This is a genomic window from Shinella sp. GW821-FHT11G07 (genome assembly GCF_058808115.1).
This window is the reverse complement of record NZ_JBXARJ010000020.1, coordinates 55,679-108,893: the sequence shown is the minus strand read 5'-3', so window position 1 is coordinate 108,893 and position 53,215 is coordinate 55,679. Positions and strand designations below refer to the sequence as shown.

Genomic DNA, 53,215 nt, shown 5'->3' with positions numbered 1-53,215 from the left:
TTCGTTGGCCGCCAGAAGCGCCGCCGCTCTCGTTCGATGAGCGGGTTATAAGCCCACCCATGCGGACACGTCAACAGGCCATGTGACATTTTTTTGAAAATTTCTTCGGAAAAGCGTCATGCCCTTTCATTTCCCCCGGATTTCCGGGGCTTTCAGGCAAAGCGAGCAGCAAATAGCCGTGCTTGCCCTCAGAATTTCACATTCCGCACGTCTAGAGGGATGATGGAACCCGCGTGATTTGACTCGCATGCCCTCGTGCGTGCATGGTCGCGCGCTAACAACAAAAACCAGCACGACAGGGTGAAGCGCAATCGGCATGACCACTTCCCGGAACATGATCCGATCCCTCGGCAATGAACCCCCGATCCTCGCCGACGGGCGCAAGGCGCCCGACCGTCGCGAAATCTCCCTGCGCTGGCTCTCCGGCACCTTTCTCACCGGCATCACCTCTTCCATCCTTATGGGCGTCGCCCTCTTCGCCGCGCTCGATGGACGCCAGCAGCTCGCCATTCCGGCAGAGGCCTTTGCAGCACTCGCCACCCCGAACAAGGCCGGCGAAAGCGCAAAGCGCGGCGAGCGCGTCATCGAGACGTCGATCGTCGCAAAGCCCGCCGACAAGAAGATCATGGAAATCTCCACCATGATCCATGACGGCGAAAAAGAAGTGGTGCGCCGCCAACCCTTCGCCCATGTGAAGATGGCGCTTGCCGCAAACCACGCGACGGGTGACGACTATCCGCGCTTCGATCCGCTGGCGATCTTCTCCACCAATGGCAAGGATGCCGCCCCCGCCTCGCGCATGGGCACGATCTATGGTTCCGACGTGGAATCGGAAGTCGCACTCCAGACCGATGCCTTCCCGACCGGTGGCTCGGCACTCGACTATGCCGACCAGATGTCGATCGAGGAAGTCGAGGAGAATGTCCGCACCAACGGTTCGGTGCTGACGGACGGCAACTCGCAGGTCGCCTCGCTGTCCTATGTCGATCCACAGCGCTTCGCGTCCGATTCCTCCGAACTCGACCTGTTGCAGGGACTGACGGCGCGCATCGTCGAGGAAAACATGAGTGTATCGACCTTCGATACGCTGACCCCCGACGACACGGAATATGCCGACGACGTGATCCCCGTGCGTCGCGCCGCCGAAATCGGCGAGATCATGACGGCCGCCGGTTACACCAAAGCACAGGCCGACGACCTTTCCGCCTATCTCGAAGGTCAACTCGGCAGCAACGAACTTGCCGAAGGCGACGTGCTGCGCATCTGCATTTCGCAGAAGGGCAAGGAAGCGAGCATCGTTCGGGCCAGCGTCTATTCGCGCGGCCACCATGTGATGACGGCAGCCCTCGATGATAGCGGCCGGTTCGTCAGCGGCGCCGAACCACCGGTGCTCGATGCCGTGGCGACGGCCTTCGACGACGATGGCCGCCCCGCAATCATCGCCGGACGCGATCTGCCGCGTGTCTATGACGGCATCTATCGCGCGGCGCTGTCCTACGGCATGGGCAAGGACATGACGGCGGAGGTCATTCGCATCCTCGCCAGCAATGTCGATTTCCAGGCACAGCTTCGCCCGAGCGATACGCTTGAAGCTTTCTTCTCCGTCACCGATGAAAAGGGCACGGCGACGGAGGAGTCCGAAATTCTCTTCCTGGACGCCAAGTTCGGCGACACGGAAACCCGCGTCTACCGCTTCCAGAATGCGGAAGACGGTGCGGTCGACTATTACGACCAGGACGGCAAGAGCATCCGGCAGTTCCTGCTGCGCAATCCGGTCCCGAACGGCACGTTCCGGTCCGGCTTCGGCATGCGGCGCCACCCGATCCTCGGCTTCTCGCGCATGCATACCGGCGTCGACTGGGCAGCCCCCCGCGGCACGCCGATCATCGCCGCCGGCAATGGCGTGGTCGAAAAGGCAGGCTGGGATTCCGGCGGCTACGGCAACCAGACGCTGATCCGCCATGCCAACGGCTATGTCTCGTCCTACAATCACCAGAGCGCGATCGCCAAAGGCGTCAAGCCGGGGGTAAAAGTGCGCCAGGGCCAGGTCATCGGCTTCGTCGGCACGACCGGCCTTTCAACCGGCCCGCACCTGCACTACGAGCTGATTGTCAACGGCAACAAGGTGGACGCACTGAAAATCCGACTGCCCGGCGGCAAGTCGCTCGAAGGCAAGGCCCTTGCGCAGTTCGAGATCGAACGCAAGCGTATCGACGACCTCTTGGGCCGCGGCGAAGGATCGACGGAAGTCGCCGAGACACACTGACCGCTTCGCTTCAGATTGACGGAAACAAAAAGCGCGGGCCGAGACCCGCGCTTTGCTTTTTCTTAGGTCAGTGACCGGCCTTAGGCGGCCTTGCTTACCGTCGCCGTGCGCGGCGAGAAGAGCAGCCGGTCGGACCCGGCGGTTACCTTGACGTTCGAACCGTCCGGAATATCGCCGGAGAGGATCTTCTCTGCCAACGGATCCTGAAGGTGCTTCTGGATCGCCCGCTTGAGCGGACGCGCACCATAGACCGGATCGTACCCCTTCTCGGCCAGCCAATGCACGGCATCCTCGTCGAGATCGAGAGCGATCTTGCGATCCACCAACAGCTTGCGCAGGCGCTCCAGCTGGATGGCGACGATGGCGCCCATTTCCGACCGCTTGAGACGGTGGAACAGGATGATCTCGTCGACCCGGTTCAGGAACTCCGGCCGGAAGGCCATCTTGACGACATCCATCACCTGGTCGCGAACACTGTCACTGTCCTCGTTCTCGCCGAGCGCCGTCAGATATTCGGCACCGAGGTTCGAAGTCATGATGATCATCGTGTTGCGGAAGTCCACGGTGCGGCCCTGGCCATCGGTCAGGCGACCGTCATCGAGAACCTGCAGCAGTACGTTGAAGACATCCGGATGCGCCTTTTCGATCTCGTCGAACAGCACGACCTGGTAGGGCCGGCGGCGGACGGATTCGGTCAGCGCACCGCCTTCCTCATAACCGACATAGCCTGGAGGCGCACCGATCAGCCGGGCCACGGAGTGCTTCTCCATGTATTCCGACATATCCATGCGCTGGATCGCCGTCTCGTCATCGAACAGGAAGCGGGCGAGCGCCTTGGTCAGCTCCGTCTTGCCGACGCCGGTCGGGCCGAGGAAGATGAACGAGCCGATCGGCCGATGCGGATCCTGAAGGCCGGCACGCGACCGGCGGACGGCACGGGAGACCGCCTGAACGGCGTCGCCCTGGCCGACGACCCATTTCGCGAGCTCGTCTTCCATGCGCAACAGCTTGTCGCGCTCGCCTTCCAGCATCTTGTCGACCGGAATACCGGTCCAGCGCGACACGATATGGGCGATGTTGTCAGCCGTCACGACTTCCTGCACCATCGGATCGACGTCACCGGCATCGCGGCCTTCGGCGTCCTCCAGCTCCTTTTCGAGCTTCGGAATGATCCCGTAGGCAAGCTCGCCGGCGCGCTGGAACTCGCCCTTGCGCTGGGCAATGGCCAGTTCGTTGCGCAGCTCGTCAAGCTGGCGCTTCAGGTCGGCGGCGCGGCCGAGCTTCGACTTTTCCGCCTGCCAGCGCACAGTCAGCGCATCGGCCTGCTCTTCAAGCGCGGTAAGGTCGAGTTCGAGCTTTTCGAGCCGATCCTGCGACGAGCGGTCGGTTTCCTTCTTCAGGGCCTCGCGCTCGATCTTCAGCTGGATGATGCGACGATCGAGTTCGTCGAGCTCTTCCGGCTTGGAATCCACCTGCATACGCAACCGCGCGGCGGCTTCATCCATCAGGTCGATGGCCTTGTCCGGCAGGAAGCGATCAGTGATGTAGCGGTTGGAGAGCGTCGCGGCAGCAACGATCGCCGCATCGGCGATGCGGACCTTGTGGTGCTGCTCGTACTTCTCCTTCAGTCCACGCAGGATCGAGATCGTGTCCTCGACGGTCGGTTCTTCCACCATGACGGGCTGGAACCGGCGGGCAAGGGCTGCGTCCTTCTCGACATGCTTGCGGTATTCATCGAGCGTGGTCGCGCCGACGCAGTGCAGTTCGCCACGGGCAAGCGCGGGCTTCAGGAGGTTGGAGGCGTCCATCGCCCCTTCCGCCTTGCCGGCGCCGACCAGCGTGTGCATCTCGTCGATGAACAGGATGATCTCGCCGTCTTCCGCCTGCACTTCGGTAAGCACGGCCTTGAGGCGTTCCTCGAATTCACCGCGATATTTCGCACCGGCGATCAGCGCACCCATGTCGAGCGCCATCAGCGTCTTGTCTTTTAGGCTCTCCGGCACGTCGCCATTGACGATGCGCAGCGCCAGGCCCTCGGCGATCGCCGTCTTGCCTACGCCGGGCTCACCGATGAGAACCGGGTTGTTCTTCGTGCGGCGCGACAGCACCTGGATCGTGCGACGGATTTCATCATCGCGGCCGATCACCGGGTCGAGGCGGCCTTCGCGCGCATCGGCCGTCAGGTCACGGGCGAATTTCTTCAGCGAATCGAAACCCTGCTCGGCGCTTGCCGTATCGGCGGTGCGGCCCTTGCGGATATCGTTGATGACCTGGTTGAGCTTGGTCGGCGTGATACCGGCCTTCGCCAGGATCTCGGACGTTGCTGCGGATTTTTCGATCGCGAGTGCCAAAAGCAGGCGCTCCACGGTGACAAAACTGTCGCCGGCCTTCTTGGCAGCGTCTTCGGCGGTCGAGAAGACCTTGGCGAGCGGCTGCGAAAGATAGACCTGCCCATTGCCGCCGGTGGTTTTCGGCTGCTTGGCAAGGGCGGCGTCGTTGGCGGTGCGCGCGTCGCGTGCGCTGCCACCGGCCCGTTCGATCAGGGATGCAGCCATGCCCTGCTCGTCATCGAGCAGCACCTTCAGAACGTGTTCCGGCGTGAATTGCGGATGGCCGTCCGCAAGCGCCTTCGTCTGGGCGGATTGCAGGAATCCGCGGACGCGCTCGGAGTATTTTTCAATGTTCATCATCTACCTCCAGTACTCGGCCGGCCCTTCAAGGCACCGGTCGACGATTAGGATAAGGCTCCCATCAAGGCGAACCTTTCATGCGTGCGGTGCCTTGGTCTGTGACCAGGCAACCGCCTGATGGGAATATGGTGGAGGGATTTTCCAAATTAAAGGGAGGCTTGAACCGCGCATGGCGATTTTTCGCGGCACACCTTCCAAAACGCAAGAACCCGGCTCAAGGCCGGGTTCTTCGATGCATGGCAGAAGGTGTTATTCCGACGCTTCGAGCGCCGGAGCATCTTCGCCGGCGGGCTGCGCATCGCCGCCTTCGGCAGCGGCTTCGCCACGGCGCGGACGACGCGGGCGTGCCGCAGTGCGGCGGCGCGGTGCGCGGCCGGCGGGAGCAGCCGCTTCCTCTTCGAGCGAGACTTCGGCCGGCGTGCCTTCGATCACCGGCTGCGGGCCGGAACCATCGATGACGGGCTGTTCGACCGGGGCGGCCACCTGGGCAACAACGGCAACGGGTGCCGGCTCATCAACGGCCGTCGAATCGACTTCGTCCTGATCGCGGTCGTATCCGTCCCGATCATTATAGTCATTGCGGTCGGTGTTGTCGGACCGTTCATCGCGCGGGAAGCGCTCCTGCATCTGCGCCTGTGCGGCGGCGATGATGCGGTTGTAGTGCTCGGCGTGCTGGAGATAGTTCTCCGCAATCACGCGGTCGCCAGCACTCTGGGCATCCCGGGCAAGCGTCGAGTACTTTTCCGCGATGTGCTGGGCGGTGCCCCTGATCTTCACATCCGGACCTGAACTGTCATAGGTCCGCGTCAGGGGATTTCCGCCCTTCCGCTGATTGTTGTGATTGCTGCTAGTGCTGTTGTTATTGTTATTGTTATTGTTGTTATTACGCCCGCGGCCGCGCTTGTTTTGCTGTCCTGGCCTCATATGTCACTCACCTAACGTATCGTGTCTTGATGATCATGTGTCTGCACGCTTGATCGGGACACGCCAGATCAAGCATCCTTACCCGCGGGCAAACCACGCCGGTCGGTGGTCCTGTCGCCGTAAGACGTCAAATTAACAGGTACCCGCACAGGGCAGTCTTCAATCCTAGCAACTCTTCAGAGAGAGAAACCCTCGAGATCGGGTCATGCAGCAACGAATCTCTGTGCTATGACCTCTTGCCCAGTGCGTGCCCGCAACGTATCCCGCTTCCTTCACAATTCCAAGCCTTTTCTTTGCGGCTGCGGAATTTGCTGCGCTGCCGCAGAAAAGCTTACAGTAAGACCGCTTTTGAAAAGACGAGGACGCGATCGTTGCCGCCAAGATCCTCGACCGCCGCAATCCGCGCAAAACCGTTTTCGCGCATGATCGCGGTGACCTGATCCTTCTGGTCGTAACCGATTTCGTAAGCCACCAGGCCGTTTTCCCGAAGATGATCGCCCGCCCCGGCGGCAATGGCACGGTAGGCATCGAGCCCATCTTCGCCGCCATCCAGCGCCAGTATCGGATCGTAGAGCCGGACTTCATCGTCCAGCGTTCCGACCACCGAACGGACGATATAGGGCGGATTTGACACGATGATGTCGAACGCGCCGGCTATGGCGGCAAACCAGTCGCTCTCAATTGTCTCAAAGCGGTCGGCGACCCCATTTAGTTCGGCATTGCGCTTTGCCGTTTCAAGGGCGCCAGCTGAAAGATCGGCCCCAACGCCGCTCGCGCCCGGCACCAGGTCGAGCAGCGCGAGACAGATCGCACCCGTTCCCGTGCCGAGATCCAGGATACGGCAGCGGCCCGTCTCGGCAAGGATGCGCTGTGCATGCGGCACGAGCGTATCGACGAGGATTTCGGTATCCGGCCTTGGCTCCAGCGTTTCGGACGAAAGCGCGAGGTCTAGCCGCGAGAAAGCCCGGTGGCCGAGGATGCGGTGCACCGGCTCACGCCTGATGCGCCGTTCGATAGCATCATCGATCACCTGCCGTTCCGCCCGATCGAGTATCCGGCCGCCTTCGGTTATGAAAGACGTCGATGTCAAAGCAAGCAGGCCCATGATCAAGGCCCGCGCATCTCCGGCGGCATCATTGACGCCCGCTTCGGACAGTCGACGGCGCGCCGCCAACAGCACCTCGGCGAGCGTGTTGCCGCTCATCGGCCCTGTTCGCCAAGCTGCGCCAATTGACCGGCCTGATAGTCGGCGACCAGCGCATCGACGATTTCATCGATCTCGCCGATCATCATCCGATCGAGCTTGTAGAGCGTCAGGTTGATGCGGTGGTCGGTCACGCGGCCCTGCGGGAAATTGTAGGTGCGGATGCGCTCCGAGCGATCCCCCGAACCAACCTGGCTCTTGCGGTCGGCGGAGCGTTCGTTGTCCGCGCGCTGGCGCTCGATGTCGTAGAGCCGTGAACGCAGAACCTGCATCGCCTTGGCGCGGTTCTGGTGCTGCGATTTCTCCGAGCTCGTGACGATCAGGCCCGTCGGCAGGTGCGTGATACGCACGGCCGAGTCCGTCGTGTTGACGTGCTGGCCGCCGGCGCCGGACGAGCGCATCGTGTCGATACGAATGTCTTCCGGCCGGATTTCGATGTCGATCTCCTCCGCCTCCGGCAGCACGGCAACCGTCGCCGCCGACGTATGGATACGTCCACTCGCTTCCGTTTCCGGAACGCGCTGGACGCGGTGCACGCCCGATTCGAACTTCAGCTTGGCGAAAACGCCGCGGCCGGTGATCGTCGCGATGATTTCCTTGAAACCGCCGGCCTCGCCCTCGCTCGACGACAGAACCTCGACCTTCCAGCCATTGGCCGCGGCATAGCGCTCGTACATGCGGAAAAGGTCGCCGGCGAAGAGTGCGGCTTCGGAGCCGCCCGTGCCGGCTCGGATTTCGAGGATCGCGCTCTTTTCGTCGGCGGCATCCTTGGGGAGAAGCAGGATCTGCATCTCCTTTTCCAGCCCCTCAAGACGCTCCTTCAGCTCCGGCAGTTCCATGTCCGCAAGATCGCGCATCTCGCGGTCGGTCGTCTTGTCGTCGAGCAGCACCTCGAGGTCGGCAATCTCGCCGCTCACCTTCTGGTACTCGCGGATCTTCGTCACGACCGGCTGAAGCTCGGAATATTCCGAGGCTAGACGCACATAGGTCTCCGAATCTGGACCCGCCGACATACGCGCCTCGATCTCGCCGAAACGGCGTTCGAGTTCACGCATCTTTTCAACGGGAAGCTTCGCCACCGTTCAAACTCCAATCAAATCTTTAAAACGGGATGCCGTTCTCAGCCGCGAAATCGGTGAGAATCTGGCGGATCGAAGCCGTCGGCTTCAAATCGTCCAACGCCGGCATCAGCACCGCTTCGAGTTTTGCGGCATCAAGCGACAGCAGCATCGACTTCACCGGACCGATCGCCGCCGGCGACATGGAAACGGAGCGGAAACCGATGCCAAGCAGCGCCATGGCGGAGATCGGCTTGCTCGCCATTTCGCCGCACAGCGTCACGGACGTATCGTTGCGCACGCCGGCGCGCACGATATCGCGCAGGATACGCAGGAACGGGCGGCCAAGCGTGTCGAAGCGATCGGAGACGCGGGCATTGCCGCGGTCGACCGCCATCGCGAACTGGAAGAGATCGTTCGAGCCGACGGAAACGAAATCGACCTCGGCCATCAGCTCGTCGAGCTGCCACAGCAGCGCCGGCACTTCCAGCATCGCGCCGAATTGCAGCTTCTTCGGCAGCTGTTCGCCGAGCTTCGACTGGCGCTGGATTTCCTTCTGGAGAAGGTCACGAACCTCCTTCAGCTCGGAAACCTCGGTCACCATCGGCAGCATCATGCGCAGATCGGCGCCCGCCGCGGCGCGCAGCATGGCGCGCAGCTGGGTGCGCAGCAGGCCCGGGCGATCGAGCGACAGGCGGATGGCCCGCCAGCCGAGCGCGGGGTTTTCTTCCTCCGCCGCGCGGAAATAGGGCACGACCTTGTCGCCGCCGATATCGAGCGTACGGAACGTCACCGGACGGCCGCCTGCCTGCTTCAGGACATTGCGGTAGAACGCTTCCTGCTCCTCCGCCTTCGGCATGGTCGAGGCGATCATGAACTGCAGCTCGGTGCGGAACAGGCCGATGCCGGAGGCACCTGATTCGTTGAGATGCGGCAGGTCGACCAGCAGACCGGCATTCATCTGCAGATTGATCGCCTGTCCGTCCCGCGTCACCGGTTCGACGGCGCGCAGCGCACGGTACTGCTCCTGCCGGCGGGCCCGGAAACGGACCTTCTCCTCATAGGAGCGCTGAAGATCCTGCAACGGCCGCAAGTGTATGCGTCCGTCCTCGCCGTCGACGATGATCGGATCGCCATTTTCAGCAAGCGCCACCGCGCCCGCCGCCTGGCCAACCACCGGAATGCCCATGGCGCGTGCCACGATCACCACATGGCTGGTAACGGCGCCATCTTCCAGCACGAGGCCGCGCACATTCTCACGCGGATAATCGAGCAGTTCCGCAGCGCCCATGGCACGGGCGACGACGATCGCATCGTTCGGGAAGTTGCTGGCGGAGAGTTTCGCGCCGTAGCCGGTCAGCTGCCGCAGCAGGCGGTTGGCCAGGTCGTCGAAATCATGCATGCGCTCGCGCAGATAGGGATCCGTCAGGCGGATCATGCGCGCCTTGGTCTCGCTCTGCACGCGTTCGACCGCCGCTTCCGCCGTCAGGCCGTTGCGGATCGCCTCTTCGAGCTTTCTGACCCAGCCGCGGTCATGCGCGAACATGCGGTAGGTTTCCAGCACCTCGCGATGCTCGCCCTCCATCGAAATTTCGCGGCGCGACAGCATGTCGTCGATCGAGATGCGCAGCGAGCCGAGCGCTTCGGCCAGTCGACCGAGTTCGTGTTCGGAATCCTCGTTGAGCAGGTTGGTGACGACGATGCGTGGCTCGTGCAGCACGACATAGCCAAGGCCGATGCCCTCGCCAAAGCTCGAACCCTCGATCGAAACGGGGCGCGACAGGTCCAGCTCGAGGCCGGGCTTGGTGAGCTTCTTCAGCTCGCCGGTCGCCACCATTTCCGCAATCACCATCGCTGTCGTTTCGAGCGCCTCCACCTCGTCTTCGCGGTAGGTGCGGCTCGCCTTGTTCTGCACGACAAGCACGCCGAGCGCCCTGCCGGTTCGCAAGATAGGAACGCCGAGGAAGGAGTGGTAGATCTCCTCGCCCGTTTCCGGCAGATAGGTGAAGGCGGGATGGGACTGGGCGTCGGAAAGGTTCAGCGGCCGGGCGGATGCGGCAATCGTGCCGACGAGGCCCTGGCCCATTTTGAGCTGGGCCAGGTGAACGGCGCCGGGATTGAGACCTTCGGTCGCATAGAGTTCAAGGACACCGTCGGAGCGCAGCACATAGACCGAGCACACTTCCGCGACCATGTTCTGCGCGATCTGGCGCACGATCTGGTCAAGGCGCTCCTGTGGCTCGAGCGGCTCCGCCATCAGTTCGCGTAGCCGCTTGAGAAGAACGCGCGGACCCGCGGAGAGATCTCTCATCGCGTGGCGTCTCCCGAAAATGACGTTACCTCACCAGCGCTTGTCTGCGCTGGCGATCACAAGATCGGCGCCGACTCGGCTGGTCATTACTTCTTATCGAGACCGTAGACGGAATGCAAAGTCCGAACAGCGAGTTCGGCATAGGCACCGTCGATCAGGATGGAAATCTTGATCTCGGAGGTGGTGATCGCCTTGATGTTGATGCCCTTGTCAGCCAGCGCCCGGAAGGCGGAAGCTGCGACACCCGCATGGCTGCGCATGCCGATGCCGATGACAGAGACCTTTACGAGGCCTGTCTCGTGCTGGATCACGTCGAAACCGACCTGTTCCTTGGCGCCTTCGAGAACCCTGAGCGCCTTCTCCATGTCACCGGACGGCACGGTGAAGGTCATGTCGGTCTTCGAGCCGTCCTCGGAAATGTTCTGGACGATCATGTCGACATTGATATGGGATTCGGCAAGCGGGCCGAAGATCGCGGCCGAAACACCCGGCCGGTCGGCGACGCGGCGGAGCGAGATCTGCGCTTCATCCTTGGCATAGGCGATGCCGGTTACGACTTCCTGTTCCACGATCTCATCCTCATCACAAATCAGCGTACCGGGCGGGTTCAGAAGATCGCCCATGCCCGGCGCATCGGGGTCCTCGAAAGAGGAGCGAACGAAGGTGCGCACCTTGTGCACCATGGCGAGCTCGACCGAGCGCACCTGCAGTACCTTGGCGCCGAGGGACGCCATTTCGAGCATTTCCTCGAAGGCGATCTTCTTCAGGCGGCGGGCCTTCGGCTCGATGCGCGGGTCGGTCGTGTAGACGCCATCGACGTCGGTATAGATATCGCAGCGGTCCGCCTTGACGGCAGCGGCAATGGCGACGGCAGACGTGTCCGAGCCACCACGACCGAGCGTGGCGACGCGGTTGTCCGGGCCAAGCCCCTGGAAGCCGGCGACGACGGCAACCTGGCCCTCGGCCATGCGGCGGATGATTTCCGTGCCGTCGATATCGAGAATGCGGGCCGCACCATGTGCGCTGTCGGTCTTGATCGGGATCTGCCAGCCCTGCCAGGAGCGCGCATTGATATCCATCGACTGGAGCGCGATGGCCAGAAGCCCGGCCGTCACCAGTTCGCCGGAGGCGACGATGGCATCGTATTCGCGCGCATCGTAGAAGGGCGAATTGGCGCCCGTAACCTTGGGCATGCCCTGCACCCAGCCGACGAGTTCGTTCGTCTTGCCGGACATGGCGGAAACGACAACGGCCACCTCGTGGCCGGCAGTGACTTCACGTTTCACATGGCGGGCCACATTGTGGATACGGTCGAGGTCAGCGACGGACGTTCCGCCGAATTTCATCACGATGCGTGCCATGAGTGTATACCGCTATTCCATATATACGCGCGAGCGCGCGGGAGAAACCGCGGGGTCTCTTAGCGGAAGACCCCGCGGTGTGCAATGCATGGAATCCGGCAAAAGATTTGGGCGGCACGCTCAGCCCTTGCGGCCGATCCGGTAAACGAAGGCGGGCGGCACATTGCGCAGCGTGCCGCCGACCCTGACTGCCGACAATCCGAGACTGTCGAGCACGGCGCGCGGCACCGGGCACCGAAGGCCATAGGTGAACTGATAGAGCGCCGCGCCCGCGCCAAGCCGGGCAAAGGTGCCCTCGAGGATCGCATGAACCGTCTGCGGTCGCATCGAGAGCAGCGGCAGGCCGCTGATGGCGCCGCCCGCCGCCTCCGGGCAGAACCGCGCGACATCCGTCGCATCGATGCAGGCGATCTTCGCCTTCGGGAAACGCTGCTGGAGGAGGGCTGCAAATTCCGCCCCCTTCTCGACGAGCAGGATGTCCTCCTCCGCAACGCCGCGCCGCAGCAATGCGCGTGTGAAAACGCCAGTGCCCGGGCCGAATTCGATGACACGACCCGTTTCCGGTCCGATTTCGCGCACGATAAGGTCCGCCAGCGCCTTGCCCGACGGCGTGATCGAAGCGACCCGCAGCGGATCGCGGATCCACGCTCGGAAGAAATGGCAGCCATCCATCGTCAGTTCGGTCATTGTACGCGCTCCGGTCTCGCAGGGAAGGTCAAATGGGTCAGGTCTTCGGAAAGCCGCCAGAACCTTGCGGCAAGCTCGGGATCGGTCGCTGCGGGCAGCGGATGCACCAGGGACGGCGAACCGCGCATCTCGCGAAAACCATCCGGGCCGATGAATTCGCCGCCGAAAAGTCCCGCGGCGGTGGCCGCATAGAGCTGGTTCAGCACACCCTGCTCGGCATTCTGCGCGAGGAACCGGTTGCCGATGCGCATGAAGAGGCGCAGCACGCCGGAGGTCGCGTTGGTCTGGAGATTGGTATCGGAATAGCCGGGATGGGCGAGAAGGCTGATGATCGGCAGGCCGGCCGCCTTCACGCGCCGGTCGAGTTCCAGCGCAAACAGCGCATTGGCGAATTTCGACTGGGCGTAGAAGGCCATGCGGCCGTAGCTTTTTTCGCCTGTCAGGTCCTCGAAATGGATGCGCCCGCGGCGATGCAGTTCCGAACTCACGGTCACCACCCGCGCATTGCTCGATGCGGAAAGCAATGGCAGAAGCCGCAACGTCAGGGCAAAATGGGCGAGGTGATTGACGCCGAACTGGGTCTCGTGCCCCTGCCGCGTCAGTCCGTGCGGCGGCATCATGACGCCGGCATTGTTGATCAGGAGATCGAGCGGCCGACCGTCGGCGAGGACCGTATCGGCGAAGGCAGACACGTCGTCGAGGTCGGCAAGATCGAGCCGCCGCAGCTCGACCGCTGCATCGGGTAGCTCGGTGCGGATACGGGCCAGCGCCAGCTGCCCCCTGCCCTCGTCACGCGCGGTCATCAGGACCCGCGCGCCCTTCTTCGCCAATTCCCGCGCCGTCAAAAAGCCGAGGCCGCTGTTGGCCCCGGTAACGACCGCAAATCGCCCGGCCTGCTCAGGCATATCGGAGAGCGTCCACGGTTTGGTACCGGCCTCGCGATCCGTGGTTGCCATGCCGTCTGTGCGCATTATGATACCTCGGACAAATCTGAACAGTGTTTACATTCTGCTAGCGCATAATCTTTACACTGTAAAGATAACAATCGCGTGAGACCGACGATGAACGAGAAAAAGACCGCCGAACGCGGCTATCACCACGGCGACCTGCGTGACGCGCTGATCAGGGCTGCCGATGCGCTTCTGGCCGAACGGGGCCTGGAGGGATTTACGCTGCGCGAAACCGCGCGCCGCGCCGGCGTCTCGCCGGCAGCCCCATCCCATCATTTCGGCGGCACGGCAGGCCTGCTGACGGAAGTTGCAGCACTCGGCTACCAGGAGCTCGCCAATCGCCTGGCCAGGGCGGGCGAAACGGGGACAGCCGCCGATCGCCTCAAGGCCCAGGGTGTTGCCTATGTGCGCTTCGCCGTGGATTTTCCCGGCCGCTTCCACCTGATGTTCCGCCACGACCTCCTGGTGAAGGAGCAGCCGTCGCTGGAACAGGCGACCGGACAGGCGTGGGATGCGCTGGAAAAAACCGTGCTGGCCATTCGTGGACAGCCCGAAGGCGCCGAACTCGATGCGGAGGGCGAGGCCATGCTGATCGGCATCTGGTCGACGGCGCATGGATTTGCCCACCTGACGCTCGACAAGAAACTCGCGCGCATCGACGCGTGCGGCGGCAGCGAAGCCGACATGCTGGAGACCATGTTCCCCGCCATCATCGATACGCTCTGGGTGAAAAAGCTCGGCTGAGACAAAAAGGCCCGCGCACCTTTCGGCACGCGGGCAAGGGGATCGGATGATGGTGGTTGCGGGCGCGCGAACGCCCGCTTACCGTCTTGCGTTACTTCTGCCAGCTCTTGACGAGTTCGTCATAGTTGACGGTGAGCGGCTTTTCCTTCTCGTTCTCGATCTTGAGCTGCGGAGCAAGGTTGCCCTTTGCGGCGGCATCCTTGTTCCAGTACTCAAGATCATGCTCTTCGGCGAGCTTCGGGCCGATATCGCCCTGGACGCCGGCGCGCTCGAGGCGTTCAAGCACCTTTTCTTGCTCGGCGCACAGCGAGTCCATCGCTTCCTGTGCGGTCTTGGCACCCGACGACGCATCGCCGATCGCCTGCCACCACAGCTGGGCCAGCTTCGGATAGTCCGGGATGTTCGTACCGGTCGGCGACCACTGCACGCGGGCCGGCGAACGGTAGAACTCGATCAGACCACCGAGCTTGGGTGCGCGTTCCGTAAACGACGGATGAGCGATCGAGGATTCGCGGATGAGCGTCAGGCCGGTATGGCTCTTCTTGACGTCAACCGTCTTGGAGACCACGAACTGCGCATAGAGCCAGGCGGCCTTGGCGCGGTCGTCCGGGGTGGACTTCAGAAGCGTCCAGGAACCCACATCCTGGTAACCGAGCTTCATGCCGTCCTTCCAGTAGACGCCATGCGGCGACGGCGCGAAACGCCACTTCGGCGTGCCGTCCGCGTTGACGACCGGCAGACCATCCTTCACGAAGTCGGCGGTGAACGCCGTATACGTGAACATCTGCTGGGCGATCTCGCCCTGCGAGGGAACCGGGCCGGATTCCGAGAAGGTCATGCCCTGGGCGGAGGCCGGTGCATAAGCCTTCAGCCAGTCGAGATACTTCTGGATGGCATAGACCGAAGCCGGGCCGTTGGTGTCGCCGCCGCGCGCAACGCACGAGCCGACCGGACGCGACTTCTCGTCGACCTTGATGCCCCATTCGTCGACCGGCAGACCGTTCGGCAGGCCCTTGTCGCCGTTGCCGGCCATCGACAGCCAGGCGTCGGTGAAGCGCCAGCCGAGCGACGGGTCCTTCTTGCCGTAGTCCATGTGGCCATAGACCTTCTTGCCGTCGATCTCGCGGCCGGTGAAGAACTCGGCGATGTCCTCGTAAGCGGACCAGTTGACCGGAACGCCGAGGTCGTAGCCGTACTTCGCCTTGAAGTCGGCCTTGTTCTTCTCGTCGTTGAACCAGTCATAGCGGAACCAATAGAGGTTCGCGAACTGCTGGTCGGGCAGCTGGTAGAGGTCGCCATCCGGAGCGGTGGTGAACTTCAGGCCGATGAAGTCCTCGAGGTCGAGACCCGGATTGGTGACGTCCTTGCCTTCGTTGGCCATCCACTTGGTGAGCGAACGGGCCTGCTGGTAGCGCCAGTGCGTGCCGATGAGGTCGGAATCGTTGACATAGGCGTCATAGACGTTTTCGCCCGACTGCATCTGGGTCTGAAGCTTTTCGACGACATCGCCCTCACCGATCAGGTCGTGGGTGATCTTGATGCCGGTGATCGCGGTAAAGGCCGGAGCCAGCACCTTCGATTCGTATTCATGCGTGGTGATCGTTTCGGAGACGACCTTGATTTCCATGCCGGCAAACGGCTTGGCTGCGTCGACGAACCACTGCATTTCCGCTTCCTGGGCGGTGCGGTCGAGCGAGGACATGTCGCCGATTTCCGCGTCCAGGAACTTCTTGGCAGCATCCATGTCCGCAAATGCGGAACCGGTAAACGCCAGCAGCATGGCCGCCGTCGTCGTCAGAAGTTGCTTTCGCATATTGATCCTCCCTTAGGGTTTTGCGATTGCATGCGATGAAGACCCCATTTCTCCCCGGGGCCTCCCTTCCCGATTGCCTAGACGAAGCGGAACACGCCGATGGCGTAGACCACGGACAAGGCAAGAGCCCACCACAGGTTGGCGCCGATCAGCCCCAACCATGCGAGATGAATGAACGCCGAGCCGAGCAGCGACACGAACAGCCGGTCGCCGCGGGTCGTCTCGAAGCGCAGGATGCCGACGCGCGGATTGCCGCCGGGGCTGGCATATTCCCAGACGCCCATCAGCGCGATCAGCGTGAAGATCGTCAGGAAGAACATCGCCGTCGGGAACGACCAGGCCATCCAGCCGCCGGTGATCAGCGGCGCGAAGAAGTCGCGCTCGCCGTCCTTGACCGGAAGCCCGAGGAACAGGGCGCCGGCGATGACGACATAGAGGACGAGCACGGCAGCGAGTGCGACGGGCCAGCGCGTGTTGCGATTGACGATGGCAGTCATCAGACCCTCCCCAGGGCAAAGCCCTTGGCGATGTAATTGCGAACGAAGTAGATGACGAGCGCGCCGGGGATGATGGTCAGCACGCCGGCAGCGGCGAGCACGCCCCAGTCCATGCCCGAGGCCGAGACCGTGCGCGTCATCGTGGCGGCGATCGGCTTGGCATCCGTCGTCGTCAGCGTTCGGGCGATCAGGAGTTCGACCCAGGAGAACATGAAACAGAAGAAGGCGGCGACACCGATGCCGGACGCGATCAGCGGCACGAAGATCTTGGCGAAGAATTTGGGGAACGAATAACCGTCGATATAGGCGGTCTCATCGATCTCCTTCGGCACGCCCGACATGAAGCCTTCGAGGATCCACACGGCAAGCGGCACGTTGAACAGGCAATGCGCGATCGCAACGGCAATATGCGTGTCGATCAGGCCGAAGGCCGAATAGAGCTGGAAGAACGGCAGCGCGAAGACGGCCGGCGGCGCCATGCGATTGGTCAAGAGCCAGAAGAACAGGTGCTTGTCGCCGAGGAACCGGTAGCGCGAGAAGGCGTAGGCCGCCGGCAGCGCTACCGAGACCGAGATCAGCGTGTTCAAGACCACGTAGATGATCGAGTTGATATAGCCGGAATACCAGGCCGGATCGGTGAAGATTACGGTGTAGTTGCGGAGCGTCGGGTTGACCGGCCAGAGCGAGAACGCCCCGGTGATCTCCGCATTCGTCTTGAAGCTCATGTTGACGAGCCAATAGATCGGCAGCATCAGAAAGACGATATAGAGCGTCGGAACCAGCCAGGACAGGCTGCGCTTGCTGTTGGCGCCAGCCCGGCTGCCGGCGCTGCTAGCAACGCTCGTCTGGATGGTGTTTGCAGTGGTTGCCTGTGAGGTCATGGTTTCCTCCCTCACGCCTGTTCGTCGCTGCTGGTCATGACCGTGTAGAAGATCCACGACAGCAGCAGGATGATCAGGAAGTAGATGATGGACATTGCCGCGGCGGGGCCGAGGTCGAACTGGCCGATCGCCATCTTGACGAGGTCGATCGACAGGAATGTCGTCGAGTTGCCGGGACCGCCGCCGGTGATGACGAAGGGCTCGGTATAGATCATGAAACTGTCCATGAAGCGCAGCAGGAAGGCGATCAGCAGCACGCGCTTCATCTTCGGCAGCTGGATGTAGCGGAACACGGCCCAGCGCGACGCGCCGTCGATCTTGGCGGCCTGGTAATAGGCCTCCGGGATCGAGACGAGACCGGCATAGCACAAGAGCACGACGAGGCTCGTCCAGTGCCAGACGTCCATGACGATGAGCGTCATCCAGGCGTCAAAGACGTTGTTTACGTAGTTGTAGCTGATACCGAGCGCATCGAGCGTGCGGCCGAGCAGGCCGATATCGACGCGACCAAAAACCTGCCAGATGGTGCCGACGACGTTCCACGGAATGAGAAGCGGCAGCGCCATCAACACCAGGCAGACCGGTACGCCGAGACCCTTCTTCGGCATGTTCAGCGCAATCAGGATACCGAGCGGAATCTCGATCGTCAGAATGATGCCGGAGAACAGCAGATTGCGCCCGAGCGCCTGCCAGAAGCGGTCGGATTCCAGAACGTCGGAAAACCAGCCGACGCCGTTCCAGAAGAACTGGTTGTTGCCGAACGTGTCCTGGACCGAATAGTTCACCACCGTCATCAGCGGGATCACCGCCGAGAAGGCGACGAGCAGCAGGACGGGCAGGACCATGAACCAGGCCTTGTTGTTCCAGGTCTTGTTCATCGTCAGCCCTCCCTGCCGACACGCCAAGAATCGGCGTAGATGTTGATGGCGGTCGGATCGAAGGTCACGCGCGGATCAGCCGGAATCTCTCCGTCCTCCGGCACGACGATGGCGATCGGCTTGCCGGCGAATTCGGCGCGCACAATCTTCTGCCGGCCGATGTCCTCGACCTTGTTGATCGAGACAGGCATGCCGTCACGCGACAGCGCGATGAATTCCGGGCGGATGCCGAGTTCGGTCTTGGCGCCGGCGGCGATCTGCGGCTTGTAGCCGAGGTCAAGCGTCTGCTCGCCAACCTTGATGCTGCTGCCGTCGATGGCGGCCGGCAGCACATTCATGCCCGGCGAGCCGATGAAGTAGCCGACAAAGGTGTGGCTCGGCTTCTCGAAGAGTTCGGCCGGCGTGCCGATCTGCACGATCTGGCCGTCATACATGACGACGACCTTGTCGGCGAAGGTGAGCGCTTCGGTCTGGTCGTGCGTGACATAGACCATGGTGAAGCCGAACTGGCGGTGCAGCTTCTTCAGCTGTGAGCGCAGTACCCACTTCATATGCGGGTCGATGACGGTCAGCGGCTCGTCGAACAGGATGGCGTTGACGTCGTTGCGCACGAGGCCGCGGCCAAGCGAGATCTTCTGCTTCTGGTCGGCGGTGAGGCCGCGAGCCGTCTTCTTCGCCCAGCTCGAAAGATCGATCATCTCGAGGATTTCGCGCACCCGGCGGTCGACTTCCGGTTCCGCAACGCCGCGGTTGCGCAAGGGGAAGGCCAGGTTGTCGTAGACCGTCATCGTGTCGTAGATGACCGGGAACTGGAAGACCTGCGCGATGTTGCGCTGCTGCGTCGACAGGTACGTCACATCCTTGCCGTCGAACAGGATGCGGCCTTCCGACGGCTGCAACAGGCCCGAGATAATGTTGAGCAGCGTGGTCTTGCCGCAGCCCGAGGGGCCGAGCAGCGCGTAGGCGCCGCCATCGTTCCACTCGTGATGGACTTCCTTCAGCGAATAGTCCGCTTCCGACTTCGGCTTTTCGCCGTAGGCGTGGCGAATGTGATCGAGGGTGATGCGTGCCATGGTCTCCTCCTCAAGCCGCCGCGGCGGCCGGTTCGGCGATCGTCCTGCCGTCCGTGCCGAACGCCATCAGGTGGCGCGTGTCGACATGGACAGTGATGATCGCGTCCGGCTCGATGTCGTGGATGCCCGGCGAGAGCATGACCCAGCGGCTGCCCTCGAATTCGATGTAGATAAAGCTTTCCGAACCGGCGATTTCAGAGATCGCGGTGCGCACCTGAAGACTTGCCGAGGTCGGATGCCGGCTCGTCAACGCCAGGTGATGCGGATGGAAGGCGATGGTGCAGGGGCCGTCCGGCAATGCGGCAAGATGCACCGGTACCGGCAGTACTGGCTTGCCGCCCACTTCGAAGTTTCCGCCGTTCTTCAGAACCTGCATGGTGTTCAGCGGCGGGTCTGCGAAGGTGCGCGCCGTGACGAGATCGCTCGGGTGACGATAGACGTCGATGGTGCGGCCAAACTGGGTGATGCGGCCCTGCGACAGCGTCGCCGTGTTGCCGCCGAGCAGCAGAGCCTCAGAGGGTTCGGTCGTCGCATAGACGAAGATCGCGCCAGATGCGGCAAAGATCTTTGGCAGTTCGAGGCGCAGCTCCTCGCGCAGTTTGTAGTCGAGATTGGCGAGCGGCTCGTCGAGCAGGACGAGGCTGGCATTCTTGACGATGGCGCGGGCGAGCGCTGTGCGCTGCTGCTGGCCGCCGGAAAGATTGAGCGGCGTGCGGTCGAGATAGGGCGTCAGCTTCAGCAGATCGGCCGCCTTGCGCACTTCACGGTCGATCGTCGCCTTGTCCGCACCCTTGATGCGCATCGGCGAGGCGATGTTCTCGTAGACGGTCAGCGCCGGGTAATTGATGAATTGCTGGTAGACCATGGCGACGCCGCGCTCCTGCACGCGCACGCCGGTGACATCCTTGCCGTCGAACCAGACGGAGCCGGCGGTCGGCTTGTCGAGACCTGCCATCAGCCGCATCAGTGATGTCTTGCCAGACAGCGTCGGGCCGAGCAGCACGTTGAGCGAGCCACGCTCGAGCACGAGGTTGGTCGGGTGGATATGCGTCTCCGCCCCCACCACCTTCGCGATGTTTCTGAGTTCAAGCATTCATAGTCTCCAATGTTCCTCCCAGCCACCGGATAAAGGGCGCTAGTGGGGAGCCGCCTGCGCGGCCACCATGTAGTCCTCTAGCGCAGCCGCTTCCGCAGCCGAGAGATGCAATCCGCGTTTGGTCCGCCGCCACAGCACGTCCTCCGCGTGCCGGGCCCATTCTTCCTTCATCAGCCAGCGCACTTCGCACTCGTAAAGGTCGCTGCCGAAATGCCGTCCAAGATCGTCGATCGTCTTCGCACCGTCCAGCATTGCCATCGCCCTTGTACCGTAGAGCCGGACAAGCCGGCGGGCATGGGCGGGCGCCAGAAAGGCAAAACGCGATGAAAGCGCCTTCACCTCGGCATCGAAACCATCGACCTTGAAGTCCCCGCCGGGCAGCCGGGACTGCGCGGTCCAACGGTCGCCCTTCGCGCCGATCGATTCCGAAATCTTCTCCAGCGCCGATTCGGCGAGACGCCGGTAGGTGGTGAGCTTGCCGCCAAAGATGTTGAGCAACGGCGCCTGGCCATCGCCACCCTCGATCTTCAGCACGTAATCACGCGTGGCTTCCTGCGCCTTGCTGGCGCCGTCGTCGAAGAGCGGCCGCACGCCGGAATAGGTCCAGACGATATCCTCGCGCGTCACCGGCTCGGCGAAATATTCGCTCGCCGAAGCACAAAGATAGTCGATTTCCGCGTCGCTGATGCGAACATCTCGGGGATCGCCCTGATAGTCCCGGTCGGTCGTGCCAATCAGCGTGAACTCTTCCTGATAGGGAATGGCGAAGATGATACGCCCATCCGGGTTCTGGAAGAAGTAGGCGCGCGGATCGGAGAATTTCTTCTTCACGACGATATGGCTGCCCTGCACGAGGCGGACATTGTGCACATCGTTGCGGCCGAAGGCGGAGGACAGAACCTTGTCGACCCAAGGGCCTGCGGCATTCACCAGCATGCGAGCGCGAAACGTCTCGCGGGCGCCGGTCTCGACATTCTCCGTCTCGACATTCCAATGGCCGTTTTCGCGACGCGCGGTCACGACCTTGGTGCCGGTGCGGATGTCGGCGCCGCGATCGGCGGCGTCACGCGCATTCAGCACGACGAGGCGTGCATCGTCGACCCAGCCGTCGGAATATTCGAAAGCCTTGCGGAAGAGTTTCTTGAGCGGGCCGCCGGCGGGGTCCTTTGCGAGGTCCACCGTGCGGGTTGCCGGCAAAAGCTTGCGGCCGCCGATATAGTCATAGAGGAACAGGCCGAGGCGGATGAGCCAGGCCGGACGCGGCCCGCCCTTCTGGAACGGCAGCACGAAACGCATCGGCCAGATGACGTTCGGAGCCATAGCCCAGAGCACTTCGCGCTCCATCAACGCTTCGCGCACCAGACGGAATTCATAGTGTTCGAGATAGCGCAGGCCGCCATGAATGAGCTTGGTCGAGGCGGAAGACGTACCGGACGCAAAGTCCTTCATCTCGGCAAGCACGACCGAATACCCACGGCCCGCAGCATCGCGTGCAATGCCGCAGCCATTGATGCCGCCACCGATAACAAAAATATCGCGGATCACGTTGCCGTCCAAGCTCCCCTCCCATTTCGCATTGCACAATTCTGCGCAGTTGCGAAAGCATGAGGAGTTAAAACGAAAACATTTCGAATGTCAAACGAATGTAAGACTAATGCTGCTTTTGTGGTCTCATCCCTGCGAAGACGTTTCGATCAGGCGCACGTCATGCTCCTGGCAAATGTCGCGAATGCCCTCGAAGGGACAGGTATCGGTGATAAAGGTATGGACCTGCGACAGGTGGCCGATGCGCACCGGTGCGGTCCTTTCGAATTTCGTCGAATCCGAAACCAGGATGACATGGCGCGCGTTCGCGATGATCGCCTGCGCCACCTTCACCTCGCGATAGTCGAAGTCGAGCAGCGCGCCGTCCTCGTCGATCGCCGAAACGCCGATCACGGCGTAATCCACCTTGAACTGCCGGATGAAGTCGACCGCGGCCTCACCGACGATGCCGCCATCCGCACCGCGCACGACGCCGCCGGCAATCACCACCTCGATCGAGGGGTAGACCCGCAAGCGATTGGCAACGTTGATATTGTTGGTGATGACCATCAGTTCCTTATGGTCGAGCAGGGCCTCGCCAACAGCCTCCGTCGTCGTGCCGATATTGATGAACAGCGAGGAGTTGCCGGGGATCATGGTGGCGGCGGCGCGGCCGATCGCCTGCTTTTCAGGGGCCGCAATCGAGCGGCGCGCCTCGTATTTCACATTCTCGTTGCCGCTCGGGAAGAGCGCGCCGCCATGAATGCGCGTCAACGCCTTGCTGTCGCAGAGGTCGTTGAGATCCTTCCTGATGGTTTGCGGCGTTACGGAGAAGCGCGCCGCAAGGTCCTCCACGAGCACGCGGCCCTCGACCTTCGCGAGATCGAGGATCTCCGCCTGGCGACCTGTGAGAAACATAGACCCCTCCCATTGCTTTCGTTTGGTTTCATAATATGCAAAAACGAAAGCACATCAATTGATCCGCTCTTCCTTCTTGGAGTGCGGGCATATTTTTGTGATACTGGCCGGGCATAGCAGACCACGGCGAGCACCGGGAGGACAACCATGTTTCATCCAGCCTTGTTCAAGGGCGCGAATGTCGTCGTCACCGGCGCGGGGCGCGGCATCGGTCTGGAGATCGCCCGGCAGTTCCTCGATTGCGGCGCCCATGTGCTGCTGCATGGCGGGCGCGCCGCTTCCGGCCCCCTGCCCGACTTTCTCGACATCGCGGTTGCAGAAGCCCGCGCGCATATCGTCTATTCGGATTTCCTCGTCGAAGGCGGCATCGGCGCGATCCTGCAGCGGGTGGACAGCCTCTTCCCGCATATCGACGTGCTCATCAACAATGCCGGCACCATGGTCGGACGCTTTCCGGCCGCGGACCTGACGGACGAACAGTACGACACCGTCGTGCGCCTCAACCAGACCTCCGTCGTCGAGGTGACGCGCGCGCTGCTGCCGTCGCTGCGCCGCGCGCCGCATGCCGCGATCGTCAACACGGTCTCCATCTCGGCGCTCACCGGCGGCAGCCCGGGCTCCGCCATCTATTCCGCCACCAAGGCCTTCGTCTCGACCTATTCGAAGGGGCTTGCCCGTGAATTGGCGCCGGACGGTATCCGCGTCAACTGCGTCTCGCCCGGCACGATCACCACCGACTTCCATGCGCGCTACTCGTCCGCGGACAAGCTGGAGGCGACGCGCAAGACGATCCCGCTGCAGCGCCTCGGCACAGCGGAAGACTGCGCGCCCGCCTATCTCTTCCTCGCCTCTGAGGCGCTATCCGGCTACATCACCGGCCAGGTGCTGGAGGTCAACGGCGGTCAGCTCATCTGCTGAACGGCGCACCACGCACCCTCCCAGTCGATTCGCGCGGCGAAATTCAGCACCGGCTGCATCCTCACCGCGATGTGTTGCGCGCTTGCGCCACACGCCTTTAACTGCGCTTAAAATCGGCGCGCGTGCGCAATTTCCCTTTAAAAATTAACGTGTCGCGAGACGTCGCCTTCGCCTGCAAATCCAGCCATTTTCCGCCCGTTCACAACACATTTTGACGCGGCATGCCTCGCGCCAGCCAGGCCTGCAATTAACCTTTTGTTAACTATTTCTTCGATACACCGAAGCAACCGAAAATTAACCAAGATGACCGACGTGTTAACACAGCCACGGCCTATCCGCCTCAAGGGGCGATCCTTCCTTGCACTGTCCCTGACCCCGGAGCTTCCCTTCGAGGACTGGCTGGCACGGCTCGATGATCTGGCCCGGCGCTCCGCCGGCTTCTTCCTGCGCCGGCCGGTGATTCTGGACGTCGAAGGACTGGATATCGACCGCCAGCAGCTGCGCGACCTCGTTGGCGAACTCAGCGCCCGCAACGTGCGCGTCATGGGCCTCGAGGGTGCGCGCTCCGCACTGCTCGGTCCGGACCTGCCGCCGGCAATGACTGATGGCCGGCCGGCCGCGGATATTGAGGCGCCCGTCAGCGGCCAGGCAGATCGGAGCCAGCACGTCGAAGCCGTAGCGCCCTCCAGCCCGCCCCCAACGCAGGCACCGGCACCGCAGGCCTCGGTCATGCCGTCGATGGTCGTCAACCGGCCGGTGCGCTCGGGACAGTCCATCTTCTTCCCCGAAGGCGACGTCACCATCGTCGGCTCGGTCGCATCAGGCGCGGAAATCGTCGCCGGCGGCTCGATCCATGTTTACGGCCCGCTGCGCGGCCGGGCGATGGCCGGCACCACGGGCAACGCGTCGGCGCGCATCTTCTGCCGCAAACTCGAAGCGGAACTCATCGCCATCGACGGGTTCTACAAGACCGCCGACGACCTGGAGCCGGACCTGCGCGGCAAACCCGTGCAGATCTGGCTCGATGGCGAAACGATCAAGGCAGCAACACTCGGCTGAACCGAAACACATACACAGAACTGGAGAGGTCCATGGGCAAGGTAATCGTGGTCACATCGGGTAAAGGCGGCGTCGGTAAGACGACGTCGTCAGCCGCACTCGGCGCCGCGCTGGCACAGAGCGGCGATAGGGTCGTGGTCGTCGATTTCGACGTCGGCCTGCGCAATCTCGACCTCGTCATGGGGGCCGAGCGCCGCGTCGTCTATGACCTCGTCAACGTCATCCAGGGCGAAGCCAAGCTGACGCAGGCGCTGATCCGCGACAAGCGCGTCGAGACGCTATACCTGTTGCCGGCATCGCAGACCCGCGACAAGGACAACCTGACGCCGGAAGGCGTCGAGCAGGTCATCGCCGCCCTGAAGAACGCGTTCGACTGGGTCATCTGCGATAGCCCGGCCGGCATCGAACGTGGTGCCACGCTGGCCATGCGCCACGCGGACGTGGCGATCGTCGTCACCAATCCGGAAGTCTCTTCCGTGCGCGATTCCGACCGCATCATCGGCCTGCTCGATTCCAAGACGCTGAAGGCGGAGAACGGCGAACGCGTCGAAAAGCACCTGCTGCTCACACGCTACGACGCGGCCCGCGCCGAGCGTGGCGACATGCTGAAGGTCGACGACGTGCTCGAAATCCTGTCGATCCCGCTGCTTGGCATCATCCCGGAAAGCATGGACGTGCTGCGCGCGTCGAACGTCGGCGCGCCCGTGACGCTCGCCGACGGCCGCTGCGCCCCGTCGCTCGCCTATTTCGAAGCGACACGCCGCCTCAAGGGTGAAAACCTCCCGGTCACCATTCCCGGCGACAAGCGCAGCTTCCTGGGCAAGATCTTCGGAAGGAAAGCGGCATGAACCTGTTCCGTTTTTTCTCCCGCACCCAGTCGGCCCCGGCCGCCCGTGAGCGGCTGCAGGTGCTGCTCGCCCATGAGCGCGCCTCCACCGGCGATTCGGACCTCGTCAACAAGCTGCGCGACGAGATCCTCAAGGCCATTTCCAAGCATATGCAGATCGACGACGAGAAGGTCAGCATCAAGATGGAACGCGGGGCCCAGGTCTCGACGCTCGCCGTCGACATCGAAATCCCGTTCAACGGGAACAAGAAGGCGGCCTGAGGGCCGCCTTTCCCATAGATCCGCAGAGGGTGCCGCCTTGTTGCGGCGCACCGCGCGCCACATCCCGGCGCGCAACGATGACCGTGCGAATCTGCTCACGCCTCCTTTCGCGCATGCATTGTCGCCAGAGGCGACAACGCCACAGTCAAAGGTTGCATTTTTTCACGATTGCTGGTTAACTCTCTCCTAATGTTGGGAGGTGGGTCATGGCAGTTGCAGAGGTTCTCGGCGCAGTCTTCCTAGGCGGCGTCATGGGGTTGATCGGCCAGGGTGCGCGAACAGTCATCGGCCTCAAGAAGCTTCATGACGAAAATGCCGCGAAGGGTCCCAACGAGCAGGATAGCTTCATTGCCAGCAGGCTGGTCGTCAGCCTGTTCATCGGCTTCATTGCGGGCGTGGCAGCTGCGCTGCTGCTCGACCTGGGCAAGCTTGCCGCCATCACAGTCAACGACATCGACCTCTTGCTCGGCCTGGCGGCAGCCGGCTATGCCGGCACGGACATCATCGAGGCCTTCGTCGCCCGCCTGCCGACGCCGGCCGGTGGCGGCTCTCCGGGAGGCGGTGAAGGCGTGGCAGCGGGCACTACGCCGACAAAGCCGCCATCGACCGTTGTCGTGAACGTCGCCGGCCAAACGCCCGCTGCCGAAGTGCTTACAACCGCTGCGGTCACGGAGGCCGCCTTCAAACTCGACCTGGCCGACATCAAGACCAAACTCGGTTCGATCACATCGATGATAACCGCTCCGGCGGTGGGAACGGGTGCCGCCGCCGCGGATGACGACAGCACCGATCTCATCAGTCCGACCCTGGTCAAGAGCATTTTCAACCCGGCGACACCGCTCGCCAATATCAAGACGCACCTGCCGTCCGTGCTTGCCGGCCTGCGCGAAAAGGGACTTGTCGACCGGGAAATGGTGCTGATGGCGTTGGCGACCATTCGCGCAGAGACCGAAGGCTTCGTGCCGATCAACGAATTCGTCAGCAAATACAACACCAGCACGGTTCCGTTCGACAAATACGAACCCGGCACGAGCGTCGGCAAGAATTTGGGAAACACCCAGCCCGGCGACGGCGCACGTTTTCGCGGCCGTGGCTTCGTGCAGTTGACGGGCCGCTACAACTACAATCGAATCGGGGCCCAGATCAGTGCCAATCTGATCGTGACGCCGACATTGGCCAATGATTCCACGCTGGCCGGCCTCATCCTGGCGCAATTCCTGTTCAACAAGCAGGACGTCATCCGCAACGCCCTGTCGAGTGGAGACCTGAAGGCGGCGCGCCGGGCCGTCAACGGCGGCACTCATGGGTTCGATCGTTTCGAGGACACCTATACCAGGGGAGACGCGCTGCTTCCGGAGACCGCCACGGCGTGAGCCATCCAGCCACCCTCGCGCGGTGACTTGCCGCCGGCGCCCCAATGCGCATATTTCACCTCGTCAATGATGAGGACTATGCGGCATGGCTGTTACCGATATTGCGACCCGTACCCATGATCACAATTTTCGGCTGGACCCTATCGTCCGCAGCCTGCTCGATACCGATTTCTACAAATTGCTGATGCTCCAGATGATCCGGCAGCTGCATCCGGACATCGAAGCGACGTTCTCGCTGATCAACCGGACGAAGAGCGTGCGGCTGGCCGACGTCATCGACGAGGGTGAACTGCGTGCCCAGCTCGACCATGCCCGCAGCGTACGGTTCACCAAAAAGGAGCTGATCTGGCTGGCCGGCAACAGTTTCTACGGCAAGGCACGCATGTTCGGCCCGGATTTCATTGCCTGGCTGGCGGCATTCCGCCTGCCGGACTACGAACTGCGCAAGATCGACGGGCAATACGAGCTGCACTTCGATGGGCCTTGGACGCACACCACGATGTGGGAAATCCCTGCGCTGGCAATCATCAACGAACTGAAGTCGCGCGCCGCGATGCGCGACAGGGGCCGCTTCACGCTCGATGTGCTCTATGCCCGCGCCAAGGCTCGGCTCTGGGAAAAGGTCGAGCGGCTGCGCCAGCTGCCGGATCTCGTCATCTCGGATTTCGGCACGCGGCGGCGGCACGGTTTTCTTTGGCAGCGGTGGTGCGTGGAGGCCCTCAAGGAAGGTTTGGACGATCGTTTCATCGGCACGTCCAACGTGCTGCTTGCCATGGATGCCGATCTGGAAGCGATCGGCACGAATGCACACGAACTGCCGATGGTCGCCGCCGCACTCGCCGACGGCGATGCAGCGCTGGCCCAGGCGCCCTACCAGGTGCTGGAAGCATGGCAGCAGCACTATAACGGCAATCTGCTGATCGCCCTGCCCGACGCCTATGGCACGACCGCCTTCCTCGCCAACGCACCGGACTGGGTTGCGGACTGGACCGGTTTTCGCCCGGACAGCGCACCGCCGATTTCCGGCGGCGAACAGATCATCCGCTGGTGGAAGGAGAGGGGCCGCGATCCGCGCGAAAAACTGCTGATCTTTTCCGACGGCATGGATATCGACACGATCGAGGAAACCTACCGGCATTTCCACGGCCGCGTGCGCATGAGTTTCGGCTGGGGCACCAACCTGACCAATGATTTTCGCGGCTGCGACCCGGACGGCGGCAACGGCCTCGACCCGATATCGTTGGTCTGCAAGGTGACAAGCGCCAATGGCCGGCCGGCGGTCAAGCTCTCCGACAATCCCGCCAAGGCGACCGGGGACCCGGCCGAGATCGAACGCTACCGGCGCGTCTTCGGCGTGACGGACCAGGAAGCGCGACCGGTGCAGGTCTAAACCGCATGGGCTGCCGGAATTGCCCTAAGCGCGCACATCGACGACGACGCGCCCCTTGACCTTGCCGTCGAGAATGGAATTGGCCAGTTCCGGCAGATCCGAGAGCCGATGCTCGACGACCATGGATTCCAGCTTGTCCATCGGCAGGTCGGAGGCGATGCGGTTCCAGGCGTCGACGCGCTGGTCGTAGGGCCGCATCACGGAATCGATGCCGAGAAGGCTGACACCGCGCAGCAGGAACGGAATGACCGTAAAAGACGGCACGGCAGCACCCGCCGCCAGGCCGACAGAGGCGACGGCGCCGTCATACTTCATCTGCTTCAGCACACGCCCCAGCATCTCACCGCCAACCGCATCGATCGCACCGGCCCAGCGCTCGGATTCGAGCGGCTTGCTGCTTGCCTCCGACAATTCGTCACGGCCGACAATCGTCTCCGCGCCGAGGCTCTTCAGATAGTCTGCCGTTTCCGGGCGGCCGGTGACGGCGGCGACCGAATAACCAAGCCGTGCCAACAGTGCGACGCCGACCGAGCCGACGCCGCCGGCGGCACCCGTCACCAGCACATCGCCTTTTAACGGCGAAAGCCCGGCCTTTTCCAGCGCGACGACGGAGAGCATCGAGGTCAGCCCCGCCGTGCCGATCGCCATGGCCTGGCGCGTCGAGAGCGTGTCCGGCAGCGGCACCAGCCAGTCGGCCTTGACCCGGGCGCGGGTCGCATAGCCGCCCCACCAGACCTCGCCGACGCGCCAGCCGGTCAGCACAACCCGATCACCGGGACGGTAGCGTGGATCGTCCGAGGTTTCGACGGTACCGGCGAAATCGACGCCCGGCACATGCGGAAACGTACGAACCAGCCCGCCCTTGCCGTTGATGCAGAGCCCGTCCTTGTAGTTGAGCGTTGAATATTCCACCGCTACGGTGACATCGCCATCCGGAAGCCGCGAATCGTCGAGGTCTTGGATGGCTGCGGAGACTGCGCCATCCGCCCCCTTCTCGACCAGCAATGCTTGAAACGTCATGGCGTCCTCCTCGTGATCCTGTCGCTACGCCAGATATAGGGCGCGGGGCATTGGTGTCGCCACTGTTCTTTTGTATCAAGAGCAGGGAGGCGCGGTTCGCACATGATAGACAAGCTTGAATATTTCATCGCGCTCGCCCGCGAACGGCATTTCGCCCGGGCCGCAGAGGAGCTCGGCATTTCGCAGCCGACGCTTTCGGCGGCAATCCGCCAGCTGGAGGAGCAGCTCGGCGTAATGCTTGTTGTCCGCGGTTCCCGCTTCCAGGGCCTGACACCGGAGGGCCAGCGCGTGCTCGAATGGGCGCGCCGCATCGTCGGCGACACCCGCACCATGCGCGAGGAAATGCGCGCCGCGCGAAAGGGCCTGTCCGGCCATATCCGCCTTGCCGCCATCCCAACGACACTTGCCATGGTGCCGCACATCACCGCGCCGTTTCAGGAAAAGCACCCCGACGTCACCTTTTCCATCCTCTCCACGACTTCGATCAAGATTCTCGGCCTGCTGGAAAACCTCGAGATCGATGCCGGCCTTACCTATCTGGAAAACGAGCCGCTCGGCCGCGTCACCAGCGTGCCGCTCCTGCACGAGCACTATTGCCTTGTCACCGCCAAGGGTAACGCCTTCGCTGATCGCGAAACCGTGACCTGGCAGGAGGCCGGCAATATTAGGCTTTGCCTATTAACCGCCGACATGCAGAACCGCCGCATCATCAATCGCCACTTCGCCGAAGCGGGCGTTACAGTCGAGCCATCGCTCGAAGCGAACTCGATGATCGTGCTGTTCTCCCATGTGCGCACCGGACGCTGGTCCAGCATCATGCCGAGAAATGTCGCAAAATCATTTGGATTTCCTGACGAAATAAGTATAGTTTCCCTTGTCGACCCTGAACCGCATCACACTGTCGGTCTCGTCGCCACCCACCGCGAGCCCTTCACGCCGCTCGTCTCCGCCTTGCTGCACGAAGCCCGTGTGCTGGCGGAAAAAGGGATCGATTGATAGGATTTTCCTATCAGCCAACGGCTTTGCTTTATTGACCCGCCGCCTCCGGACTGAGAAGCTGTCCGGATAGTCCGCGTGGATCGACAGGGTTCCGGTCTTCGCCGAGCAGTTTCAATGGCATCGGCACGCCAGAACCCGTATAATCCTTGCGGTTCATTCGTGTCGGTTGGGAGGCCTGACCATGAATGTGCACGTGACCGGCGATATCGCAGCGAGAACGCTGGCAATTGTCAGCGACCTGAAGGGGCTTGAAGGGCCGCTTCTTCCCATTCTGCATGAAATCCAGGCCGAGTTCGGCTATGTGCCGCAGGAATGTCTGCCGGTCATCGCAACCGAACTGAACCTGTCGCGCGCTGAAGTGCATGGCGTCGTTACCTTCTATCACGATTACCGCGACCACCCCGCCGGACGCCATGTCCTGAAGCTCTGTCGCGCCGAGGCCTGTCAGTCGATGGGCGGGGACGAGATTGCCGAGCGCGTCAAATCGCTGCTCGGCATCGATTTCCACCAGACCACGCTGGACGGGGCCGTGACGCTCGAACCGATCTACTGTCTCGGGCTCTGTTCGTGCGCACCCGCCGCGATGCTCGACGGCGAGGTGCATGGGCGGGTCGATGCGGACCTTGCCAGGGAACTTGTTGCGGAGGCACGCCGATGACCGTTCGCATCTACATTCCCCGCGATGCCGCCGCCCTTGCGCTCGGCGCCGACCGCGTCGCCAAGGCGTTGGCCGGTGAGGCGGACACCCGCAAGCTCGACATCAAAATCGTGCGCAACGGTTCACGCGGCATGCATTGGCTGGAGCCGCTGGTCGAGGTCGAGACCGCCGAAGGCCGCATCGCCTACGGGCCGGTGAAGCCGTCCGATGTCGCCTCCCTGCTCGATGCCGGCCTCCTTGAAGGCAAAGCCCATGCGCTCTGTCTTGGCGGAACGGAAGACATTCCGTTCCTGAAAAACCAGACCCGCCTCACCTTCGCCCGCTGCGGCGTCATCGATCCGGTATCGCTGGACGACTACAAGGCGCATGGCGGCCTGAGAGGCCTGGAAAAAGCCATCACCATGGCCCCGGCCGAGGTCGTCAAGGAAGTCACCGACAGCGGCCTGCGCGGTCGCGGCGGTGCCGGCTTCCCGACGGGCATCAAATGGAAGACCGTGCTCGACGCGCCCGGCGACAAAAAATACATTGTCTGCAATGCCGACGAGGGCGACAGCGGCACCTTCGCCGACCGCATGATCATGGAGGGTGATCCCTTTGTGCTGATCGAGGGCATGGCGATCGCCGGCCTCGCGACCGGTGCCACCAAGGGCTACGTCTACACCCGCTCGGAGTATCCGCACGCCATCGCCGTGATGAACGAAGCGGTCACGATCGCGCGCGCCGCCGGTGTGCTCGGTCCCTCGGTGCTGGGCTCGGGCAGAGCCTTCGACATGGAAATCCGCGTCGGCGCGGGCGCCTATGTCTGCGGCGAGGAAACCGCACTGCTCAACAGCCTCGAAGGCAAGCGCGGCATCGTGCGTGCCAAGCCGCCGCTTCCGGCGTTGCAGGGCTTCATGGGCCGCCCGACGGTCGTCAACAACGTCATCTCGCTCGCCTCCGTGCCCGTCGTCATGGACAAGGGTGCCGCCTATTACCGTGACTTCGGCATGGGCCGCTCGCGTGGCACGATTCCGCTCCAGATCGCCGGCAACGTCAAACATGGCGGCCTCTACGAGACCGCCTTCGGCCTGACGCTCGGCGAGATCGTCGATACGATCGGCGGCGGCACGGCCTCCGGCCGCCCGGTTCGCGCCGTGCAGGTCGGTGGCCCGCTCGGCGCCTATTTCCCGCGCGCGCTGTTCGACACACCCTTCGACTACGAAGCCTTTGCGGCCAAGGACGGCCTGATCGGCCATGCCGGCATCACCGTGTTCGACGAAACAGTCGATATGCTGAAGCAGGCGCGCTTCGCCATGGAATTCTGCGCCGTGGAAAGCTGCGGTAAGTGCACGCCCTGTCGCATCGGCTCGACGCGCGGCGTCGAGACCGCCGACAAGATTGCCCAGGGCATCGAGCCGGAGAAAAACCGCGCGCTGCTGGCCGATCTCTGCAACACGATGAAGTTCGGCTCGCTCTGTGCGCTGGGCGGTTTCACACCCTATCCGGTGATGAGCGCCATGACCCATTTCCCGGAAGACTTTTCGCCGGCCCCTCTGGTGGAGGCTGCGGAATGAGCGAAACGGAAAAGGTCAAAGGCCCGGCCTCCTACTTCCCGGCCATCGAGAAGAAATACGGCCAGCCGATCGAGCACTGGAAAGCGATCGTTCGCGCGCAGGACGGCAAGGCACATATGCAGATCGTGGCGCTCCTCAAGGAAACGCACGGTCTTGGCCATGGCCATGCGAATGCACTGGTTGCGGCAACCCTCGCCGAGAAGACGTCGTAGAAACAACCCAAGTCGCCCGAACCCCTTTCGCGGCGCAAGAATTGACCGGAGGTTCCCATGTCCCTCGTCCCCGAAATCGACTACGGCACGCCCGCCTCGCGCGCGGAAAAGATGGTGACGCTCACCATCGACGGGAACGAGATCACCGTTCCGGAAGGCACCTCCATCATGCGCGCCTCGATGGAGGCTGGCATCAAGGTGCCGAAGCTCTGCGCCACCGACATGGTGGACGCCTTCGGCTCCTGCCGCCTCTGTCTCGTCGAGATCGAGGGCCGCAACGGCACGCCTGCCTCCTGCACGACACCCGTGGCGCCAGGCCTCGTCGTCCACACCCAGACGGGCCGCTTGAAAGACATCCGCAAGGGCGTGATGGAGCTCTATATCTCCGACCACCCGCTCGACTGTCTCACCTGTGCCGCGAACGGCGACTGCGAATTGCAGGACATGGCCGGCGCAGTCGGCCTGCGAGACGTGCGCTATGGCTATGAGGGCGACAACCACGTCAAGGCCCGCAATAGCGGCGAGATCAACGCCAAGTGGATGCCGAAGGACGAATCGAACCCCTATTTCACCTACGATCCGTCGAAATGCATCGTCTGTTCGCGCTGCGTGCGCGCCTGCGAAGAGGTGCAGGGCACCTTCGCGCTGACCATCGAGGGCCGCGGCTTCGGCAGCCGCGTGTCGCCCGGCATGCATGAACATTTCGTCGAATCGGAATGTGTGTCCTGCGGCGCCTGCGTGCAGGCCTGCCCGACGGCGACGCTCACCGAAAAATCCGTCATCGAGATCGGCCAACCCGAACATTCCGTCGTTACCACCTGCGCCTATTGCGGCGTCGGCTGCTCTTTCAAGGCCGAGATGCGCGGCGAAGAACTGGTCCGCATGGTACCGTGGAAAGATGGCCAGGCCAATCGCGGCCATTCCTGCGTCAAGGGCCGCTTCGCCTATGGCTATTCAACCCACAAGGATCGCATCCTCAATCCGATGATCCGCGAAAAGATCTCGGATCCGTGGCGCGAAGTGACCTGGGACGAGGCCTATGCCCATGTCGCCGCCGAGTTCCGCCGCATTCAATACCAGTATGGCCGCGATTCGATCGGCGGCATCACCTCGTCGCGCTGTACGAACGAAGAGACCTATCTCGTCCAGAAGCTGATCCGCGCCGGCTTCGGCAACAACAACGTCGATACCTGCGCCCGCGTCTGTCATTCACCGACCGGTTACGGTCTCGGCCAGACCTTCGGCACCTCCGCCGGCACGCAGAATTTCGATTCGGTCGAGCACACGGATGTCGTCATCGTCATCGGCGCCAACCCGACGGATGGCCACCCGGTCTTCGCCTCGCGCCTCAAGAAGCGCTTGCGCCAGGGTGCCAAGCTCATCGTCATCGATCCACGCCGCACCGAGCTCGTCTCCTCGCCGCACATCAAGGCCTCCTATCACCTGCCATTGAAGCCTGGTACGAACGTTGCCATCGTCACTGCCCTTGCCCATGTCATCGTGACGGAAGGCCTTTACGACGAGCGCTTCATTCGCGAGCGTTGCGACTGGTCGGAATTCGAGGACTGGGCCGCCTTTGTCGCCGAGCCCCGGCACAGCCCCGAGGCGATCGAGCAGTTCACCGGCGTGGAACCGGAAGCGCTGCGCGGTGCTGCACGGCTTTTCGCCACCGGCGGCAACGGCTCGATCTACTACGGCCTCGGCGTCACCGAGCACAGCCAGGGTTCGACGACGGTCATCGCCATCGCCAACCTCGCCATGGCGACCGGCAATATCGGCCGCGAAGGCGTCGGCGTGAACCCGCTGCGCGGCCAGAACAATGTGCAGGGCTCCTGCGACATGGGCTCCTTCCCGCACGAACTGCCGGGTTACCGCCATATCTCCGATGACGCGACCCGCGAGATCTTCGAAAAACTCTGGGGCGTCAAGCTCAACAACGAACCGGGCCTGCGTATTCCCAACATGCTGGACGCCGCCGTCGAGGGCACGTTCAAGGGCCTCTACATCCAGGGCGAGGACATCCTCCAGTCCGATCCGGACACCAAGCACGTCTCCGCCGGCCTTGCCGCCATGGAATGCGTCGTCGTGCAGGACCTCTTCCTCAACGAGACGGCGAACTACGCCCATGTCTTCCTGCCGGGCTCGACCTTCCTGGAGAAGGACGGCACCTTCACCAATGCCGAGCGCCGCATCAACCGCGTTCGCCGCGTGATGACGCCGAAGAACGGCTATGCCGACTGGGAGGTTACGCAAAACCTCGCCCAGGCAATGGGCCTCAACTGGAACTACAGCCATCCGTCCGAGATCATGGACGAGATCGCCGCGACGACCCCGAGCTTTGCGCTCGTCTCCTACGACTATCTCGAAAAGATGGGCTCCGTGCAGTGGCCGTGCAACGAGAAGAACCCGCAGGGGTCGCCGATCATGCACATCAACGGCTTCGTGCGCGGCAAAGGTAAGTTCATACGAACGGAATATGTCGCAACCGACGAGAAGACCGGCCCGCGCTTCCCACTGCTGCTCACCACCGGCCGCGTGCTTAGCCAGTACAATGTCGGCGCGCAGACACGCCGTACGGAAAACGTCGTCTGGCACGAGGAAGACAGGCTGGAGATCCATCCGCATGACGCCGAAATCCGCGGCATCCGCGATGGCGACTGGGTGCGGCTTGCCAGCCGCGCCGGCGAGACGACGCTGCGCGCATTGGTCACCGACCGCGTCGCGACCGGCGTCGTCTACACGACCTTCCATCATCCGACGACGCAGGCAAACGTCATCACCACCGATTTCTCCGACTGGGCGACGAACTGTCCGGAGTATAAGGTGACGGCCGTGCAGATCTCGCCGTCGAACGGCCCGTCCGACTGGCAGATCGAATATGACGAGTTGGCACGCCGGTCCCGCCGGATCGCCGGCAAGCTGGAGGCGGCAGAATAGGAACGCGCGTGCCGGAATTTTCCACCACGACCAAGGTTTCCGAGATCGCCCGCCGCAACGGGCGACTGTCGGATGGCGAGCGTTTCGTGCCGGAGGAAACCCCGGTAGCCTTTTCCTATCTCGGCTCGACCCATGCCGTGATGATGGCGACACCCGCCGATCTCGAGGATTTCGCCGTCGGCTTCAGCCTGACGGAAGGCATCATCAGCGATCCCCGTGAGATCGAAACCATCGAAGTGCTGGCGGAGGACAAGGGCATCGATGTGCAGATCCGGCTTGCCGATGTGCAGAACGATGCGCTGACGGCCCGCCGCCGCCACATGGCCGGCCCTGTCGGCTGCGGCCTGTGCGGCATCGAATCGATCGAGCAGGCGGTTCGCGTGACGCCATCCGTGCGTGCGTCAGAACTTACGCTCAGCGAGGATGAAGTGGCCGAGGCCGTGCACCTGTTGAACGGCCAGCAGCCGCTGCACATGGTGACGCGCGCCGTGCATGGCGCCGGTTTCTACGTGCCGGGCGCCGGCCTGATTGCGGTGCGCGAGGATGTCGGCCGGCACAATGCGCTCGACAAGCTCGTCGGCGCCGCACGACGCGCCGGCCATGCCGGCAGCACCGGTGCCGTCGTCGTGACGAGCCGCGTGTCCGTCGAGATGGTGCAGAAGACGGCGATCATCGGCAGCCCCTTCATCATCGCCATTTCCGCGCCGACGGCGCTCGCCATCCGCACCGCGGAAGAGGCGGGCATGACGTTGATCGCGCTGGTGCGCGGCGAGGAATTCGAGATTTTCACCGGTGCGGAACGCATCGTGTCCGGCGCCGGGCGGCGCATGGGCAACGCTTAGGAGATCAGCATGTCGGAAGGCAACAAGCTCGTCAGGATGGCGAACCAGATCGCCACCTTCTTCCACTCGCAACCCGCCAGCGAGGGGCCGAACGGTGTGGCCACCCACATCAACAAGTTCTGGGAACCCCGTATGCGCCGACAGCTTTTCGATATCGTCGATAACCACGGTGGCGAAGGCCTCGATAGTCTCGTCCTGCAGGCCGTGCCGCTGATCCGGCGTCCAGCGCCTGCGGAAGTGCCGCCCGCTTTGGCCAACAGCGCGCCCGCTGCACACTGAGGCCCTGCCCTGAAACACCAACGGCCGGCATTGCTGCCGGCCGTTTTTTCATGCCGCGGTTCGCGCTCAGAACTCTTCCCAGTTCTCCGCTGCCGACGCCGTGGAGCCACGCGGCGCCCGCAGGGTGCGCGCTACGGCATGAAGCTGTGTTACGTGTGCCGGCGCTGAGGCTCGATGCGTCGGCTGCGCATTGCCGGCAAGTTTGAACCGGCGAATGAGCCCATGCAGTGCATCCGCCTCGCGGGCCATGGCGTGGCTTGCCGCCGTGCTTTCCTCAACCATCGCCGCATTCTGTTGCGTCGCCTGGTCCATCGAGTTGACCGACTGGTTGATCTCGCGAAGCCCGGTGGACTGCTCGCGCGAGGCCACGACGATCGCCGCCACGTTGGTATGCACGTCATGGACCTGCGTCAGGATTTCCTGCAAGGCCCGCCCCGTCTCGTCGACTAGGGCGACACCGCTCTTCACCTGCTCGCCGGAGGTGGTGATGAGCGCCTTGATGTCCTTCGCCGCACTTGCCGAACGCTGCGCGAGTTCCCGCACCTCCTGCGCCACGACGGCAAAGCCCTTGCCGGCCTCGCCGGCACGCGCCGCTTCCACGCCGGCATTCAGCGCCAGAAGGTTGGTTTGGAAGGCGATGTCGTCGATGACGCCGATGATGTTGGAGATTTCGCGCGAGGACTGCTCGATCTGTCCCATCGCACCGATCGCCTTCTTGACGACCTCACCGGACTTCTCCGCACCCACCCGGGTCTTGGTGACCAGCGAACCGGCCTCGTCGGCCCGCCGGCTCGAATCGGCAACCGTCGTGGTGATCTCGTCGAGCGCCGCTGCGGTCTCTTCCACGGAGGCGGCCTGCTGTTCGGTGCGCTTGGCAAGGTCGTCCGCCGCCGAGCGGATTTCCTGCGCGCCGGACGCGATGGCATTGGCGTTGGTTTCGACTGTCCGCATGGTCTCGTGCAGGCCGGCGACCGCTTCGTTGAAGTCCCGGCGCACGGCTTCCATCGAGGGCACGAAGGGCGTGGCAAGGTTTTGCGTGAGGTCGCCTTCCGACAGCGCCTTCAGCGCGCCGCCAAGCGCATTGATCGCCGACATGCGCTCGGTGACATCTGTCGCGAACTTGACCACCTTGTAGACCCGGCCATTCAGGTCGCGGATTGGGTTATAGGCGGCCTGGATCCAGATTTCCCGTCCACCCTTGCCGTAGCGCACGAATTCGTTGGAGATGAATTGCCCGGCAGCCAGGTTCTTCCAGAAGTCCGCATAGGCCTGCGTCTGCACATAGGCGGGATCGCAGAACATGCGGTGGTGCTTGCCGCGAATTTCCGAGAGATCGTAACCAAGCCCGGCACAGAAATTCTCGTTGGCATTCAGGATTTCGCCGGTCGGCGTGAACTCGATCACGGCCTGCGAACGAGAGATCGCATCGAGCTTGCTGGCATCCTCCGCCGCCTGCATCTTCGCCTCGGTGATGTCGGTGGCGAACTTGACGACCTTGTAGGCCTTGCCGCGACGAAAGATCGGATTGTACGAGGCCTGGATCCAGATTTCACCGCCATCCTTGCGCAGGCGCTTGTAGCTGGAGGCGTCGTATTCACCGCGCCCGAGGCGCGCCCAGAACTGCCGGTATTCCTCGCTCGCCGCGTAGCCCGCTTCGCAGAAGATGCGATGATGTTTGCCGACAATGTCCTTCAGGTCGTAGCCGAGTGCCCGGCAGAAGTTTTCATTGGCGGTGAGGATGTTGCCGGTAAGATCGAACTGGATCACGGCCTGCGAGCGCGACAGCGCGTCGATGATGTGGCCCGCATCCATGGATTTCGCGATTGAAAGCATGACCTGTCCCCTTGTGTGACAGCCACGGACCGCGTGGCGATCGTCGGTTGATGCGTTGGGGCACGGTCCGTGGCGAGGACCGTGTCTTGACTCTCAGAGATTCAATCCATGCGGGAGGTTTTTTGCCGGCCGCCGAAATGCGTGTCTACAATCCAAGATGGAGTGGCAGCCTTAACAATTGATGAAAGCCAGATGGCGAGTTTTAGATCTATTACATAACAATAACTTACAGAGCACGCTGGATAATAGCGCTAACGTTACGTCAGGAAGGCAATTCTTTTTCAGTACGCTAATTCACTAAAAAGTTGCACCCACTTCGGACAGAAAAAAACCGCCGCGCACAGGCACGGCGGTTTTTTCTGAAGCGAAACGGATGATTGCGTAGGGCGATCAGGCCGCCATGTCCTCCATGTCGCGTTCCTTGAACATGCGCGAAAGATTGAGGAAGCAGATCATGCCGTTCTCATGGGCAATAATGCCTTCGGCATAGGCCTTGTCGAAGGAGGTCGTTACCTCCGGCACCGGCTGGAGCTGCTCACTGCGGATGGTCAGAATGTCGGAGACCCGGTCGACGACGAGGCCGACGACCATGCTGTGCACTTCGGCCACCACGATGGCGCTGCGCTCGTTGGCTTCCGTGCTCTTCATGCCGAGCTTGTGGGCAAGGTCGATGATCGGGATCACCGTGCCGCGCAGGTTCATCACGCCGATGACGTCCGGCGGCGAATGCGGAATCGGCGTGGACGGCGCCCAGCCGCGGATTTCGCGGATCGTCGTCGTCTTCACGCAGAATTCCTGATCATGCAGGCGGAATGCGATGATTTCGAGGGTATCGCCGGCAAAGCTGGCCGTATTGATGGAGGTCATCGGGATCTTTCCAGGTTGGTCTGCGTCGTGCTCCAATCCTATGCACGCCCTGGTTAAAATCTTTCAAACGCCCGAACGATTGTTACGCCCCGAACGAAAGAAGGCCCCGCAATGCCGCGGAGCCCCCGGTTTTTTCCAACTTCTGCAAACATCAAGTCCGCAGCACGGCCTCGAACTGTTCGAGCGCCCAGTCCACCTGATCGCCGGTGATGACGAGCGGCGGCGCGATGCGGATCGTGTCGCCATGGGTGTCCTTGGCGAGGATGCCACGCTCCTTCAGCGCCTCGCAATATTTCCGCGCACCGCCAGCAGCCGGGTCGAGTTCCACGGCCAACATCAGGCCGCGGCCGCGCACGTCCTTTATGATGTTGGAGCGGATGCCCTTTAGGCCATCCTGGAAACGGTCGCCCATGCGCTCCGAGTTGCCGATCATGTCTTCCTCGACCAGCACCTTCAGCGCTGCACGCGCGATGGCGCAGGCGAGCGGATTGCCGCCGAAGGTCGAGCCGTGCTGGCCGGGCTTCAGGACGCCCAGCACTTCGCTGTTCGAAAGCACCGCCGAGACCGGATAGAAGCCGCCGGACAGCGCCTTGCCGACCAGCGTCACATCCGCCTCAATGCCCTCATGTTCTTCGGCGAGCAGTTTTCCCGTGCGGCCGAGGCCGGTCTGGATCTCGTCGAGGATCAGCGTGATGCCGTGCTGGGTGCAAAGTTCACGGACGGACGAAAAATAGCCGGCCGGCGGGATCAGCACACCCGCCTCACCCTGGATCGGCTCGATAAGGAAGGCGACCGTATTCTCGTTGATTGCCGCGCGGAAAGCCTCGAGGTCACCGAACGGTACATGGCGGAAGCCCGGCGCGAAGGGACCGAAGCCGGTGCGCGCATCCGGATCCGTCGAGAATCCGACGATGCCCATGGTACGACCATGGAAATTGTTGTCGCAGACGATGATCTCGGCCTGGCCTTCCGGCACGCCCTTCACCTCGTAACCCCACTTGCGCACGGCCTTGACCGCGGTCTCGACCGCCTCGGCGCCGGAATTCATCGGCAGCACCTTGTGCGAACCGGTGAGTGCGGCGATCTCTTCGTAGAAATGTGCGAGCTGGTCGTTGCGGAAGGCCCGCGAGGTGAGCGTCAGCTTTTGAGCCTGCTCGACCATCGCTGCAAGAATCTTCGGGTGGCAATGCCCCTGGTTCACCGCCGAATAGGCCGAAAGGCAATCCAGATAGCGGTTGCCGTCGATATCCCAGACATGGACACCCTCGCCGCGCGACAGCACCACATCGAGCGGCTTGTAGTTATGGGCACCGAGACGGTACTCGGTTTCGATCAGGCTTGCAGTCGACGGCGTCATAAAATCCTCCAGGGTTCAGGCGCTGCGGGTCGGCCGGTCGAGAATGCGGCGCCCGAAAAGGCTTGCGGTCAGTTCGACGAGAATGCGGGCGCTCTTGCCGCGATCGTCGAGGAAAGGGTTGAGCTCGACCACGTCGAGCGAGGAGACGAGACCGCTGTCGCAGAGCATCTCCATGATGAGATGGGCCTCGCGGAACGTCGCGCCGCCCGGAACGGTCGTGCCGACGCCGGGCGCCAGTTCCGGATCGAGGAAATCGACGTCGAGGCTGACATGCAAGAGGCCGTTCGCCGCTTTGATGCGTGCGATGATGTCGTGCATGATATGCGCCATGCCGGTCTCGTCGATCGAGCGCATGTCATAGACATTGACGCCGTGCTCGGCGATCTCTTCGCGCTCGCGCGCATCGACGGAACGGATGCCGACCTGGAAAACGTTCTTCGGATCGACCATCGGGCGGCCGGCTTCGAGGATCGGCGCGAACTCGGCCTGGCCGCAGAAGAAGGCGACCGGCATGCCGTGCATGTTGCCGGAGGGCGAGGTCGCCGGCGAATTGAAATCCGCATGCGCATCGAGCCAGAGCACGAAGAGCGGACGGCCCTGATCAGCCGCATGCCGCGCCATGCCGGAGACGGACCCCATCGAAAGCGCATGGTCGCCGCCAAGTATCAACGGGAACTTGCCGCCGCGGGCCGCATCATAGACGGCTGCGTCGAGCGCGCGCGTGAAGGCGGCGACGATCTGCAGATTGTTCGCCTTAGGATGGTTGGCAAGGTCACGCGCCGGTACCGGACGCAGATCGCCTTCGTCGGTCACGGTGTGCCCAAGCTCGATCAGGGTTGAATCGAGACCGGCGATACGTAGCGCCGTCGGCCCCATCGCCGCGCCACGGCGGCCGGAGCCTTCTTCCAGAGGTGCGCCGATCAGCGCGATATGCTTGTTATTTTCAGCCATGGTTTCCCCGCAGATGCGTGCGTGCCGGTTTTCCGGTTTTGGCCGATTATTGCCGGTCTCCTTGTTGGCAAAAAGATGAAAAACTGACAGATAGACGGTCGAATTCAGCAATTTGCCAAGCACCGGGCGACACAATGGTAAGCCTCGACGACCTAGACCACGCATTGATCGGCGCGCTGCGCCACAATGCCCGCACCCCTGTCTCCTCCCTTGCCGCGCTGACGGGCGCCTCGCGCGCCACAGTGGCGGCGCGGATCGAGCGGCTGGTCACCTCCGGCACCATCGCCGCCTTCACCATCAAGACGGGGTCGGAACTGACGGGCAGTGGTGTGCGCGCCATCGTGATGATCGAGGTGCACGGCAAGATGGCCGACCGGGTGGCTGTGCAGCTTCGTGGCCTGCCGCAGGTGCGCGCCCTTCACTCCACCAACGGCCGCTGGGATTTCATCGCCGAACTGGAGGACCGCGACCTCGGAACCTTCGACGAGACGCTGCACCGCATCCGCCTCATCGATGGCATCACCGTGACCGAGACGAATATTTTGTTGAAGACGACGAAGAACGCACTGACGTTAGCAAACGCCCCGGCTCAGGTCGCTCCCTCTCCTCCGTCATCGTCGGGCTTGACCCGAGGATGAGGCAACGTGCACCTGCACGGCGGCCTCAATATTCCTTCTCATAGAAGATACCCGCACCGGCGCTGCCGCCGCTGCCGGCCTCGCCGCGCAGCTTGAGGCCGCGGCCGACGTCGAGGTTGATCACCGCCTTGGCGCCGTTCGTCTCCGGATCCTGCTTCAGTTCGATATAGGTTCGCTCATTGAGATATTTTCCCGCCGAAACCGCCGCCCGGCCTTCCGAATCCGTCGTGATGTCGAGATCGTCGACACCGAGCTTGCTGCGCAGGCTGTCGAGCAGGCCGGTCGAGCTGCCGCCGGCAAGCTGGCTGGCAGCTGAGGCAAGCTGGGCGATCTGTATCGCCGAAAGGTTCGACATCGACCGGTTGAAGATGAGCTGTGCCAGGATTTCATCTTGTGGCAGCGATGGCGATGAGGCGAAGGTGACCGTCGGATTGTTGGCCTGGCCCGCCACCGTCACCGTGATTTCCGTCGTGCCTGCCGAGCTGCCTGCAACGAGGTTGACCGTCGGCACCAGACCGCCGGCAAAACCGATATGTGCGCTAGTGAAATCGAGGCGCCGCGTCAGGATTTCCATGCGCCCGCGCTCCAGCTCGAAGCCGCCCGACACGACGGGCGACGAGGATGTGCCGGTGATCTTCAGGCTGCCGCCGAGTTCCGCGTTGATGCCGCGGCCGCGCACGAAAAGCTGCCCGGGGGCTTCGATGGTCAAATCAAGCGCAATGCCACGCGAGGCGCCCCCACCGCCGCCCTGATCGCGCTGGACGTCCGCGGTCATGCGCTTGACGTCGGCCGGCGCATTGCGGTGCTTGATGTCGATCTCGGAGAGCGAGGCCGGCAGTTTTTGCGGAATGGTAATGTTCGCCTTGTTGATGCGTACATTGCCGCCCAGCGCAAGCGCGGCCACAGGGCCCTTCAGCGTCAGGTCACCAGCGACATTCGCCGTCACCAGCGTGCCATCGACATAGGTAATGTCGCCGAGCTTGACGGCCACATCGACCGGGAAGCCGCTTGCCGGATCGATGCCGACGCGGCCACTGGCCGAAAGCTGGCCGCCGCTCGCAAGCTTGCCCGAGACGGTTTCGATCACCGCCTGGCGCCCATCCATGGTGACGCGGATCGTCAGGTTTTCGACCGCGAGGTTGCGACGCACGTCGACAAGGCGTGCACCGCCCGCCGTGATGCTGCCGGTAATGGAAGGGGCTGCCGCCGTACCGCCGATGGAGACGTCGACATTGGCATTGCCCGTCAGCACGAACCCCTGCGCGGACAGCTGGCCCTGCAGCAGGCCGAACGGCACCGTGCCGTTGAACTTGAGCCCGAGCGGCGTTGCACCACCGATGCCGACCGTGCCGCCGCCGCGGAAGGACAAGCCGCCACCCCCGGTGAGCACCGTATCGAGCCGCACCTGATTGTTGGCGAACTCACCCTTCGCATTGATTTTCAGTGCGCCGATGCCCGCGCCGCGGGTATGGCTCGTGACGGCGCCGTCCCAGTCGAGCGCATAGTTGACGACGGGTGCCGCCGCCTTGCCCTTGACCGTCACCGTGCCGCCGATCGAGCCATCGGCCCCCAGGCCAGCCGCGAAATTGTTGACGAGCGCCGCCGGTAACGCATTGAGCCGCAGCGACAAATCAAGTGTCTCGCCCGCACGGCCGGAGATGGCGACGGAGCCGCGCCCCGCCTGGATGGTCAGCCCGTCAAGCGCCGCAACGCCATTGGTGACTTTGATCGTCGTCGGCTTGGCAAGCTTCAGCGCAATGCGTCGAGGTGCTGCCTCGACCGTCTGCAAAGCGATATCAAGGCCGCCGTCACGCTGGAGGACCTTACCCTTCGTCACGAGCGGCGCACCATCGAGCCGGCCGGTCAGGTCGAAATTGGTCGCCTGCCCTTCGCGCGAAAAATCGAGGCGCAGGGCCTCGATGCGGTTTTCACCCGAGGCCACGCGTTCGGCGCGAACCGAGCCGGTGATCGCGGCGGTGGCAAGGTCGGCAATCTCGAGATCGACAGCGGGTTTGGTGATGCTCACCGCATCGCGCCGGATCGCCGAGCCGGAAGCCTGCACGGTGGCCGAGGTCTTGCCGTTCGTCGTCGCGATTTCCACGAGACCGGAAAGATCGCCGGCCGCCTGCTGGCCGGCCATCGCCGCGAGCAGGCCGAGATCCGGGAAGTCGAAGCGGATCGTACCATCGGGCATGAAATTCTGCGCGAGCGCCAGAGAGCCCTTCAGCGTGTTCGGGCCGATCTCAGCCTCAAGCACCGGCACGGAAATGCGACCGCCTTCCGATGTGATGCTGGAGCGTACGTTGATCGGCTGCCCATCGAGCGCGCCGGTGGCCGTCAGTTCACCGGAGGGGCTATCCGCAACGGCCTTGCCGGTCAGCGTCACCACGAGGTCACTCAGGGTGCGGCCGGACAGCGTCGCGCCGCTTGACGTGACCTTGGCCGAGACGTCGAGCCCCTGCACGGGGCCGGTGGCCGACAGTTCGAAGGCTGCCTCGCCGGCGGCATCGGCAAGCAACTTGCCGAGGTTCAGCACCTTGCCGGTCAGAGCAGCCTCCAGATTGCCCTTGCCGAGCGACACGGACCCTGCCGTTTCCAGCGTGCCGGACTTGACCTGGAGGCCTGAGACCTGAACCGCACCATCGCTCGCCAGCTGAACCCGGCCTTCCATCGCAATCGTCGTATCGAACTTGCCGGAAAGCGCCGGCGGCAGCACGGCAGGCAGTGCGAAGAGACGGAAATTGACGTCCGCCTCACGGCTTTCGATGCCGTAACGACCGGACAGCGTGCCGCCAATGCTGGCGCTTTCAAGCGTCGCAGGATCGAAGGCGACCTCGCTTGGCGAAATGTTCAGCGTGGTCACGAGCTTTACAGGCCCCTTCACCATGCGGTCGACATCGGCATTGGCAAAGGCCGTCGTGCCGGTTTCCAGCGTCGCGTCGATGCGGCCGGACTGGCTGGCCACATTGAAGGCGTCGCTCTTCGCCGAAAGCCGGATGTTTTCGATACGGCCGGCCGGCAGCTCCGCCGAAACGACAGTTGCATTCGCCTCCAGCGCTGCGGCCGTCGCCTCGCCGGTCAGAGAAATATCGGCGCCCTCGATCAGCACGCGCGCATCGCCATCGGCAAGCGGCCAGCGGAAATCGATCGGGCCATCCTTGCCGGCAAGCTTGACGTCGAGATCGTTCGCGCCCTTGGCGCTGACCGTGCCCGAGGCCCCGAGTGTCATGGCGCCAGTCGAGATCGACCCTTTTTCGATGCGCAGCATGTCGGAACCGTCGAAGGCCGCGACCACGTCGATGCCGGTCTCGCCGGCAAACAGCGGACGAAGCTGCGGCGGCATCAGGGCGTCGAAGGTGCCGCCGCCGTTCAGCGCAACCGTATGCAGGCCCTCGGCCGAAAGATCGTGGCGGCCATCGACCCGCAGCATTTCGGTGCCGTCGAGGGATGCGGCAAGGCGCCCCGTCCATCGCGAGAGCGGACCATCCCCCGTCAGGCGGATCGCCACGGCAGGATCGTTCGGCAGCTTGAGCAGGGCGGCCAGCAGGCCCCCCTTCGGCTCGGCGACATCCGCTTCAAGTCGCAGCACGTTGTCGGCCGGATTGAACACGATATCCGCCACGACACGCGCATCCGGCCGCGCCATTTCAGAGGCGGAAAGTTTTACGGCGACGCTATCGGCCGTCGCATTGCCGCTGCCGGTCACGACGAGGCGCTGGTCCCGCTTGGCGACCGTTCCGGAGACGAAGAGTTCCGGCACTTCCAGCCTGCCGATATGCACTTCGACCGGCAGGGTGAACGGCGTGTCGGATTTCTCAGTGTCGGCCTTCGGCTCCGGCAGACGCAGCAGGGAGATGGAAGAGGCCGAGACACGCGTCGCATCGAAGCTGAAGAACAGCAGCTGGAGTGGCGACCAGTCGACGGCGAGGTCGCGGATTTCCGCATAGGTGCCCTTCGCGTCGCCGACCGTGATGGTGCCGGCCCGCAGCCTGCCCGTCAGCAGCCCGGACGGTTCGCTGATCGAAATGACCTGCCCGCTCGCCGCAGCGATCTTCTCCGCATAGGACACCGCAAACCGCGCGCCGGCATCGGTAAAACCGACAAAGCCGATGAGCGCGACAAGAACAACCAGAAGAACGGCAAGGCCGTAGCCGATATAGCGGAGCGTGGCGCGGAGAATTCGGGACAGCCTGTTCATGCTTCATCCATTTCGCGTGTGGGGAGCGCTGGGAATCGCTCCTCAACGTCTTGAATCCGAATCGCGCAGACGATCAAGAGTCTAGACGAAAATTGGGGCGGCAGTCAGAAGGACTGACCGATGCCGGCATAGATCCCGAAAGAGGTTCCGCCGGGGTACTTGTTCAGCGGCACCGCCACGTCGAGCCGGAGCGGGCCGAATGGTGTCGCGTAACGCAGGCCGATACCGGCGCCCGCCCGGATGTCGCTGAAATCCGGCACCTCATCCGTCGAGACCGTACCGACATCGATGAACGGCACCACGCCGATCGTTTCGGTCACGCCGATGCGCACCTCTGCCGAGGCCGCCACATAGGAGCGCCCGCCGAGCAGCTTGTCCTCGCTGTTGCGTGGCGAGATCTCCTGGTAGCCGTAACCGCGCACCGTGCCGCCGCCGCCAAGGAAGAAGCGCCGCGTCGCCGGAATGTCGGAAAGCTCGTTGCCGCCGATGATCGTGCCGCCGGCGAGCTTGCCGGCGAGAACGACGCGATCTTCCGCACCGAGCGCCTGGTAGCCGGTGATCGCGCCTTCGAAGCTGGAGAAGAAGGTGCCGCGATAGGTCTCGTAGCTCGGCTTGGCGTTGAGCAGCAGCCGGTAGCCTTCGGTCGGGTTCAGCTTGTCGTCGCGGGTGTCGCGCACATACTCGATCGGGATGCTGGCCGTCAGGTACTTGTTCTTGCCGAAGGCGTCCTCGACATCGCTCCACATGAGCTCACCACCGGCACTCACCGTATCCCTGTCGGACAACTCGACGCTGACGCCGGCGGCAACCGTGGTGGTGAACGCCTTGTAGGCGTCGGGATCGACGATCGAAGCCTTGAGGCTCGCATTGAACGTCGAGGCCGGGCCAAAGGCGCCGGGCTTGGAGAACAGAATGGCCGTCGAGTAGTCGAGATTGCCCAGATCCGATTCACCGATCCGGTTGACCGATCCCTCGAGACGCAGCGACTCGGCCTCGCCAAACAGATTGCGGTGGCCCCAATAGCCCTGCAGGCCGATGCCGTCCGTGTTCGAATATTGCGCGCCGACACCGAAATAGCGGTGTTTGCCTTCCGAAACCTCAATGGTCATCGGCAGCGAACCATCGGGCGCGAGCTTGTCGGCTTCGCGGATCGTCACGCTGGAGAAGACGCCGAGCGTACGCAGCCGCTCCGCCGCCTTGGTCAGCGCCTCCGGCGAATAGGGCTGGCCGGCATTGATGCGGGAATAGCGCTGCACGAAATTCGCATCGACCGTCTTGGTGCCGGTGACACCAACCTCGCCGACGGGTGCCACCGGCCCGCCTTCGGCGGCGATGACGACATCGACGGTCTGCGTCTTGTGGTCTGCCGTCGCGTTGCGTTCGATCAGCTTGGCAAGCGGCCGCCCCTCGGCCTTGAGGTCCACGACGACCTTCTCGCCGGCCTTCAGGATGATGGTAGAATCTGCACGCGCGCCCGGCACCAGGCCGTAATCCGCGGGGTTGCGTCCCTCGGCATCGCCGGAGAACGCGACATCGCCGAAGGTGAAGACCGGGCCGGGCTCGACACTGATCGTCACGGGGATCGCCCCGCGCTGGCCGAACTCCGGGCTCGGTGGCAGGGAATCGAGGTCCTGTCCGTCGATGGTGACATTCACCACGCCGCCATAACGGGCGTTTTCGTACAGGGCGGCGAGGATCCGGTCGCGATCGTCACGCGCCTTGATGACGAGGCCGAGATCACCGGACACCGGCGTGCCTTCATCCTGCTTGAGACGCGCTGTGTTCTCGATCGCCGTTTTGAGGTCGTCGTCGTCGGTGCCGGGATTGAGCGTCAGCGTATAGTTGACCGGATCGATGACCGAGGTCGTCTCTTCCTCGTCCTCGAAGAACTTCATGCCGAAGATCTCGAAAGCCGATGCCTGTTTGACGGATATCGGGCCGAACGCAAGTGCTGCAGCAACCGCGAGGGCGGTGCCAGCTCTCAGAAACGCAAAACTCTTTTCCGGCCGGTTCACTTTATCCCGCATCCGCAGCTATCCGTCGCCTTCTCCTTGGGTGCGGTGCGCGCGGCAGACCGACATGCTTCCGTCACAGACTTCAGGCGCTCCGATTCATCCGGAGCTCTCAGGCTAGAAAAGACCCTAACGCGTTAGGTTTTCTGTAATGTTAACGGCGGTTTTACACGGGCGGGAACGAGATTTGAAGCGCTTATCGGGATTTTCTGCTCTCGCGGAAAAGCAAAAGCCCCGGAACATGCCCGGGGCTTCGCATAGGTTGCGTGTATCGGGTATCAATAACCCGACGGGCAACGGTCGATATAGCGACGGCCGTAGCGGTCACGGTAGTAGCACTGGCCGGGCTGCTCGGAGACGCTGCCGATGACAGCACCCGAAACACCGCCGATGGCTGCGCCGACGGCCGCACCGCGAACGTCGCCGGTGATGGCGCCACCGATGATCGCGCCGGAGACAGCGCCGATACCCGCACCCTTTTCCGTCTGCGTGCAGCTGGCGACGGCCAGGCCGACCAGAACGAGCGCAATGACTTTCTTCATGAAGATGTTCTCCAAAGTTGAGTGGCGGCCGCGTTTTCCGGGGTCCGCACTATCCCCTTCTACTCAGATAACATACCGGGGCCGTCGTCGACGGTCAGGTTTGTCCGACGTTGAAAATATAGCCGGAAATAGGGAAGTCCATGGCGTACAACTATTTTTTTGCAGGTCGAATAAATATCGTTTCCGCTTCGTTTGCTTAGCCCCGGCAAAACCGGTCACGAGAAATTTCGCACCTGCCTGAAAGTACCGGTTGATCGGCGCGGCAAAACATCAAATGATATGACTGTTGAGGTTGCGCTGGCAGTGGAGGAACTGTCGCCGCATCCCTCGTTGCCGGAATGCAATGCACGCGAATTGAGAATGCTGGTGTCGTCTGATCCCCAGCCCGCGTCGTAAAGGCGCCCGCTGCATACTACCTTCGGATCGATCGACCCCAGCGGACAGGAACCGCCAGGGAGGAACGAATGGCGAAAGTGGCAATGACCGTCAATGGCCGGAAGGTGAGCAAGGAGTGCGAGGACCGCACGCTGCTTGTCCACTTCATCCGCGACAATCTAAGCCTCACCGGAACCCATGTCGGCTGCGATACCTCCCAGTGCGGAGCCTGTGTCGTGCATATGGATGGCAAGGCGGTGAAAAGCTGTTCCATCCTCGCGGCCCAGGCCGCGGGGTCCGACATACTGACCATCGAAGGCTTGGCTGCGAACGGCGAGCTTCACCCCGTCCAGGCGGCCTTCAAGGCCAATCACGGCCTGCAATGCGGCTTCTGTACGCCCGGCATGGTGATGACCGCGGTTGACATGATCAACCGCTACGGTGCGGAGCTCGACGAGAAGACGGTGCGCGAGAACCTCGAAGGCAATATCTGTCGATGCACCGGCTACCATAACATCGTGAAAGCCATCCTTGCTGCCGCCCAGGAAATGGGTGCGGCAGGGCGACAGGCTGCGGAATAACACGCCGACGGCGGTCTCGCCGATGGCTGTGGCTGTGACGCAAGCGCCCGGCACCATTCGGCAGATCGCCTTCAGCAGGTCACGCAAACGATATCTCGGAGGAGATCAAGATGGGTGTCGAAGGCATCGGCGCGCGCGTCGCGCGAAAGGAAGACAAGCGGTTTCTCATGGGCCAGGGCCGCTACACGGACGACATGTCCGTGCCGGGCATGCGCTATGCCGCATTCGTGCGGTCGCCGCACGCCCATGCGAAGATCATGAGCATCGATACGTCCGCGGCGGAAGACATGCCGGGCGTCGTCGCCGTGCTCAACGGCAAGCAGATGCTGGACGACGGCATCGGCAACCTGATCTGCGGCTGGATGATCCATTCCAAAGACGGTTCGCCGATGAAGATGGGCGCCTGGCGCCCGATCGCGCATGAGACGGTGCGTTATGTCGGTGACGCCGTGGCCGTGGTGGTGGCCGATACGATGGGCGAGGCGCGCGACGCCGCCGAAGCCGTCGTCGTCGACTACGACGTGCTGCCCGCTGTCACCAGCGCGGTCAAGGCGCTCGAAGCCGGCCAGCCGCAGCTGCACCCGGAAGCACCCGGCAACCTGATCTACGACTGGCAGATCGGCGATGCCGACGCAACGGACGCAGCCATTGCCGCGGCAGCCCACGTCACTGAGATGAAGATCGTCAACAACCGGCTGGCGCCGAACCCGATGGAGCCGCGTGCCGCACTTGGCATCTACGATTCTGCCGAGGACCACTATACCTGCTACACGACGAGCCAGAATCCGCATGTCGCCCGCCTCGTGATGAGCGCCTTCTACAATGTCGCGCCGGAAAACAAGCTGCGCGTCATCGCCCCGGATGTCGGCGGCGGCTTCGGCTCGAAGATCTTCATTTATCCGGAAGAAATCGTCTGTCTCTGGGCCTCGAAACGCTCGGGCGTTCCGGTGAAATGGACCTGCGATCGCACTGAGGCCTTCCTGACCGATGCGCATGGACGCGACCATGTCTCGACGGTCAAGATGGCCTTCGACGCCAACAACCGCATCACGGCACTGAAGGTCGACACGATCGCCAATTTCGGCGCCTACATGTCGCTCTTCTCCTCCTCGGTGCCAACCTATCTCTATGCCACGCTGCTGTCGGGCCAGTACAACATCCCGGCCATCCACGCCAATGTGCGCGCCGTCTACACCAACACGGCCACCGTCGACGCCTATCGCGGTGCCGGGCGGCCGGAAGCAACCTATCTGGTGGAACGCACCGTGGAGACGGCGGCACGCGAGCTTGGCGTCTCGCCGGCAGAACTGCGTCGTGCCAACTTCATCCGCTCCTTCCCACACCAGACGCCGGTGATCATGAACTATGACGCCGGCGACTACGAAGCCTCGCTGGAGGCCGCCATGCAGGCGGCCGACTGGAACGGTTTCCCGGCCCGCAAGGCGGAAGCCGCAAACCGCGGCATGAAGCGCGGCATCGGCATGAGCTGCTACATCGAGGCCTGCGGCATCGCGCCCTCGGCTGCGGTCGGCTCGCTCGGCGCCGGCGTGGGCCTGTGGGAATCGGCGGAGGTGCGCGTCAATGCCGTCGGCACGATCGAGGTGCTGACCGGCTCGCACAGTCACGGCCAGGGCCATGAGACGACCTTCGCCCAGCTCGTCGCCGAACGCTTCGGCGTGCCGATCGACAGCGTCTCCATCGTGCATGGCGACACCGACAAGGTGCAGATGGGCATGGGCACCTACGGCTCGCGCTCCGGCGCCGTCGGCATGTCCGCCGTCGTCAAGGCGTTGGACAAGGTGGAGGCCAAGGCGAAGAAGATCGCGGCCCACCTGATGGAGGCCGATGAAAGTGACATCGTCATCGAAAACGGCGCGCTGAAGGTCGCCGGCACCGACAAGACGGTGCCGTGGTTCCAGATGGCGCTCGCCGCCTATACCGCCCACAACCTGCCATCCGGCATGGAGCCGGGCCTCAAGGAGGGCGCCTTCTACGATCCGGCCAACTTCACCTTCCCGGCGGGCTGCTACATCGCGGAGGTCGAGGTCGATCCGGACACCGGCAAGACCGAAATCATCCAGTTCGTCGCCGCCGACGATTTCGGCAACATCATCAACCCGATGATCGTCGAGGGACAGGTGCATGGCGGGATTGCGCAGGGCATCGGCCAGGCAATGCTGGAAGGCGTGCATTACGATCCGGAAACGGGCCAGCTCCTGACGGCGAGCTACATGGATTACACCATGCCGCGCGCCGACGACTTGCCCTCCTTCAACGTCTCGCACCAGAACACCCCCTGCCCGAACAATCCGCTCGGCATCAAGGGCTGCGGCGAGGCCGGCGCCATCGGTTCGCCGCCGGCGCTGATCAACGCCATAACCGATGCCATCGGCAACAACGACCTCAGCATGCCCGCAACGCCCCAGAAGGTCTGGGCGGCGGCGCGTGCTGCGGCCAACTGACGGAGGAAGCCATGTACGCAACGAATTACCATCGCGCATCCTCGATCGCTGACGCCGTCAAGCTGCAGTCCTCCTCGGACGAAGCGAAATACGTCTCCGGCGGCATGACGCTGATCCCGACCATGAAGCAGCGGCTGGCCGCTCCCTCCGACCTCGTCGACCTGCGCCACATCGCG

Annotated in this window: 42 protein-coding genes and 1 pseudogene (1 of these 43 only partly in view); 19 read left to right on the top strand and 24 right to left on the bottom strand. The window is 63.1% G+C overall.

The window, feature by feature from the left end:
- Nucleotides 1–316: 316 nt before the first annotated feature.
- Nucleotides 317–2,266 carry a M23 family metallopeptidase gene (locus AC1RT2_RS28830; protein WP_493107475.1) on the top strand — a complete coding sequence of 650 codons (1,950 nt, stop codon included), beginning with the start codon at nt 317–319 and terminating at the stop codon, nt 2,264–2,266.
- 80 nt (nt 2,267–2,346) lie between these two features.
- Here the strand turns inward: AC1RT2_RS28830 and clpB are convergent, their stop codons facing one another.
- The 8 genes from clpB to AC1RT2_RS28790 form a co-directional block, all read right to left on the bottom strand.
- Complete coding sequence (clpB, locus tag AC1RT2_RS28825; protein ID WP_493107473.1) at nt 2,347–4,953, bottom strand: ATP-dependent chaperone ClpB; 2,607 nt, start codon at nt 4,951–4,953, stop codon at nt 2,347–2,349.
- Nucleotides 4,954–5,205: 252 nt separating this feature from the next.
- A complete protein-coding gene (locus AC1RT2_RS28820) occupies nt 5,206–5,880 on the bottom strand; it encodes a DUF4167 domain-containing protein (RefSeq protein ID WP_493107471.1) in 675 nt (224 codons plus the stop codon).
- Between the two features lie 331 nt (nt 5,881–6,211).
- Nucleotides 6,212–7,084: a peptide chain release factor N(5)-glutamine methyltransferase gene (prmC, locus tag AC1RT2_RS28815; protein WP_493107469.1), complete on the bottom strand. Its 873-nt coding sequence runs from the start codon at nt 7,082–7,084 to the stop codon at nt 6,212–6,214.
- Nucleotides 7,081–8,163: a peptide chain release factor 1 gene (gene prfA / locus AC1RT2_RS28810; protein ID WP_493107467.1), complete on the bottom strand. Its 1,083-nt coding sequence runs from the start codon at nt 8,161–8,163 to the stop codon at nt 7,081–7,083. Before prfA ends, prmC begins: the two co-directional genes overlap by 4 nt.
- 22 nt (nt 8,164–8,185) lie before the next feature.
- A complete protein-coding gene (ptsP, locus tag AC1RT2_RS28805; protein WP_069060901.1) occupies nt 8,186–10,453 on the bottom strand; it encodes a phosphoenolpyruvate--protein phosphotransferase in 2,268 nt (755 codons plus the stop codon).
- An 86-nt stretch (nt 10,454–10,539) separates the two neighbouring features.
- A complete protein-coding gene (locus AC1RT2_RS28800) occupies nt 10,540–11,814 on the bottom strand; it encodes an aspartate kinase (RefSeq protein WP_069060900.1) in 1,275 nt (424 codons plus the stop codon).
- A gap of 120 nt (nt 11,815–11,934) precedes the next feature.
- A complete protein-coding gene (locus AC1RT2_RS28795; protein WP_493107464.1) occupies nt 11,935–12,501 on the bottom strand; it encodes a class I SAM-dependent methyltransferase in 567 nt (188 codons plus the stop codon).
- Entirely contained in the window at nt 12,498–13,457 is a 960-nt protein-coding gene (locus tag AC1RT2_RS28790) for an oxidoreductase (protein WP_493107462.1), read from the bottom strand. Before AC1RT2_RS28790 ends, AC1RT2_RS28795 begins: the two co-directional genes overlap by 4 nt.
- Nucleotides 13,458–13,562: 105 nt before the next feature.
- Here AC1RT2_RS28790 and AC1RT2_RS28785 point away from each other — a divergent pair, with 105 nt between their 5' ends.
- Nucleotides 13,563–14,195, top strand: coding sequence for a TetR/AcrR family transcriptional regulator (locus tag AC1RT2_RS28785; protein WP_493107460.1), 633 nt, complete (start codon nt 13,563–13,565; stop codon nt 14,193–14,195).
- A gap of 91 nt (nt 14,196–14,286) precedes the next feature.
- On the opposite strand, the gene AC1RT2_RS28780 is transcribed toward AC1RT2_RS28785, so the two are convergent.
- From AC1RT2_RS28780 to AC1RT2_RS28745, 8 genes are all read right to left on the bottom strand, one after another.
- Complete coding sequence (locus AC1RT2_RS28780; RefSeq protein ID WP_493107458.1) at nt 14,287–16,008, bottom strand: ABC transporter substrate-binding protein; 1,722 nt, start codon at nt 16,006–16,008, stop codon at nt 14,287–14,289.
- Nucleotides 16,009–16,085: 77 nt separating this feature from the next.
- Nucleotides 16,086–16,505 (bottom strand): DUF2160 domain-containing protein, encoded by a 420-nt coding sequence (locus AC1RT2_RS28775; protein WP_083242944.1) that lies wholly within the window; start codon nt 16,503–16,505, stop codon nt 16,086–16,088.
- Nucleotides 16,505–17,386 carry a carbohydrate ABC transporter permease gene (locus AC1RT2_RS28770; protein ID WP_083242943.1) on the bottom strand — a complete coding sequence of 294 codons (882 nt, stop codon included), beginning with the start codon at nt 17,384–17,386 and terminating at the stop codon, nt 16,505–16,507. Before AC1RT2_RS28770 ends, AC1RT2_RS28775 begins: the two co-directional genes overlap by 1 nt.
- 11 nt (nt 17,387–17,397) lie before the next feature.
- Complete coding sequence (locus tag AC1RT2_RS28765; RefSeq protein ID WP_069060895.1) at nt 17,398–18,264, bottom strand: carbohydrate ABC transporter permease; 867 nt, start codon at nt 18,262–18,264, stop codon at nt 17,398–17,400.
- Between the two features lie 2 nt (nt 18,265–18,266).
- Nucleotides 18,267–19,337, bottom strand: coding sequence for an ABC transporter ATP-binding protein (locus tag AC1RT2_RS28760; protein WP_493107455.1), 1,071 nt, complete (start codon nt 19,335–19,337; stop codon nt 18,267–18,269).
- Nucleotides 19,338–19,347: 10 nt separating this feature from the next.
- On the bottom strand, nt 19,348–20,430 hold the full coding sequence (locus AC1RT2_RS28755; protein WP_493107453.1) for an ABC transporter ATP-binding protein: 1,083 nt from the start codon (nt 20,428–20,430) through the stop codon (nt 19,348–19,350).
- Nucleotides 20,431–20,472: 42 nt separating this feature from the next.
- Nucleotides 20,473–21,990: a glycerol-3-phosphate dehydrogenase gene (gene glpD / locus AC1RT2_RS28750; protein ID WP_493107451.1), complete on the bottom strand. Its 1,518-nt coding sequence runs from the start codon at nt 21,988–21,990 to the stop codon at nt 20,473–20,475.
- Between the two features lie 114 nt (nt 21,991–22,104).
- Nucleotides 22,105–22,875, bottom strand: a complete 771-nt coding sequence (locus AC1RT2_RS28745; protein WP_493107449.1) for a DeoR/GlpR family DNA-binding transcription regulator — start codon at nt 22,873–22,875, stop codon at nt 22,105–22,107.
- A 147-nt stretch (nt 22,876–23,022) separates the two neighbouring features.
- On the opposite strand from AC1RT2_RS28745, the gene AC1RT2_RS28740 reads away from it, so the two are divergent.
- From AC1RT2_RS28740 to pncB, 6 genes are all read left to right on the top strand, one after another.
- The gene (locus AC1RT2_RS28740; protein WP_069060890.1) at nt 23,023–23,793 is read left to right on the top strand and encodes an SDR family NAD(P)-dependent oxidoreductase; all 771 of its coding nucleotides are present in this window, start codon (nt 23,023–23,025) and stop codon (nt 23,791–23,793) included.
- A 303-nt stretch (nt 23,794–24,096) separates the two neighbouring features.
- Nucleotides 24,097–24,852 (top strand): septum site-determining protein MinC, encoded by a 756-nt coding sequence (minC, locus tag AC1RT2_RS28735; RefSeq protein ID WP_493107445.1) that lies wholly within the window; start codon nt 24,097–24,099, stop codon nt 24,850–24,852.
- Between the two features lie 32 nt (nt 24,853–24,884).
- Nucleotides 24,885–25,700, top strand: a complete 816-nt coding sequence (gene minD / locus AC1RT2_RS28730) for a septum site-determining protein MinD (protein WP_069060888.1) — start codon at nt 24,885–24,887, stop codon at nt 25,698–25,700.
- Nucleotides 25,697–25,960: a cell division topological specificity factor MinE gene (gene minE, locus AC1RT2_RS28725; RefSeq protein ID WP_069060887.1), complete on the top strand. Its 264-nt coding sequence runs from the start codon at nt 25,697–25,699 to the stop codon at nt 25,958–25,960. The genes minD and minE overlap by 4 nt, the downstream gene beginning before the upstream one ends.
- A gap of 206 nt (nt 25,961–26,166) precedes the next feature.
- On the top strand, nt 26,167–27,333 hold the full coding sequence (locus AC1RT2_RS28720; RefSeq protein ID WP_493107443.1) for a glycoside hydrolase family 19 protein: 1,167 nt from the start codon (nt 26,167–26,169) through the stop codon (nt 27,331–27,333).
- Nucleotides 27,334–27,418: 85 nt separating this feature from the next.
- Complete coding sequence (gene pncB, locus AC1RT2_RS28715) at nt 27,419–28,723, top strand: nicotinate phosphoribosyltransferase (protein ID WP_493107441.1); 1,305 nt, start codon at nt 27,419–27,421, stop codon at nt 28,721–28,723.
- A 24-nt stretch (nt 28,724–28,747) separates the two neighbouring features.
- On the opposite strand, the gene acuI is transcribed toward pncB, so the two are convergent.
- Nucleotides 28,748–29,743, bottom strand: coding sequence for an acrylyl-CoA reductase (NADPH) (gene acuI / locus AC1RT2_RS28710; RefSeq protein WP_493107439.1), 996 nt, complete (start codon nt 29,741–29,743; stop codon nt 28,748–28,750).
- Nucleotides 29,744–29,845: 102 nt separating this feature from the next.
- On the opposite strand from acuI, the gene AC1RT2_RS28705 reads away from it, so the two are divergent.
- The 7 genes from AC1RT2_RS28705 (at nt 29,846) to AC1RT2_RS28675 (ending at nt 37,223) form a co-directional block, all read left to right on the top strand.
- Complete coding sequence (locus AC1RT2_RS28705; RefSeq protein ID WP_069060883.1) at nt 29,846–30,739, top strand: LysR family transcriptional regulator; 894 nt, start codon at nt 29,846–29,848, stop codon at nt 30,737–30,739.
- A gap of 184 nt (nt 30,740–30,923) precedes the next feature.
- Nucleotides 30,924–31,400: a formate dehydrogenase subunit gamma gene (locus tag AC1RT2_RS28700; protein ID WP_444799547.1), complete on the top strand. Its 477-nt coding sequence runs from the start codon at nt 30,924–30,926 to the stop codon at nt 31,398–31,400.
- Complete coding sequence (locus AC1RT2_RS28695) at nt 31,397–32,953, top strand: formate dehydrogenase beta subunit (RefSeq protein WP_493107436.1); 1,557 nt, start codon at nt 31,397–31,399, stop codon at nt 32,951–32,953. The genes AC1RT2_RS28700 and AC1RT2_RS28695 overlap by 4 nt, the downstream gene beginning before the upstream one ends.
- Nucleotides 32,950–33,165 carry a DUF4287 domain-containing protein gene (locus AC1RT2_RS28690; protein WP_069060880.1) on the top strand — a complete coding sequence of 72 codons (216 nt, stop codon included), beginning with the start codon at nt 32,950–32,952 and terminating at the stop codon, nt 33,163–33,165. The genes AC1RT2_RS28695 and AC1RT2_RS28690 overlap by 4 nt, the downstream gene beginning before the upstream one ends.
- A 57-nt stretch (nt 33,166–33,222) precedes the next feature.
- Nucleotides 33,223–36,102, top strand: a complete 2,880-nt coding sequence (fdhF, locus tag AC1RT2_RS28685; protein WP_493107434.1) for a formate dehydrogenase subunit alpha — start codon at nt 33,223–33,225, stop codon at nt 36,100–36,102.
- Between the two features lie 8 nt (nt 36,103–36,110).
- Nucleotides 36,111–36,944 carry a formate dehydrogenase accessory sulfurtransferase FdhD gene (fdhD, locus tag AC1RT2_RS28680; protein WP_493107432.1) on the top strand — a complete coding sequence of 278 codons (834 nt, stop codon included), beginning with the start codon at nt 36,111–36,113 and terminating at the stop codon, nt 36,942–36,944.
- Nucleotides 36,945–36,953: 9 nt separating this feature from the next.
- Nucleotides 36,954–37,223 (top strand): formate dehydrogenase subunit delta, encoded by a 270-nt coding sequence (locus AC1RT2_RS28675; protein ID WP_069060877.1) that lies wholly within the window; start codon nt 36,954–36,956, stop codon nt 37,221–37,223.
- Between the two features lie 66 nt (nt 37,224–37,289).
- Here the strand turns inward: AC1RT2_RS28675 and AC1RT2_RS28670 are convergent, their stop codons facing one another.
- The 4 genes from AC1RT2_RS28670 to rocF all read right to left on the bottom strand — a co-directional run bounded on the left by AC1RT2_RS28670 (nt 37,290) and on the right by rocF (nt 42,231).
- On the bottom strand, nt 37,290–39,056 hold the full coding sequence (locus tag AC1RT2_RS28670) for a methyl-accepting chemotaxis protein (RefSeq protein ID WP_493107429.1): 1,767 nt from the start codon (nt 39,054–39,056) through the stop codon (nt 37,290–37,292).
- Between the two features lie 390 nt (nt 39,057–39,446).
- Nucleotides 39,447–39,923, bottom strand: coding sequence for a chemotaxis protein CheW (locus tag AC1RT2_RS28665; RefSeq protein ID WP_069060875.1), 477 nt, complete (start codon nt 39,921–39,923; stop codon nt 39,447–39,449).
- A 151-nt stretch (nt 39,924–40,074) separates the two neighbouring features.
- Nucleotides 40,075–41,280: an ornithine--oxo-acid transaminase gene (rocD, locus tag AC1RT2_RS28660; protein WP_493107427.1), complete on the bottom strand. Its 1,206-nt coding sequence runs from the start codon at nt 41,278–41,280 to the stop codon at nt 40,075–40,077.
- Between the two features lie 15 nt (nt 41,281–41,295).
- Nucleotides 41,296–42,231, bottom strand: coding sequence for an arginase (gene rocF / locus AC1RT2_RS28655; RefSeq protein ID WP_069061607.1), 936 nt, complete (start codon nt 42,229–42,231; stop codon nt 41,296–41,298).
- Between the two features lie 134 nt (nt 42,232–42,365).
- Between rocF and AC1RT2_RS28650 the strand changes: the two are divergent.
- Nucleotides 42,366–42,791, top strand: a pseudogene (locus AC1RT2_RS28650) (Lrp/AsnC family transcriptional regulator); the annotation flags it as partial.
- Nucleotides 42,792–42,894: 103 nt separating this feature from the next.
- Here AC1RT2_RS28650 and AC1RT2_RS28645 read toward each other — a convergent pair.
- The 3 genes from AC1RT2_RS28645 to AC1RT2_RS28635 form a co-directional block, all read right to left on the bottom strand.
- Entirely contained in the window at nt 42,895–45,540 is a 2,646-nt protein-coding gene (locus AC1RT2_RS28645; protein ID WP_493107480.1) for a translocation/assembly module TamB domain-containing protein, read from the bottom strand.
- Between the two features lie 1,631 nt (nt 45,541–47,171).
- Nucleotides 47,172–49,094, bottom strand: coding sequence for an autotransporter assembly complex protein TamA (locus AC1RT2_RS28640; protein ID WP_493107425.1), 1,923 nt, complete (start codon nt 49,092–49,094; stop codon nt 47,172–47,174).
- A 263-nt stretch (nt 49,095–49,357) separates the two neighbouring features.
- The gene (locus AC1RT2_RS28635; protein ID WP_069061606.1) at nt 49,358–49,621 is read right to left on the bottom strand and encodes a YMGG-like glycine zipper-containing protein; all 264 of its coding nucleotides are present in this window, start codon (nt 49,619–49,621) and stop codon (nt 49,358–49,360) included.
- Between the two features lie 464 nt (nt 49,622–50,085).
- Between AC1RT2_RS28635 and AC1RT2_RS28630 the strand changes: the two genes are divergently transcribed.
- From AC1RT2_RS28630 to AC1RT2_RS28620, 3 genes are all read left to right on the top strand, one after another.
- Complete coding sequence (locus tag AC1RT2_RS28630; RefSeq protein ID WP_493107422.1) at nt 50,086–50,577, top strand: (2Fe-2S)-binding protein; 492 nt, start codon at nt 50,086–50,088, stop codon at nt 50,575–50,577.
- A gap of 110 nt (nt 50,578–50,687) precedes the next feature.
- Nucleotides 50,688–53,039, top strand: coding sequence for a xanthine dehydrogenase family protein molybdopterin-binding subunit (locus tag AC1RT2_RS28625; RefSeq protein ID WP_493107420.1), 2,352 nt, complete (start codon nt 50,688–50,690; stop codon nt 53,037–53,039).
- An 11-nt stretch (nt 53,040–53,050) separates the two neighbouring features.
- Nucleotides 53,051–53,215 carry the beginning of an FAD binding domain-containing protein gene (locus AC1RT2_RS28620; protein WP_493107418.1) on the top strand. Its footprint extends 633 nt past the window's final position, so 165 of the gene's 798 nt are visible here — the first part of the coding sequence; the start codon lies at nt 53,051–53,053; its stop codon lies off the right edge, out of view.

Coding starts and splice junctions, on each gene's coding strand:
- AC1RT2_RS28765 (WP_069060895.1), bottom strand. CDS start 18,264: ATGAACAAGACCTGGAACAACAAGGCCTGGTTCATGGTCCTGCCCGTC.
- AC1RT2_RS28695 (WP_493107436.1), top strand. CDS start 31,397: ATGACCGTTCGCATCTACATTCCCCGCGATGCCGCCGCCCTTGCGCTC.
- AC1RT2_RS28780 (WP_493107458.1), bottom strand. CDS start 16,008: ATGCGAAAGCAACTTCTGACGACGACGGCGGCCATGCTGCTGGCGTTT.
- minC (WP_493107445.1), top strand. CDS start 24,097: ATGACCGACGTGTTAACACAGCCACGGCCTATCCGCCTCAAGGGGCGA.
- AC1RT2_RS28785 (WP_493107460.1), top strand. CDS start 13,563: ATGAACGAGAAAAAGACCGCCGAACGCGGCTATCACCACGGCGACCTG.
- AC1RT2_RS28645 (WP_493107480.1), bottom strand. CDS start 45,540: ATGGAAGGCCGGGTTCAGCTGGCGAGCGATGGTGCGGTTCAGGTCTCA.
- AC1RT2_RS28745 (WP_493107449.1), bottom strand. CDS start 22,875: ATGTTTCTCACAGGTCGCCAGGCGGAGATCCTCGATCTCGCGAAGGTC.
- AC1RT2_RS28720 (WP_493107443.1), top strand. CDS start 26,167: ATGGCAGTTGCAGAGGTTCTCGGCGCAGTCTTCCTAGGCGGCGTCATG.
- AC1RT2_RS28770 (WP_083242943.1), bottom strand. CDS start 17,386: ATGACCTCACAGGCAACCACTGCAAACACCATCCAGACGAGCGTTGCT.
- prmC (WP_493107469.1), bottom strand. CDS start 7,084: ATGAGCGGCAACACGCTCGCCGAGGTGCTGTTGGCGGCGCGCCGTCGA.
- AC1RT2_RS28740 (WP_069060890.1), top strand. CDS start 23,023: ATGTTTCATCCAGCCTTGTTCAAGGGCGCGAATGTCGTCGTCACCGGC.
- AC1RT2_RS28820 (WP_493107471.1), bottom strand. CDS start 5,880: ATGAGGCCAGGACAGCAAAACAAGCGCGGCCGCGGGCGTAATAACAAC.
- fdhF (WP_493107434.1), top strand. CDS start 33,223: ATGTCCCTCGTCCCCGAAATCGACTACGGCACGCCCGCCTCGCGCGCG.
- AC1RT2_RS28775 (WP_083242944.1), bottom strand. CDS start 16,505: ATGACTGCCATCGTCAATCGCAACACGCGCTGGCCCGTCGCACTCGCT.
- AC1RT2_RS28690 (WP_069060880.1), top strand. CDS start 32,950: ATGAGCGAAACGGAAAAGGTCAAAGGCCCGGCCTCCTACTTCCCGGCC.
- minE (WP_069060887.1), top strand. CDS start 25,697: ATGAACCTGTTCCGTTTTTTCTCCCGCACCCAGTCGGCCCCGGCCGCC.
- minD (WP_069060888.1), top strand. CDS start 24,885: ATGGGCAAGGTAATCGTGGTCACATCGGGTAAAGGCGGCGTCGGTAAG.
- AC1RT2_RS28700 (WP_444799547.1), top strand. CDS start 30,924: ATGAATGTGCACGTGACCGGCGATATCGCAGCGAGAACGCTGGCAATT.
- AC1RT2_RS28640 (WP_493107425.1), bottom strand. CDS start 49,094: ATGCGGGATAAAGTGAACCGGCCGGAAAAGAGTTTTGCGTTTCTGAGA.
- AC1RT2_RS28830 (WP_493107475.1), top strand. CDS start 317: ATGACCACTTCCCGGAACATGATCCGATCCCTCGGCAATGAACCCCCG.
- AC1RT2_RS28795 (WP_493107464.1), bottom strand. CDS start 12,501: ATGACCGAACTGACGATGGATGGCTGCCATTTCTTCCGAGCGTGGATC.
- clpB (WP_493107473.1), bottom strand. CDS start 4,953: ATGAACATTGAAAAATACTCCGAGCGCGTCCGCGGATTCCTGCAATCC.
- AC1RT2_RS28665 (WP_069060875.1), bottom strand. CDS start 39,923: ATGACCTCCATCAATACGGCCAGCTTTGCCGGCGATACCCTCGAAATC.
- pncB (WP_493107441.1), top strand. CDS start 27,419: ATGGCTGTTACCGATATTGCGACCCGTACCCATGATCACAATTTTCGG.
- AC1RT2_RS28630 (WP_493107422.1), top strand. CDS start 50,086: ATGGCGAAAGTGGCAATGACCGTCAATGGCCGGAAGGTGAGCAAGGAG.
- ptsP (WP_069060901.1), bottom strand. CDS start 10,453: ATGAGAGATCTCTCCGCGGGTCCGCGCGTTCTTCTCAAGCGGCTACGC.
- AC1RT2_RS28790 (WP_493107462.1), bottom strand. CDS start 13,457: ATGGCAACCACGGATCGCGAGGCCGGTACCAAACCGTGGACGCTCTCC.
- AC1RT2_RS28800 (WP_069060900.1), bottom strand. CDS start 11,814: ATGGCACGCATCGTGATGAAATTCGGCGGAACGTCCGTCGCTGACCTC.
- acuI (WP_493107439.1), bottom strand. CDS start 29,743: ATGACGTTTCAAGCATTGCTGGTCGAGAAGGGGGCGGATGGCGCAGTC.
- AC1RT2_RS28675 (WP_069060877.1), top strand. CDS start 36,954: ATGTCGGAAGGCAACAAGCTCGTCAGGATGGCGAACCAGATCGCCACC.
- rocF (WP_069061607.1), bottom strand. CDS start 42,231: ATGGCTGAAAATAACAAGCATATCGCGCTGATCGGCGCACCTCTGGAA.
- rocD (WP_493107427.1), bottom strand. CDS start 41,280: ATGACGCCGTCGACTGCAAGCCTGATCGAAACCGAGTACCGTCTCGGT.
- AC1RT2_RS28705 (WP_069060883.1), top strand. CDS start 29,846: ATGATAGACAAGCTTGAATATTTCATCGCGCTCGCCCGCGAACGGCAT.
- AC1RT2_RS28625 (WP_493107420.1), top strand. CDS start 50,688: ATGGGTGTCGAAGGCATCGGCGCGCGCGTCGCGCGAAAGGAAGACAAG.
- AC1RT2_RS28760 (WP_493107455.1), bottom strand. CDS start 19,337: ATGGCACGCATCACCCTCGATCACATTCGCCACGCCTACGGCGAAAAG.
- AC1RT2_RS28635 (WP_069061606.1), bottom strand. CDS start 49,621: ATGAAGAAAGTCATTGCGCTCGTTCTGGTCGGCCTGGCCGTCGCCAGC.
- AC1RT2_RS28670 (WP_493107429.1), bottom strand. CDS start 39,056: ATGCTTTCAATCGCGAAATCCATGGATGCGGGCCACATCATCGACGCG.
- AC1RT2_RS28755 (WP_493107453.1), bottom strand. CDS start 20,430: ATGCTTGAACTCAGAAACATCGCGAAGGTGGTGGGGGCGGAGACGCAT.